Annotated in this window: 49 protein-coding genes; 24 read left to right on the top strand and 25 right to left on the bottom strand. The window is 70.4% G+C overall.

All coding sequences use genetic code 11. The features are described from left to right. Both ABZ297_RS27340 and ABZ297_RS27335 read right to left on the bottom strand, forming a co-directional pair. A partial coding sequence (locus ABZ297_RS27340) for a DEAD/DEAH box helicase (RefSeq protein ID WP_355351437.1) occupies positions 1-597 on the bottom strand: 597 nt, incomplete at its 3' end. After that, positions 584-901, bottom strand: a complete 318-nt coding sequence (locus ABZ297_RS27335) for a metalloregulator ArsR/SmtB family transcription factor (protein WP_355351435.1) — start codon at positions 899-901, stop codon at positions 584-586. The genes ABZ297_RS27335 and ABZ297_RS27340, both read right to left, overlap by 14 nt. 91 nt (positions 902-992) lie before the next feature. On the opposite strand from ABZ297_RS27335, the gene ABZ297_RS27330 reads away from it, so the two are divergent. Then, the gene (locus tag ABZ297_RS27330) at positions 993-2,171 is read left to right on the top strand and encodes an MFS transporter (protein WP_355351433.1); all 1,179 of its coding nucleotides are present in this window, start codon (positions 993-995) and stop codon (positions 2,169-2,171) included. Here ABZ297_RS27330 and ABZ297_RS27325 read toward each other — a convergent pair. Together ABZ297_RS27325 and ABZ297_RS27320 are read right to left on the bottom strand one after the other, a co-directional pair. Then, the gene (locus ABZ297_RS27325; protein WP_355351431.1) at positions 2,140-2,970 is read right to left on the bottom strand and encodes an undecaprenyl-diphosphate phosphatase; all 831 of its coding nucleotides are present in this window, start codon (positions 2,968-2,970) and stop codon (positions 2,140-2,142) included. The genes ABZ297_RS27330 and ABZ297_RS27325 overlap by 32 nt on opposite strands. 109 nt (positions 2,971-3,079) lie before the next feature. Then, positions 3,080-3,892, bottom strand: coding sequence for an NAD(P)H-binding protein (locus ABZ297_RS27320; RefSeq protein WP_355351429.1), 813 nt, complete (start codon positions 3,890-3,892; stop codon positions 3,080-3,082). Positions 3,893-3,966: 74 nt separating this feature from the next. Here ABZ297_RS27320 and ABZ297_RS27315 point away from each other — a divergent pair, with 74 nt between their 5' ends. The 4 genes from ABZ297_RS27315 (at position 3,967) to lipB (ending at position 6,358) form a co-directional block, all read left to right on the top strand. Further along, positions 3,967-4,887: an AraC family transcriptional regulator gene (locus ABZ297_RS27315; RefSeq protein ID WP_355351427.1), complete on the top strand. Its 921-nt coding sequence runs from the start codon at positions 3,967-3,969 to the stop codon at positions 4,885-4,887. Next, positions 4,884-5,399, top strand: coding sequence for an HAD domain-containing protein (locus ABZ297_RS27310; protein ID WP_355351425.1), 516 nt, complete (start codon positions 4,884-4,886; stop codon positions 5,397-5,399). Before ABZ297_RS27315 ends, ABZ297_RS27310 begins: the two co-directional genes overlap by 4 nt. Positions 5,400-5,460: 61 nt before the next feature. Next, positions 5,461-5,643, top strand: coding sequence for a PspC domain-containing protein (locus ABZ297_RS27305; RefSeq protein WP_350804037.1), 183 nt, complete (start codon positions 5,461-5,463; stop codon positions 5,641-5,643). Positions 5,644-5,713: 70 nt separating this feature from the next. Then, a complete protein-coding gene (lipB, locus tag ABZ297_RS27300) occupies positions 5,714-6,358 on the top strand; it encodes a lipoyl(octanoyl) transferase LipB (RefSeq protein WP_355351423.1) in 645 nt (214 codons plus the stop codon). On the opposite strand, the gene ABZ297_RS27295 is transcribed toward lipB, so the two are convergent. The 4 genes from ABZ297_RS27295 to ABZ297_RS27280 form a co-directional block, all read right to left on the bottom strand. After that, entirely contained in the window at positions 6,355-7,890 is a 1,536-nt protein-coding gene (locus ABZ297_RS27295) for an amino acid permease (protein WP_355351421.1), read from the bottom strand. The genes lipB and ABZ297_RS27295 overlap by 4 nt on opposite strands. A 122-nt stretch (positions 7,891-8,012) precedes the next feature. Further along, positions 8,013-8,555: a type 1 glutamine amidotransferase domain-containing protein gene (locus ABZ297_RS27290; RefSeq protein WP_355351419.1), complete on the bottom strand. Its 543-nt coding sequence runs from the start codon at positions 8,553-8,555 to the stop codon at positions 8,013-8,015. Positions 8,556-8,625: 70 nt separating this feature from the next. After that, positions 8,626-9,255 (bottom strand): Pr6Pr family membrane protein, encoded by a 630-nt coding sequence (locus tag ABZ297_RS27285; RefSeq protein WP_355351417.1) that lies wholly within the window; start codon positions 9,253-9,255, stop codon positions 8,626-8,628. 41 nt (positions 9,256-9,296) lie between these two features. Beyond that, positions 9,297-9,758, bottom strand: a complete 462-nt coding sequence (locus ABZ297_RS27280) for a DUF2809 domain-containing protein (protein WP_355351415.1) — start codon at positions 9,756-9,758, stop codon at positions 9,297-9,299. Between ABZ297_RS27280 and ABZ297_RS27275 the strand changes: the two genes are divergently transcribed. The 6 genes from ABZ297_RS27275 (at position 9,757) to ABZ297_RS27250 (ending at position 17,311) form a co-directional block, all read left to right on the top strand. Next, a complete protein-coding gene (locus ABZ297_RS27275) occupies positions 9,757-11,397 on the top strand; it encodes an ABC-F family ATP-binding cassette domain-containing protein (protein ID WP_355351413.1) in 1,641 nt (546 codons plus the stop codon). The two genes, ABZ297_RS27280 and ABZ297_RS27275, sit on opposite strands and share 2 nt — an antisense overlap. Positions 11,398-11,516: 119 nt before the next feature. Then, positions 11,517-13,328: an ABC transporter substrate-binding protein gene (locus ABZ297_RS27270; protein WP_355351411.1), complete on the top strand. Its 1,812-nt coding sequence runs from the start codon at positions 11,517-11,519 to the stop codon at positions 13,326-13,328. Then, complete coding sequence (locus tag ABZ297_RS27265) at positions 13,325-14,380, top strand: ABC transporter permease (protein WP_355351409.1); 1,056 nt, start codon at positions 13,325-13,327, stop codon at positions 14,378-14,380. The genes ABZ297_RS27270 and ABZ297_RS27265 overlap by 4 nt, the downstream gene beginning before the upstream one ends. Beyond that, positions 14,377-15,258: an ABC transporter permease gene (locus ABZ297_RS27260; RefSeq protein ID WP_355351407.1), complete on the top strand. Its 882-nt coding sequence runs from the start codon at positions 14,377-14,379 to the stop codon at positions 15,256-15,258. Before ABZ297_RS27265 ends, ABZ297_RS27260 begins: the two co-directional genes overlap by 4 nt. Before the next feature lie 65 nt (positions 15,259-15,323). Beyond that, positions 15,324-16,298 carry an ABC transporter ATP-binding protein gene (locus ABZ297_RS27255; protein WP_355351405.1) on the top strand — a complete coding sequence of 325 codons (975 nt, stop codon included), beginning with the start codon at positions 15,324-15,326 and terminating at the stop codon, positions 16,296-16,298. A gap of 83 nt (positions 16,299-16,381) precedes the next feature. Then, entirely contained in the window at positions 16,382-17,311 is a 930-nt protein-coding gene (locus ABZ297_RS27250; RefSeq protein WP_355351439.1) for an ABC transporter ATP-binding protein, read from the top strand. A 39-nt stretch (positions 17,312-17,350) separates the two neighbouring features. Here the strand turns inward: ABZ297_RS27250 and ABZ297_RS27245 are convergent, their stop codons facing one another. Further along, complete coding sequence (locus ABZ297_RS27245) at positions 17,351-18,175, bottom strand: NmrA family NAD(P)-binding protein (RefSeq protein ID WP_355351403.1); 825 nt, start codon at positions 18,173-18,175, stop codon at positions 17,351-17,353. Between the two features lie 154 nt (positions 18,176-18,329). On the opposite strand from ABZ297_RS27245, the gene ABZ297_RS27240 reads away from it, so the two are divergent. Together ABZ297_RS27240 and ABZ297_RS27235 are read left to right on the top strand one after the other, a co-directional pair. Next, complete coding sequence (locus ABZ297_RS27240) at positions 18,330-19,193, top strand: hypothetical protein (RefSeq protein ID WP_355351401.1); 864 nt, start codon at positions 18,330-18,332, stop codon at positions 19,191-19,193. Beyond that, positions 19,190-19,780, top strand: a complete 591-nt coding sequence (locus ABZ297_RS27235; protein WP_355351399.1) for a hypothetical protein — start codon at positions 19,190-19,192, stop codon at positions 19,778-19,780. The genes ABZ297_RS27240 and ABZ297_RS27235 overlap by 4 nt, the downstream gene beginning before the upstream one ends. Here ABZ297_RS27235 and ABZ297_RS27230 read toward each other — a convergent pair. Further along, positions 19,758-20,969 carry an FAD-dependent monooxygenase gene (locus ABZ297_RS27230; RefSeq protein WP_355351397.1) on the bottom strand — a complete coding sequence of 404 codons (1,212 nt, stop codon included), beginning with the start codon at positions 20,967-20,969 and terminating at the stop codon, positions 19,758-19,760. The genes ABZ297_RS27235 and ABZ297_RS27230 overlap by 23 nt on opposite strands. Before the next feature lie 60 nt (positions 20,970-21,029). Between ABZ297_RS27230 and ABZ297_RS27225 the strand changes: the two genes are divergently transcribed. After that, positions 21,030-21,596, top strand: coding sequence for a helix-turn-helix domain-containing protein (locus ABZ297_RS27225; protein ID WP_355351395.1), 567 nt, complete (start codon positions 21,030-21,032; stop codon positions 21,594-21,596). Between the two features lie 86 nt (positions 21,597-21,682). Here ABZ297_RS27225 and ABZ297_RS27220 read toward each other — a convergent pair whose 3' ends face one another. The 3 genes from ABZ297_RS27220 to ABZ297_RS27210 are packed head-to-tail and all read right to left on the bottom strand — an operon-like array spanning position 21,683 to position 23,296. Continuing rightward, complete coding sequence (locus ABZ297_RS27220; RefSeq protein WP_355351393.1) at positions 21,683-22,321, bottom strand: maleylpyruvate isomerase N-terminal domain-containing protein; 639 nt, start codon at positions 22,319-22,321, stop codon at positions 21,683-21,685. Positions 22,322-22,340: 19 nt separating this feature from the next. Then, the gene (locus ABZ297_RS27215; protein ID WP_350804013.1) at positions 22,341-22,655 is read right to left on the bottom strand and encodes a multidrug efflux SMR transporter; all 315 of its coding nucleotides are present in this window, start codon (positions 22,653-22,655) and stop codon (positions 22,341-22,343) included. Then, on the bottom strand, positions 22,652-23,296 hold the full coding sequence (locus ABZ297_RS27210; RefSeq protein ID WP_355351391.1) for an NAD(P)H-dependent oxidoreductase: 645 nt from the start codon (positions 23,294-23,296) through the stop codon (positions 22,652-22,654). Before ABZ297_RS27210 ends, ABZ297_RS27215 begins: the two co-directional genes overlap by 4 nt. Before the next feature lie 75 nt (positions 23,297-23,371). Here ABZ297_RS27210 and ABZ297_RS27205 point away from each other — a divergent pair, with 75 nt between their 5' ends. Continuing rightward, the gene (locus ABZ297_RS27205; RefSeq protein ID WP_355351389.1) at positions 23,372-23,917 is read left to right on the top strand and encodes a helix-turn-helix domain-containing protein; all 546 of its coding nucleotides are present in this window, start codon (positions 23,372-23,374) and stop codon (positions 23,915-23,917) included. A 37-nt stretch (positions 23,918-23,954) separates the two neighbouring features. On the opposite strand, the gene ABZ297_RS27200 is transcribed toward ABZ297_RS27205, so the two are convergent. The 4 genes from ABZ297_RS27200 to ABZ297_RS27185 all read right to left on the bottom strand — a co-directional run bounded on the left by ABZ297_RS27200 (position 23,955) and on the right by ABZ297_RS27185 (position 26,888). After that, complete coding sequence (locus ABZ297_RS27200) at positions 23,955-24,683, bottom strand: nucleotidyltransferase domain-containing protein (protein WP_355351387.1); 729 nt, start codon at positions 24,681-24,683, stop codon at positions 23,955-23,957. A gap of 115 nt (positions 24,684-24,798) precedes the next feature. Next, the gene (locus ABZ297_RS27195) at positions 24,799-25,737 is read right to left on the bottom strand and encodes a ribose-phosphate pyrophosphokinase (protein WP_355351385.1); all 939 of its coding nucleotides are present in this window, start codon (positions 25,735-25,737) and stop codon (positions 24,799-24,801) included. 18 nt (positions 25,738-25,755) lie between these two features. Further along, entirely contained in the window at positions 25,756-26,262 is a 507-nt protein-coding gene (locus ABZ297_RS27190; RefSeq protein ID WP_355351383.1) for a GNAT family N-acetyltransferase, read from the bottom strand. Then, on the bottom strand, positions 26,259-26,888 hold the full coding sequence (locus ABZ297_RS27185; RefSeq protein ID WP_355351381.1) for an HAD family phosphatase: 630 nt from the start codon (positions 26,886-26,888) through the stop codon (positions 26,259-26,261). The genes ABZ297_RS27190 and ABZ297_RS27185 overlap by 4 nt, the downstream gene beginning before the upstream one ends. Positions 26,889-27,044: 156 nt before the next feature. On the opposite strand from ABZ297_RS27185, the gene ABZ297_RS27180 reads away from it, so the two are divergent. Next, on the top strand, positions 27,045-28,853 hold the full coding sequence (locus ABZ297_RS27180) for an alkyl sulfatase dimerization domain-containing protein (protein WP_355351379.1): 1,809 nt from the start codon (positions 27,045-27,047) through the stop codon (positions 28,851-28,853). A 14-nt stretch (positions 28,854-28,867) separates the two neighbouring features. Here the strand turns inward: ABZ297_RS27180 and ABZ297_RS27175 are convergent, their stop codons facing one another. Further along, the gene (locus ABZ297_RS27175) at positions 28,868-30,262 is read right to left on the bottom strand and encodes a cytosine permease (RefSeq protein ID WP_355351377.1); all 1,395 of its coding nucleotides are present in this window, start codon (positions 30,260-30,262) and stop codon (positions 28,868-28,870) included. Between the two features lie 65 nt (positions 30,263-30,327). On the opposite strand from ABZ297_RS27175, the gene ABZ297_RS27170 reads away from it, so the two are divergent. After that, positions 30,328-31,710: an MFS transporter gene (locus ABZ297_RS27170; RefSeq protein ID WP_355351375.1), complete on the top strand. Its 1,383-nt coding sequence runs from the start codon at positions 30,328-30,330 to the stop codon at positions 31,708-31,710. A gap of 124 nt (positions 31,711-31,834) precedes the next feature. Beyond that, positions 31,835-33,220, top strand: a complete 1,386-nt coding sequence (locus ABZ297_RS27165; protein WP_355351373.1) for a HAMP domain-containing sensor histidine kinase — start codon at positions 31,835-31,837, stop codon at positions 33,218-33,220. Here ABZ297_RS27165 and ABZ297_RS27160 read toward each other — a convergent pair. Together ABZ297_RS27160 and ABZ297_RS27155 are read right to left on the bottom strand one after the other, a co-directional pair. Next, a complete protein-coding gene (locus ABZ297_RS27160; RefSeq protein WP_355351371.1) occupies positions 33,207-34,139 on the bottom strand; it encodes a DUF5996 family protein in 933 nt (310 codons plus the stop codon). The genes ABZ297_RS27165 and ABZ297_RS27160 overlap by 14 nt on opposite strands. 183 nt (positions 34,140-34,322) lie before the next feature. Next, positions 34,323-34,520, bottom strand: coding sequence for a hypothetical protein (locus ABZ297_RS27155; protein ID WP_355351369.1), 198 nt, complete (start codon positions 34,518-34,520; stop codon positions 34,323-34,325). 10 nt (positions 34,521-34,530) lie between these two features. Here ABZ297_RS27155 and ABZ297_RS27150 point away from each other — a divergent pair, with 10 nt between their 5' ends. Continuing rightward, positions 34,531-35,610 (top strand): MFS transporter, encoded by a 1,080-nt coding sequence (locus ABZ297_RS27150; RefSeq protein WP_355351367.1) that lies wholly within the window; start codon positions 34,531-34,533, stop codon positions 35,608-35,610. A gap of 14 nt (positions 35,611-35,624) precedes the next feature. Here the strand turns inward: ABZ297_RS27150 and ABZ297_RS27145 are convergent, their stop codons facing one another. Together ABZ297_RS27145 and ABZ297_RS27140 are read right to left on the bottom strand one after the other, a co-directional pair. Further along, a complete protein-coding gene (locus ABZ297_RS27145) occupies positions 35,625-36,569 on the bottom strand; it encodes an ATP-dependent DNA ligase (protein ID WP_355351365.1) in 945 nt (314 codons plus the stop codon). A 109-nt stretch (positions 36,570-36,678) separates the two neighbouring features. Next, positions 36,679-39,009, bottom strand: a complete 2,331-nt coding sequence (locus ABZ297_RS27140; protein ID WP_355351363.1) for a LuxR C-terminal-related transcriptional regulator — start codon at positions 39,007-39,009, stop codon at positions 36,679-36,681. A gap of 207 nt (positions 39,010-39,216) precedes the next feature. On the opposite strand from ABZ297_RS27140, the gene ABZ297_RS27135 reads away from it, so the two are divergent. Together ABZ297_RS27135 and ABZ297_RS27130 are read left to right on the top strand one after the other, a co-directional pair. Beyond that, a complete protein-coding gene (locus ABZ297_RS27135) occupies positions 39,217-39,411 on the top strand; it encodes a DUF5999 family protein (protein WP_355351361.1) in 195 nt (64 codons plus the stop codon). Continuing rightward, entirely contained in the window at positions 39,408-39,929 is a 522-nt protein-coding gene (locus tag ABZ297_RS27130; RefSeq protein ID WP_355351359.1) for an ATP-binding protein, read from the top strand. Before ABZ297_RS27135 ends, ABZ297_RS27130 begins: the two co-directional genes overlap by 4 nt. 102 nt (positions 39,930-40,031) lie before the next feature. Here the strand turns inward: ABZ297_RS27130 and ABZ297_RS27125 are convergent, their stop codons facing one another. Then, entirely contained in the window at positions 40,032-42,179 is a 2,148-nt protein-coding gene (locus ABZ297_RS27125; RefSeq protein WP_355351357.1) for a LuxR family transcriptional regulator, read from the bottom strand. A 235-nt stretch (positions 42,180-42,414) separates the two neighbouring features. Between ABZ297_RS27125 and ABZ297_RS27120 the strand changes: the two genes are divergently transcribed. Then, complete coding sequence (locus ABZ297_RS27120) at positions 42,415-42,765, top strand: hypothetical protein (RefSeq protein WP_355351355.1); 351 nt, start codon at positions 42,415-42,417, stop codon at positions 42,763-42,765. 6 nt (positions 42,766-42,771) lie between these two features. Here the strand turns inward: ABZ297_RS27120 and ABZ297_RS27115 are convergent, their stop codons facing one another. Continuing rightward, positions 42,772-43,425: an RDD family protein gene (locus ABZ297_RS27115; protein ID WP_355351353.1), complete on the bottom strand. Its 654-nt coding sequence runs from the start codon at positions 43,423-43,425 to the stop codon at positions 42,772-42,774. Between the two features lie 61 nt (positions 43,426-43,486). Here ABZ297_RS27115 and ABZ297_RS27110 point away from each other — a divergent pair, with 61 nt between their 5' ends. Beyond that, positions 43,487-43,795, top strand: coding sequence for a hypothetical protein (locus tag ABZ297_RS27110; RefSeq protein ID WP_355351351.1), 309 nt, complete (start codon positions 43,487-43,489; stop codon positions 43,793-43,795). 277 nt (positions 43,796-44,072) lie between these two features. On the opposite strand, the gene ABZ297_RS27105 is transcribed toward ABZ297_RS27110, so the two are convergent. Further along, complete coding sequence (locus tag ABZ297_RS27105; RefSeq protein ID WP_355351349.1) at positions 44,073-44,522, bottom strand: carboxymuconolactone decarboxylase family protein; 450 nt, start codon at positions 44,520-44,522, stop codon at positions 44,073-44,075. Positions 44,523-44,605: 83 nt separating this feature from the next. On the opposite strand from ABZ297_RS27105, the gene ABZ297_RS27100 reads away from it, so the two are divergent. After that, positions 44,606-45,490 (top strand): sigma-70 family RNA polymerase sigma factor, encoded by an 885-nt coding sequence (locus ABZ297_RS27100; protein ID WP_355351347.1) that lies wholly within the window; start codon positions 44,606-44,608, stop codon positions 45,488-45,490. Positions 45,491-45,651: the final 161 nt, after the last annotated feature.

Here is a 45,651-nt window from a genome sequence, read left to right as displayed (position 1 = left end):
GTGGGCGAGCAGCGCCGGGTCGACGCGCAGCCCGTGCGGCGGCGCGACAGGGCGCGCGGGCGGCGCCCACACGGTCTCGACGGGGTGCGGGACGCCGGACGCGCGCACGATCGGCGCGTCGCCGAGCAGCCGGGACCAGGGGGCGGCGTCGGCGGTGGCCGAGGTGGCCAGGAGGCGAAGGTCGGGCCGGAGCGTGTCGCGGACGTCCAGGAGGAAGGCGAGGGCGGTGTCGGCGTCCAGGTGCCGTTCGTGGCACTCGTCGAGCATGACCACCTCGACCCCGGACAGCTCCTGGTCGCGTTGCAGGCGCTGGAGGAGGACGCCGGTGGTGACGACCTCCACCATCGGGTTCGCTCCGGTGTGCCGCTCGCCGCGGATGGTGTAGCTCACGCCCATCCGCCGGGCCGCGGCGCGCACCGCGAGCCGTCGCGGCTCTGCCACCAGGACGCGCAGCCCGGCCTCCGCCAGGGCGAGCGGCACGACGGTGGTCTTGCCGCTGCCAGGTGGCGCCGTCAGCACGGCCGTGCCGTGCCGTTCCAGGCTGTCGAGCAGCTCCGGCAGGACGTGACGGACGGGCAGCGGCTCAGGCGTTGACATGCGCCGCGGACAGCACGGAGTCGAGCAGGCCGGGGAAGCGGGCGTCGAGGTCGTCGCGGCGCAGGCTCATGATCTTCAGCCTGCCTTCCTGCCTGGTCAGGACGACGCCGGCCTCGCGCAGCGTCCGGTAGTGGTGCGAGGCGGTGGACTTGTGCACGCCGAGCTCGTCGCCGGCGTCGGAGCAGGTCATCTCCTTGTGGACGGCCAGCCGGGTGACGATCTCCAGGCGCACCGGGTCGGACAGCGCGCGCAGAACCTCGGTGAGCTGGATGTCTTCGGTGGCCGGATGCGGCAGCAGGCGCATCCTTCGAGCGTACCTCCGTTTTATTGTTTGACAACGATCAAATCGTACGTCAGTTTGATGAGCGACAAACCGAAGACCCTCGGAGGGTTCCTTGACTACGCGGCTCTACCCCCTGGCGCTGGGCAACTTCGCCGTCGGCACGGGGATGTTCGTCACCGCCGGGCTGCTGCCACCGATCTCCCGGGATCTCGGCATCTCCCCTTCGGCCGCGGGGCAGCTCATGACCGTCTTCGCGCTGGCCTACGCGGTCCTTTCGCCCGTGCTCGCCGCGGTGACCGCGCGCCTGTCGCGCAAGCGGTTACTGCTGCTCGCGCTGGCCGTCTTCGTCGTTGGTAACACGCTGACCGCGCTCGCGCCCACGTACTCCCTGGTCATGGCCACCCGGGTGGTCGCGGCGGCAGGGGCGGCCATGTTCACGCCGACAGCGTCGGGCGTGGCCACCGCGCTGACCTCGCCCGAGCGCCGAGGGCGAGCGCTGGCGCTGGTCATGGGCGGGCTGACCGTGTCGTCGGCGATCGGCGTGCCGCTCGGCACCTGGCTGGGCGGCGTGTCGGGCTGGCGGACCACGATCTGGCTGGTGGTCGCGCTCGGCGTACTGGGGTTCGCGGCCGTGGCGGCCGTGGTGCCGAACGTCAGGATCGCCGCCACGGGAGGGCTCGCCGAGCGGCTCGCCCCGCTGGCCGACCGGCGGGTGCTGGCGGTGCTGACCACGCAGTTCCTCATGTTCGCCGCCGCGTTCGCCGCCTACACCTACATCGGCTCGCTGTTCGACCTGCCGCTCCCCGCCGTGCTGTGGGCCTGGGGGCTGGGCGGCATCGTCGGCAACCAGCTCGGCGGGCGGCTCACCGACGCGTACGGGCCGCGCCGGATGGTGCTGATCGGGCTGGCCGCGTCGACGGTGTTCATGGGGCTCATCCCCGTCGCGAACCTGGCGCTGCCCGTGGCCCTGGTGTGGGCGTTCCTGTGGGGCGTGCTCGGCTGGCTGATCGCGCCCGCACAGCAGTACAGGACGGTCGCCGCGGTGCCGGGCAACGTGCCGATCGGGCTCGGCCTGCTCTCCTCGGCGCAGTACTTCGGGCTGTTCGTGGCGGGCATCACGGGCGGGCTCGCGCTCGACCGGTACGGCAGGGCCGGCGTGATCGTCCTGGCGACGGCACTCGGCGTGGTGGCGGTGCTGTTCACGGTCGCGACCTACCGGCCGGTCGCGGAGGCGGCGAGGGAGGGGGAGCCGGTCGAGGTCAGCCCTGGGCCGGGATCCAGCCGAGGCTGACCGAGAGGATGACGAACAGCCCCAGGACGATCCGGTAGACGACGAACCAGGTGAAACGGTGGTGGCTGATGTACTTCAGGAACCAGGCCACCGCCGCGTACCCGACCACGAACGAGATGACCGTCGCCACGATCGTCGGGCCCCAGGCGGGGGACTGGCCCTCGCCGATCTTGGCGACCTCCAGCAGGCCCGACGCCAGCACGGCCGGGATGGCCAGCAGGAACGAGTACTTGGCGGCGTCCTCTCTGCGGTAGTCGAGCAGGAGGCCCGCCGTGATGGTGCCGCCCGAGCGGGAGACGCCGGGGATCAGCGCCAGCGACTCGGCGAAGCCGTAGACGATGGCGTGGGTGGCGCTGAGGTGCTTCTCCAGCGTCAGTTTGTTGCGCGCGGTGCGGTCGGCCCACCACAGGATGACGGCGAAGACCACCAGCGTGGTGCCCACCAGGCGAAGGTCGCGGAAGACGGTCTCGATCTGGTCCTTGAGCAGCAGGCCGAGGACGCCGATCGGGAGGGTGCCGATGATGACGTACCAGCCCATCCGGGCGGCCCAGTGCTCGCGCAGGGACGGGGTCCACAGGGAGCGGGTCCAGGTGGAGATGATCTCCCAGATCTCTTTCCTGAAGTAGATGAGGACGGCCGCCTCGGTGCCGAGCTGGATCACGGCGGTGAAGGCCGCGCCGGGGTCGGGCCAGTGCAGGAACGCCGAGACCACCCGGATGTGTGCGCTGGAGGAGATGGGCAGGAACTCCGTAAGCCCCTGGATGAGCCCCAGCACCACCGCTTCGAGCCAGCCGATCACGTGGACACCTTCCGGAAACGCCTGCGGAGTGACGAGGTGAGGCTAGCGGAAACGAGGGCCGGGCAGTTGCTCGCGTGGGGGGTGCAGGGGCGATGGTCGTCCCTTGGGATTACGGGCGGGCCCAGGCGTCGGCGTTCGCTCTGGCGTAGTCGGCGAAGTCGCGGGCGGGCCTCCCAAGCGCCTGCTGGACGCCGTCGGACAGGTGGGCGTTGCGGCCGTCGAGGACCTCGGCGAACAGCCCGTTCAGCGCCTCCACCTCCTCCTCGGGCACGCCGTGCGCGATCGCGCCCTCGGCGTACTGCTCGGCCGTGACCGGCACGTACGTGATCTGCCTGCCGGTCGCCCTGGACAGCTCGGCCGCGACGTCCGTGAAGGTCAGGAGCCTGGGCCCGGTCAGCTCGTAGAGCCGGCCCGCGTGCCCGTCGCGGGTCAGGGCAGCCACCGCGACGTCGGCGATGTCGTCCACGTCGACGAACGGCTCGGCCACGTCCGCGACGGGCAGCGCGATGACGCCGTCCAGCACCGCCTCCAGCAGGTAGCCCTCGCTGAAGTTCTGCATGAACCAGCCGCAGCGGACGATCGTCCAGTCGAGCCCGGACGCCTGCATGATCCGCTCGCTCGCCTCGGCCTGCGGCTCGCCCCTGCCCGACAGCAGGACCAGCCGCTTGACGCCGCTGCGGACGGCGAGCGCGGTGAGCGCCTCGATGTCCTCCACCGCGCCGGGGAAGGCCAGGTCGGGGTAGTAGGCCACGTAGACGGCGTCGACGCCCTCCAGGGCGGGCGCCCAGGTGGCCCGGTCCGTCCAGTCGAAGCCCGGTTCGGCGGAGCGGGACCCGATGCGCACGGGAACGTCGAGAGCGGCGAGCCTGTCAGCCACACGGCGGCCGGTCTTGCCCGTGCCGCCCAGCACCAAAGTTGTCATGCCTCTAGTAAGCCGTCATTCCGTGAGACTATCCATGCTTGAAGAGCGCAATCTCATATGCGATCGTCTAACTCATGGACCAATTGGCTGCCCTCCTCGACGGCCCCCGAGCCCGCGGGGCCTTCCTGCTCCGCTCGCTCCTCGACCCGCCCTGGTCACTGCGCATCCAGGACGAGGCCCCGCTCACGCTGGTGGCGATGGTGCGCGGAGGGGCGTGGATCGTCCCGGAGTCGGGCGAGCCCGTGCCGCTGCTCCCTGGGGAGGTGGCGGTGCTGCGCGGCCCCGAGCCGTACACGGTGGCGGACGAGCCCGGCACGTCCCCGCAGATCGTCATCCATCCCGGCCAGCGCTGCACCACGCTCGACGGCCAGTCGATCTACCAGGCGATGGACCTGGGCGTCCGCACCTGGGGCAACAGCCCGGAGGGCGCCACCATCATGATCACCGGAACGTACCAGCTGGAAGGCGAGGTCAGCAGACGGCTGCTCGAAGCGCTGCCGCCGCTGCTCGTCCAGCCGGGCGGCACGGTCATCTCGCTGCTCGGCGCCGAGGTCGGCAAGGACGAACCGGGCCAGGAAGCGGTCCTCGACCGGCTGCTCGACCTGCTGCTCATCTCCGTGCTGCGCTCCTGGTTCGCCACCCACGACGCCCCCGCCTGGTACCGCGCGCAGGGCGACCCGGTGGTCGGCAAGGCCATGCGGATGCTGCACAACAACCCCGCGCACCCGTGGACCGTCGCCAACCTCGCCGCCGAGGTCGGCGTCTCGCGGGCGTCGCTGGCCAGGCGCTTCACCGACCTGGTGGGCGAGCCGCCGATGTCCTTCCTCACCGACTGGCGCCTCGCCCTCGCCGCCGACCTGCTGCGCGAGCCCGACGCCACGGTCGGCTCGGTCGCCAGGCAGGTCGGCTACGCCAGCCCGTACGCGCTCAGCGCCGCCTTCAAACGGGTGCGCGGGATCAGCCCGCAGGAGCACCGCACGGGAGCGGCACAGTGAAACCGCTCCTGCTCGTCGACGTCGACGGCGTCCTGAACCCGATGGGACGTCCCACGCCCGACTTCAGGCGCTACGAGTGCAACATCGGCGGGCACGCCTACACCGTCCACCTGAACCCCCGGCACGGCACCAGGCTGCTGGAACTGGCCGTGCAGACCGGTTCCGAGCTGGTCTGGGCGACCACCTGGGAGGAGCACGCCAACGAGTGGATCGCGCCCCGCCTCGGCCTGCCCGCCCTCCAGGTCGTGCCCATGGGGCCGTTCGAGCCGAGCGGGCGCGGCGAGATGTTCAAGACGCCGTACGTGGCCGCCTACGCGGCAGCGCTCGGGCGCAGGCCGTTCGTCTGGTTCGACGACCAGGTCTGGCTGGAGGACGAGGAGTATCTCAGGGGCCATCAGGGACTGGACGATTTCCTGCTCGTCCACGTCGACCCGCGACACGGCCTGACCAGCGAACACCTCGCCAGAGCCAGGGAGTGGCTGACCCTGTCAGGGTTTTCTCGGGGTCCCTGACGGGATATCGACCGCCTGCCTGCGCGTTTTCCAGGTAGGTGCGATTCACTGGAGGGAAACCATGTACCGCTCACGAGAGCATCGGATGCTGGCAGGAGTCTGCGGCGGCCTCGCCGACAGGATGGGCCTGCCGCCGACGCTCGTCCGGATCATCTGGCTGATCCTCTCGCTCCTCCCCGGCCCGATGTGGGTCGTCTACGTCGTGATGTGGATCCTCATCCCGGAGGAGCCGAAGCGCTACTGACCCACCGCCCGGTGAGCGCGGCCTCGACCTGCGTGCGCTCATGTCCGGAAGGGGTTCTATCCTCAAAGGCATGAGGGCAAGGCCGCTGACGCTCATCCAGGACGAACTCGTCGACTACGACAAGGCGATGGAGCGCATGACCGACCTGGTCGGTCAGCGCCAGCGCGACGAGCGTCCCGACACCCTCTGGCTGCTGAGCCACCCGTCGGTCTACACGATCGGCCGCCGCACGCCGGTCGACCACCTGCCCGACCCCGCGCGCGGCATCCCCGTCATGGAGACCGGGCGCGGGGGGCAGCTCACCTACCACGGCCCCGGCCAGCTCGTCGGCTACCTCATCGTCAAGCTCGGCGAGGAGGAGGGCATCGTCGACTACGTCCGCGAGGTCGAGCTCCGGCTGGTCGAGGCGCTCGGCAGGCTCGGCCTTCCGGCTGAGCGCCGCGACACCCCGCCCGGCTCGGAGCTGCTGACGGGCGTGTGGACGTCCGAGAGCGGCCGCAAGATCATCTCGATCGGGATGAGGCAGAGCCGTGGCGTCACGAGCCACGGCTTCGCCCTCAACGTCGACGGCGACCTGGAGCCCTGGCACTGGGCGATCGCCTGCGGCATGCCCGACGTCGACATGACCTCGCTCAGGCGCGAGCTCGACGGCCGCGCGGACGTGTCCATGGACGACGTCCGCCCGGTCGTGGCCGCCGCCTTCGAGGCGTCCTAGCCGGTGGGCACCTCGTCGACGTCGACCGTGCGGCGGGGGCCGGTGAACCAGTGCCTGGCCGACAACGCCCACCACAGGGCGATGCCGATCAACACGACGCCGACGAGGATCGGCGCGTAGTTCACGTCCGTCCAGGCGAAGTTCTTGTTGCCGGGGATGGCCGAGGGCTTGAGCGGCAGGATGAAGTAGATGGAGACGACGATGATCTCCACGCAGGCGATCCACCCCATGACCCGATATTTCCTGCCCAGCGTCCACGGGCCGGGTTCGAACCTGTCACCCATCTTCAGCCTGAGCCAGATCGGGATCAGGAACGCCAGATAGAGGCCGACGACCGCGATCGACACCACCGCGTAGAACGCCACCGGGGTGGTCTGCCCGGCGGGCGCGTACAGCGCGGGCAGCGTGATCAGCGCGGCCACCACGCAGCCCGCGATGATCGCGTTGACCGGGGTGCGGTTGCGGTCCACCTTCGACCACAGTCGCCAGCCGGGCACCGCGCCGTCGCGGGAGAACGCGTACGTCATCCGTGACATCGAGGTCACGCAGCTCATGCCGCAGAAGAACTGGCCGATCGTGGAGATCGCGAAGATCGCCGTCGCCAGGGGAGAGGACAGCGCGGTCTCGAAGATGGCGCCGACGAAGCCGCCCTGCTTGTTGATCTCGTCCACGTCGGTGGCGGCGAACAGGAACGCCAGCAGCAGGATCCAGCCGCCGATCGCCGAGTAGAAGATCGACTGCCACAGGCCGCGCGCCGCCGTCCGCGCCGCGCCCTGCGTCTCCTCAGAGACGTGCGCGCACGCGTCGAAGCCGGTGATCGTGTACTGGGTGAGCAGGAAGCCGAGCGGGAGCACGTAGAACCAGAACGGCAGCCCGCTGTCACCGTGGCCGAAGCCGGAGTTGTTGATCGTGTCGGTGAAGACGAAGCCGAGCGTCTGGTGCTTGCTCGGCGCGAAGACCAGGATGGCCACCACGATCGCGGCTCCCGCCACGTGCCACCAGACCGAGACGTTCTGGAGCAGCGAGATGAGCCGGTGGCTGTAGATGTTGATCAGCGCGTGCAGCACCAGGATGATCACGAACAGCAGGAAGGCCTGCGAGAGCGTCGCCTCCCAGGCTCCGCCGGTCAGCCGGTTGATGGTGATGTTGAGGAAGGTGGCGCAGCCGTAGTCGACGGAGGCCGTGACCGCGATGAGGCCGATCAGGTTGAGCCAGCCGGTGAACCAGCCGTGCACCGGCTTGCCCATGGTGGCGGCCCACCAGTAGATGCCGCCGGCGGTCGGGTACGCCGAGACCAGCTCCGACATGCAGAAACCGATGATCAGGATGAACAGGGAGATCAGTGGCCAACCCCATGAGATGGCGATGGGGCCGCCGTTGTTCCAGGCTTGACCGAAGGTGGTGAAGCAGCCGGCGAGGATCGAGATGATGGAGAAGGAGATGGCGAAGTTGGAGAAGCCGCTCCAGGTTCTCGCCAGCTCCTGCTTGTAGCCGAGCTCGGCGAGCCGCCTGGAATCCTCTTCTGTTGTCATGAGATCTCCCTGTGAACGCGGAGTGCTCAGTAATTGGTCCAGGTTTAGACCATTTCCTTCCGCGTGACAAGGTGTGACAAGGTAATTTCGCGCCTGTCAGGACCTCAGAGAGCGTGTGGTCGTCAGTGGCTGAAGGCGTCGATCGCGGCCTGGCTGAACGCCTTGAGGTCGTCTGGCCTGCGGCTGGTGACCAGGGTGTTCGGGCCGCTCGTGCAGATCACCACCTCTCTGTCGACCCAGGTGGCGCCCGCGTTGCGGAGGTCCGTCTGAAGGCTGGGCCAGGAGGTGAGCGTGCGGTCGCGCACCACGTTCGCCTCGATCAGGGTCCACGGCGCGTGGCAGATGGCCGCCACCGGCTTGCCCGCGTCGAAGAAGTCGCGGACGAAGCGCACCGCCTGTGGCTGGGTGCGCAGGAAGTCGGGGTTGGCGACGCCGCCCGGCAGCACGAGCCCGTCGAACTCGGACGCCGAGGCGTGGTCGACCGTGGCGTCCACGGCGAAGCGGACGGCCTTGTCGAGGTGGTTGAAGGCCTGGATCTGGCCGGACTCGGTGGAGATCAGCGTCGGCGTGCCGCCCGCCTGCTTGATCGCCTTCCACGGTTCGGTCAGCTCCACCTGCTCCACCCCTTCCGGGGCGACGAGAAAGGCGATGGTCTCGCCGTTCATCAGGGCCCCCCTTTCCGAGTGATGCCTCTACCCGCCCCTATCCGGCTCGGCCCGATGTATGCGGCAGGAGTCAGGCGGTGACCTGCGCCGGAGGCGTGAGGCGGGCGGTGAGGCGGTGGAGGGCGATCAGGAGGTAGCCCACGATGACGAAGCCCGCCACGAGCCCGAGCGCCGCCAGCGTGAAGCCCGACCAGCCCAGCCGGTCCACGTTCAGGAACGGGTAGACGTACCGCCGGGCCGTCGTCTCGGGCAGCAGAGACGCTCTGATCAGCACGAACGCGCCGTACAGCAGCGGGAACGCCAGCCATCTGGCCGGGTCGGCCCAGCGGGGGCGGCGCGTCCTGTCGAACGCCAGCCAGTCGACCAGCGCCATGACCGGTGTCACGTAGTGCAGCAGGAAGTTGCCCACCTGCCGGACTCCGCCGCCGAGCAGCGGCAGCGGGTTCGCGCCCCTCATCAGGAAGAAGTGCGCGACCAGCCCGGTGATCACGAGGTAGAGCGTGACGGCTCCCTTGAGCGTGGGGGACGTCCTGAGCGTGCCCGGGGTGTCGCGCCCCAGCAGCCGCCAGCCGTAGTAGAGCGCCAGGATGAGGTTGCTCTGGCCGGTGAAGTACACCCACGGGGTGCGCAGCGACACCCCGAGGCAGACGAGCCCGGCGACGGCCGCACAGACCAGTAGTAACCGCCAGATCGTCCGCATGCCGCCACCTTACTGGCGCTCAGCGGCGTGTGGGGCGGGCTTCAGGAGTGCGGTCGGGCGGGTCTGAAACGGGCGTGCAGGGCCCAGGCTGCGGCGGCGCCGACGGCGTACCAGAACAGGTCCGGCGGGTTGAACGTGCTGCCCAGCAGCGGGCGCAGCACCGTGGGGACCTCACCGAGCTGGGCGAACTCGATCGCCCAGCTCAGCCCGGCCGCCAGCAGCGCGGCGACCATCGGCCGGACATGTCGCCAGGCGAGCACGATAAGCGCATAAATCAGGACTGTGTACAGCGCGTCACCGGCGTACTTCGCCACCGGTCCGTCCCACAGCGCGCGGACGCCGAGCCCGGCCACCACGGTGAGGGCGGCGGCGACGAGAACCGGCAGACGCGACACGCCGCCCACCGTAGCGGCACGGGGAAGGCTCACGGGCAGCGGCACGGGGGATGGCCCCGCCACCACCAGGAGATCGCGTTTGACCGCCCGGCTAGCATCGGCGTACATGAGCGCGACCATGGTGGTGAAGGATCTGGGGGCCGGTCACGGCGAGCGGGTCCTGTTCTCGGGCCTCGACCTGGTGATCAGTCCCGGCGATGTCATCGGCCTGGTGGGCGCCAACGGCGCGGGCAAGTCGACGTTGCTGCGCCTGCTCGCCGGGCTGGACCAGGCGGAGCAGGGTGCGGTGCGGCTGAGCCCGGCGACGGCCACGGTGGGCCACCTTCCCCAGGAGCCCGAGCGCAGGCCGGGCGAGACCGTCAGCAGGTTCCTCGCCAGGCGCACCGGCGTCGCGCGGGCCCAGGCGGAGCTCGACGCCGCCACCGAGGCGCTGGTCGAGCAGCGGCAGGGCGCCGACGACGCCTACAGCGCGGCGCTGGAGCGGTGGCTCGCGCTGGGCGGCGCCGACCTGGCCGAGCGGGCCGAGGAGGTGGCGGCCGAGCTGGGGCTGTCCGTCGATCTGGAGCAGCCGATGACCTCGCTGTCGGGCGGCCAGGCGGCCCGCGCGGGCCTGGCGTCGCTGCTGCTCAGCCGCTACGACCTGTTCCTGCTGGACGAGCCCACCAACGACCTGGACCTCGACGGCCTGGAGCGGCTGGAGCGCTTCGTCACCGGCCTGCGCGCGGGCACGGTGCTGGTCAGCCACGACCGCGAGTTCCTGGCCAGGACGGTCACCAGCGTGCTCGAACTGGACCTGGCCCAGCAGCAGATCAGGCTGTACGGCGGCGGCTACCAGCCCTACCTGGAGGAGCGCGAGGTGGCCAGGCGGCACGCCCGCGAGCAGTACGAGCAGTACGCCGACACCCGCTCCCAGCTGGAGGCCCGCGCCCGCACGCAGCGCGCCTGGATGGAGAAGGGTGTGCGGAACGCCCGGCGCAAGGCGTCCGACAACGACAAGATCGGACGCAACATGCGGGTTGAGACGACGGAGAAGCAGGCTGCCAAGGCCCGGCAGACGGAGAAGCTGATCGACCGGCTGGAGGTGGTGGAGGAGCCGCGCAAGGAGTGGGAGCTGCGCATGGAGATCGCGGCGGCGCCGCGTTCCGGCGCGGTGGTGGCCACCCTGCGCGGCGCGGTGGTCAGGCGCGGGTCGTTCACGCTCGGCCCCGTCGACCTGGAGATCGGCTGGGCCGAAAGGGTGGCGATCACCGGGGCGAACGGCTCGGGCAAGACCACGTTGCTGGCCGCGCTGCTCGGCCGGGCTCCGCTGGAGGAGGGGCACGCGGCGCTCGGCCCCGGGGTCGTGGTGGGCGAGGTGGACCAGGCCAGGGGGCTGTTCGAGGGCGACGAGCCGCTGCTCGACGCGTTCTGCGCGCAGGCGCCCGGCCTGCTGCCCGCCGACGTGCGGACGCTGCTGGCCAAGTTCGGGCTGAAGGCCGCGCACGTGCTGCGTCCGGCCGCGACGCTCTCGCCCGGCGAGCGCACTCGCGCGGCGCTGGCGTTGTTGCAGGCCAGGGGGGTGAACCTGCTGGTGCTCGACGAGCCGACGAACCACCTCGACCTGCCCGCGATCGAGCAGCTGGAGTCGGCGCTGGCCGGTTACCCCGGCACGCTACTCCTCGTCACGCACGACCGGCGGATGCTCGACGCGGTGCAAGTCGATCGGCGGCTGCGGGTGGACAACGGGCAGGTCTCGGGCGATGCCTGAAAATTTACACCGCAATAGGAAACGAGAATGAAACAATTTTCCGTCACTCGTTGACACGCGGTCTTCCTATGGTGTGCCTTTCTCTACACAGGAAACCCCCGCCTGAAGGTGAGGCACTTATGAGGAAATGGTTCGCGCGCCTGGCGGTACTGGGCGTCGCGCTATTAGTAGCAGGTCAGGGCCAGGCCGCCCTGGCTCAGGAGCCCTCAGCGGGGAAGAAGATCGTCCGTGTGGGTGCGACGCAGGCCGTCGATTCGATGAACCCGTTCTCGGCGGTTCGTCTGGTCTCGACGTCGATCCATCGCTGGATGTACGGGTACCTGACGGTTCCCGACCCCAAGACGCTGCAGCCCAGCCCGGACCTGGCCGAGTCGTGGACCACGTCCCCCGACGGGCTCACCTGGACGTTCAAGATCCGTAACGCCAAGTGGTCCGACGGCCAGCCGATCACGGCCGAGGACGCGGCCTGGACGTTCAACAAGATCATGACCGACGACGCCGCCAAGACCGCCAACGGCCCGTCCGTCGAGAACTTCTCGAGCGTCACGGCCAACGGCCAGGACTTGGTCATCAAGACCAAGGCCCCGCAGGCGTCCATGCTCGACAACCCCATCCCGATCATGCCCAAGCACGTCTGGGAGAAGGTCACGGACCTGGCCAAGTACGACGCCGACGTCTACCCGGCGGTGTCGAGCGGCCCGTACATCGCGGTCGAGCACAAGAAGGACCAGTACGTCAAGCTCAAGGCCAACCCGGACTACTGGCGGGGCAGGCCCAAGATCGACGAGCTGCAGGTCATCTTCTACGACAACCCCGCGGCCTCGATCGTCGGCCTGAAGAAGGGCGAGATCGACCTCATCGGCCGGCTGTACCCGCCGGACTTCGAGGCGCTCAAGGGCGCCCCCAACGTCGTGCAGTGGAACCAGCAGGGCCGCCGCGCCGCGTACCTGCAGATCAACCACGGCGCCACGACGACCGACAACAAGCCGATCGGTGACGGGCACCCCGCGCTGAAGGACCCGAAGGTGCGGCAGGCGCTGCACTTCGCGATCGACAAGCAGAAGCTCGTGGACGAGGTGCAGGGCGGCCTGGCCAAGCCGGCCGACGGCTCGATCATCCCGCCCATGTACAAGGACTTCTTCTGGGAGGCCACCGGCGAGGAGAAGGTCACCTACGACCCGGCCAAGGCCAACAAGATCCTCGACGACGCGGGCTACAAGAAGGGCGCCGACGGCGTCCGGACGATGCCCGACGGCAAGAAGAAGCTCGAGTTCCGCTTCGCCATCCACACCGACACCCCGGTCGAGGACAAGCTCGCCGAGTACCTGACGGGCTTCTTCAAGGAGATCGGCATCACGCTGACCACCCAGAAGCTCGACTCCAGCAAGTTCACCGAGCAGACGGGCGTCACGGCGCTGTTCGACATCGCGATCAGCGGCTGGTCGGTCAACCCCGACCCCGAGGAGATCCTGGCGACGCACCTGTGCAGCCGCAGGCCCACGCCGTCGGGCGAGGGCGGCGGCACCGAGTCGTTCTACTGCGACCCGACCTTCGAGAAGCTCTACCAGGAGCAGCTCAAGGAGCTCGACAGGCCCAAGCGCGCCGAGATCATCAAGAAGATGGAGGAGCGCCTCTACACCGACGCTCCGGTCATCGCCATCTACTACCCGAACGACCTGGAGGGGTACCGCAAGGACCGGATCACCAGCATCACCTCGATCCCCGAGGAGAACGGCCTGCTGTACGGCGGTAGCGGCTACTGGCCGTTCTACACCCTGGACGCGGTCGCGACCTCGTCCGGCGGGTCCGGCAGCGGCGGCGGCTCCAACACCGGCGTCATCGCCGGCGTGGTCGGCGGCGTGGTGGTCATCGGCCTGGTGGTGTTCTTCCTGAGCAGGCGGCGCAAGGGCGTCGCGGACGAGCGCGAATGACCACACCGCTCGAAGCAGTGGAACCCGCCGTCGCGCAGACGGCGGGTTCCGGCGATGAGCGCCCCATCCACCGGGGCACGCTGCGGTACGCGCTGTCCAAGGCCGGTGGGGCGCTGCTCAGCATCGCCATGGTGATCGTCGGGACGTTCTTCGTGTTCCGTCTGCTGCCGGGAGACCCGGTGCGCACCCTCGCGCAGGGCCGCAACATGACCCCGGAGCAGCTCGACCTGGAGCGGCACCGGCTCGGCCTGGACAAGCCGCTGATCGAGCAGTTCTTCGACTTCGTCGGCAGGACCCTCCGGCTCGACCTCGGCACCTCCTACGAGTTCAAGCGTCCCGTCCTCGACCTGATCGGCGAGCGGCTGCCGGCCACGCTGCTGCTCGCGGGCGTGGGCCTGGTCATCGCGGTCAGCCTCGGCCTCTGGCAGGGCACGCGGGCGGGCTGGCGGCCAGGCAGCCGCTTCGACCGCTTCTCGACCGGCGTCTCGCTGGTGCTCTGGTCCGTGCCGACGTTCTGGCTGGGCCTGCTCCTGCTCATGGTGTTCGCCGCGGGCATCGGCCCGATCCCCGGCATCTTCCCCACCAGGGGCATCGAGAGCGTCGACGCGCCCGACGGCTTCGCCTACATCCTGGACGTGGGCATGCACATGGTGCTGCCCTGCCTGACCCTGGTGGGCGTGGTCTACGCCCAGTACCTGCTGGTCATGCGCTCCTCCCTGCTGGAGGAGGTCAGCCAGGACTACGTGACCGTCGCCCGGGCCAAGGGCCTGCGCGACGACGAGGTGCGGAGCCGCCACGCGATCCCCAACGCGCTGCTGCCCACGGTGACGCTGGTCTTCATGCGCATCGGCTTCGTGGTCGGCGGCGCGGTCACCGTGGAGGCCATCTACAGCTGGCCCGGCCTCGGGCAGCTGTTCTACAGGGCGATCAAGGTGCCTGACTTCGCGCTCATGCAGGGCACGTTCATGCTGATCACCGTCTCGGTGATCCTCATGAACACGCTGGCCGACGTGGTCTACCACGTCCTCGACCCGAGGGTGAGGTCGGCATGAGCAGTGTCGCCTGGACCCGAAGGCGGCTGGCCTTCGGCCGCTTCTGGAAGGACTTCCGCCTGCACCGGGGCGGGGTCGTCGGGCTGGCGGTGCTCGTCCTGGCGGTGGTGCTCGCGCTCGTCGCGCCGCTGTTCATCGACGAGAGCGTGACCAGCGTGGTGAGCGGCACGAGCGCCGAAATGTCGGCCCCCAGCCTGGACAACCCGTTCGGCACCGACGAGTCGGGCCGGTCGATACTGCTGCTGGCCTGGTGGGGCTCGCGCACCTCGCTGCTCATCGGCTTCCTCGCCGCGCTGCTCAGCATCGTGATCGGCACGGTCATCGGCATCGCGGCCGGGCACTTCCGCGGCTGGCTGGGCGCGACCCTCATGCGGATCACCGACTGGTTCCTCGTCCTGCCCTCGCTGGTGACGGCCCTGGTGCTGGCGGCCATCCTGGGCGGCAGCACGCTCACGATCATCATGGCGATCGGCGTGACGACCTGGCCCGCGACGGCCCGGTTGATCAGGGCGCAGGCGCTGGCCGTGGAGGCCAGGCCGTACATCGAGCGGTCGAAGGCGCTCGGGGCGGGGCACTGGCACATCACGACCAGGCACGTCCTGCCCAACGTGGCGCCGCTGCTGCTGGCCAGCACCACGCTGGAGGTGGCCAGCGCGATCGTCACCGAGTCGACGCTCGCGTTCCTCGGCGTCAGCGCGAACAAGACGTCGTGGGGCACCATGCTGCGCGGCTCCTACGACTGGAACGCGGCCACCAACGGCGCGTGGTGGTACATCCTCATCCCCGGTCTGTGCATCCTGGCGGTCGTCATGGCGTTCACGCTGTGCGGCCGGGCGCTGGAGGCCGTGCTCAACCCGCGACTGCGGAGGGCCACGTGAGAGAGCGAAGCGAACGAACCAGCAGACACAGCAGTCTGACTCGTGCGGCCGACGAAGTTGGACGCATGAGTCTTCTAGAACTGGACGACGTCAGCGTCACCTACCGCATCGCCTCGGGCGAGGTGCCCGCCGTGCGCGGGGTCTCGCTGAAGCTGGACGCGGGGTCGGCGCTCGGAGTCGCCGGTGAGTCGGGATCCGGCAAGTCGACGCTGGCCATGGCGCTGCTGCGGCTGCTGCCGCGCGACGCCCGCGTCGGCGGCCGGATCCTGCTCGACGGCGAGGACGTCCTCGCCATGAAGTGGGGACGGCTGCGGGCGGTGCGCTGGGCGGAGGCGTCGATCGTCTTCCAGGGCGCCCAGCACGGCCTGAACCCGGTGCGCAGGATCGGCGACCAGATCGCCGAGCCGCTGCTCGTGCACGGCCTGGCCAAGCAGGAAGGGGCCCGCAAGCGCGTCGCCGAGCTGCTGGAACAGGTCGGCCTGCCCACCTGGCGGGCGCGCAGCTACCCGCACGAGCTGTCGGGCGGGCAGCGGCAGCGCGTGATGATCGCGATGGCGCTCGCCTGCTCGCCGCGGCTGATCATCGCGGACGAGCCGACCACCGCGCTCGACGTGATGGTGCAGGCGCAGGTCCTGACGCTGATCAAGGAACTGGTCGCGGAGCAGGGCATCTCCCTGATCATGATCTCGCACGACCTGTCGGTGCTGGCGGACGTGTGCGACCAGCTCGCCGTCATGTACGCGGGCCGCGTCGTCGAGAACGGCCCGTCCCGCGAGGTGTTCCACGACGCCAAGCACCCCTACAGCAGGGCGCTGGCAGCGGCCTTCCCCACGGTGGGCGACCCGGTCTCGCGGCTCGCGCCCAAGGGGCTCGGCGGCGACCCGCCCGACCCCATGCAGCTGCCGACCGGCTGCTCGTTCCATCCGCGCTGCCCGGTGGCTCTGGAGGAGTGCGCGACACTGGCCGTGGACCTCTGGCCGGCGGGCGACAGCCGTACCGCCGCGTGCGTCCACGTCCGGGCTAAGGAGGAGGCGTCGTGACCGAGACGCAGACGTCCGCGGAGACCGGCGCCGGCAGCTCCACCGGGTCCCGCGCCGCCCTGCTGGAGGCGCGCGACCTGCGGGTGGAGTTCCCCTCGCGCGGGCGGCGCGCCCGCGCGGTCGACGGCGTCAACCTGTCGGTCGGCGAGGGGGAGATCGTCGCGCTGGTCGGCGAGTCCGGCTGCGGCAAGACGACGCTCGCCCGGACCCTGCTCGGGCTCGAACGTCCCACCTCCGGCTCCGTGCTGTACGGCGGGACCCCGCTGAACTACGGCTCCAAGGCGCTGCGGGCCTACCGGAGAGAGGTGCAGCTCGTCCTGCAGGACCCGACGGGCTCGCTCAACCCCCGGCACACCGTCTACGAGGCGGTCGCCGAGGGCCCGCGCATCCACGGCCTGCCCGACGAGGCGGAGATCGTCTCCTCGGCCCTGTCCAGGGCCGGGCTCCGGCCGCCCGAGCGGTTCTTCCTGCGCTACCCGCACGAGCTGTCGGGCGGGCAGCGGCAGCGGGTGGTGATCGCCGGGGCGCTGGCGCTCAACCCCAAGGTGCTGATCGCCGACGAGCCGGTGGCCTCGCTCGACGCCTCCGTCCGCGGCGAGATCCTGGCGCTGATGCTGAAACTGCGCGACGAGCTGGGCCTGGGCGCCCTGGTCGTCACGCACGACCTGGGGCTGGCCTGGAACATCGCCGACCGGGTGGCGGTGATGTACCTGGGCAGGATCGTCGAGTCCGGGCCTGTCGAGCAGGTGCTGACCGCGCCGCAACACCCGTACACGCAGGCCCTGATGTCGGTGCTGCCCGAGTCGCCGGAACGGGTGGTGCTGACGGGCGAGCCGCCCGACCCGACGCGGATTCCCGGCGGCTGCCGCTTCCACGCCCGCTGCCAGGTGCTGGCCTCGGGCCGGGCCGCCGAGGCGGGGATCGACGCCAGGTGCCGGACGGAGGCGCTCGCAGTCCTGCCCGCCGTGGCCGACGCCCAGGCGGCCTGCTACTACGCGCAGCACACGGCCTGACGACCGGTGGAGGCGGCGGTCCAGCCGCCTCCACCGGGTTCAGGCGCGGAAGGCGTCGGCGTGCTCGGCCGCCCACTGGGCGAAGGAGCGCGGCGGGCGGCCGGTGACCTGCTCGACCGTCGGGACGACGGTGTAGCCGATCTCGGGCGTGTTGCCGAGGGCGCCGATGAGGAACTCGATGGTCTGCTCGCCCATGCCGTCGCCGCGCCACTTGGCGCGGGCTTCGTCCGGGGTGAGCTCGACGAACGTGATCTCGCTGCCGATCGCCTCGCCGAGGATGCGGACCTTCTCCGCAGTGGTGATCGCCTCGGGGCCCGTCAGCGTGTACGACCTGCCGGCGTGGCCGTCGGAGGTCAGGACGGCGGCGGCGACGGCCGCGATGTCGCTCTCGTGGACCATGGCGCTGAGCCTCCCGCCGAACGGCTCCCTGATCATGCCCTCCGTTCTGATCGACTGGGCCCACCACTGCAGCGTGTTGGCCATGAACTCGACCGGGTTGAGCAGCGTCCACTCCAGGCCGGTCGCGGCCAGCGCCTGCTCCAGCGGGCCGTCCGCGCGCCCGCCCAGCACGGTGACCTTGCGGACACCCGACCTGACCGCCAGTTCCGCGATCTTGTCGCCGTTCTCGAGGGGCGCGTAGTCGTCGCCGGCGAAGTTGATCAGGTGGGCGGCGGTGACGCCGTGGAAGGCGGCCTCCAGGGTCTCGGGGGCGGCCATGTCGCCCGCGACGACCTCGACGCCTTCCGGCAGGCCGGCCTTGGTCGGGTTCCTGGTCAGTGCGCGGACCTGGTGGCCTGCTTTGACCAGCTCGTCCACCACGAGGCGGCCGACGGTTCCGGTGGCACCGGTGACGAGGACGGTCATCCTTGGCTCCTTCATTGGGAACGGAACGTTCTGCTCTTAGACTAGCAGAACGGAACGCTTCATTCCAACATTTTGATCGTCAACCGTGAGTCATTAGTCCTTTGCGTATGGTTAGGTAATCTTTGACTGATCGCGCCGGGAGTGGGGTAAAGGGTTGTCAAGTTTCGGCTGGCGTCATTCGCTGTTCGCGCCCGCGGTGGCCCTGGTGGTCTCGGCGTTGTTACTGGTCGCAGGGGCGGTGGAGTGGCTGCTCAAGTCCGTGGGAGCGACCACGGCTCCCCGGGCGGCCGAGCTCGTGGTCACACTCATCATCGCGGTCTTCCTGACGGCCGTCCTGCGGATCGCGCGGGCCGTCCCCGACCTCCAGCGCGAGAGTGCCGCGACCAAGCGCGCCAGGACGAACATCAAGGCGGTCAAGCCGTCGCAGGACACACTGGTGGGGCGGCGGCTGGTGCTCTTCCAGGAGGCGGCCGACGCAGGGAACGACTGCGAGGCGGTGCTGAGCGCCCGCTCCGCCCTGGACGAAGGCGAGATGGCCAACAAGCACCACCTCGACCACGCGCTCATCTGGGCCCTGCCGGTGTTCGGATTCATCGGCACCGCGCTGACGATGGCCGCCATGGTCACCTCGTTCTCGGAGGGCCTGGGCGACGACGGCGACCCCTCCAAGCTGATGACCGCGCTGAAGGCGCAGGTGCTGCCCGAGCTGGCGTCCGCGTTCGGCGTCACGCTGATCGCGCTGTTCCTGAGCGTGCTGGCGTTCGGCGCGATGGCGCTGGTCGAGCGGGCGGAGCGGGAGGCTGTCGGCGCCGCGGACGAGGTGTTTCTGATCTACATCGCACGCCTGCCGGCGAAGCAGGCGGCTCCCGCCATGAACGGGCTGGCCCAGGAGCTGGCCATCTCCAGGGGACGCACCGAGGAGCTCGTCAAGGGCCTGGACGCGCTGCGCACCGCCGTGGAGCGGCTGAGCGCGGTGGAGAGCAGGCCGCAGCGCTACACCCTGGTGAGAGAGCAGTGAGGAAGCGTTCCACCAGGGCTTTCGCCCCGCCGCTCGACCTCCGCTTCATCGACCTGTTCATGGCGATCATCCTCGCGCTGTCGTTCGTCGCGATCATGCTGACCGTCGTGGCGCGGATGCTCCCCAGCGCCGACTCGGCGCGTCCCGCGCGCAGGGAGAGCGTGGCCGAGCTGAAGCGGCAGCTCGAAGCGGCCGTCGCGGCCCAGCAGCAGGCCCAGGCCCAGCTGGACGCCGCGCAGGCGCAGGCCGCCGAGCAGTCCTCCTTCGGCCTGCCCTGGTGGCTGATCGGAGGCTGCGCCCTGCTCGGTCTGCTCGCCGTGTTCCTGACCTGGCGGGTCCGCCTGCGCAGGAACGGCGACCTGCCGCGGTTGCGCAGCTGGCTGCTCGTCACCCTGGTCATCGCGGCCGTCACCTGGGCGATCAGGTCGCAGAGCGACGGCCAGGGCTACCTGCTGCTCGCCGAGATCCCCTGGTGGGCCGCCGACGCCCTGTGTCTCGGGCTCATGCTGGTCGCGTACGTGCTGGTGTCCCACATTCAGACCAGCCGCACCACGCTCGCCGAGTTCAGGACGCGCTCGGCCCGCTGACCTGGCTGCGCTCCTGGAGGGGCTGGTAGTCCTTCAGCGTGATGGCGGTGGCGGCCCGGTGGATGGCCCCGGCGATGCGGTCGATCATCTTGTCGCGTCCGGGCAGGTGGGGGAGCAGCTTGATCATCTTGAGCTGGAACCAGATGGCCGCGCGTGAGGGGATGACCATGCCCTTGACGTTCGCGGGGCCGAGCTGCTGGTTGGCGTCCACGAACGCGCGCATCTCGCGCTCGTAGCCGTCGAACCCGTCGCCGGCCGCCAGCTCGCCCGCCAGCACGTACGCGCCGACCAGGGCCAGGCTGGTGCCCTGCCCGGACGCCGGCGACGCGCAGTAGGCCGCGTCGCCCACCAGCACGACCCGCCCGCTCGACCAGCGGTCCATGTGGATCTGGGTGAGCGAGTCGAAGTAGAAGTCCTTGGCGTCGCGCACGGCGTCGAGCAGCGCGGGCACCTCCCACTCCACCCCCGCCATGGCCTCGGCGAGCAGCTCCTTCTGCTGCTCGGTGTCGCGGAAGTCGTAGGAGAGCGGCTTCGACGACCACATGAACAGCGCCTTGGCGTTGCTGTCCTGGCGGGTGCTGTAGACGTTCGCGGTGCGGCCGGGTGCGGCGTGCACGGCCTCCTCGCGGTCGAGCCCGAGGTGGTTGGGGACGGTGCAGATCGAGATGTAGTAGCCGAGGTCGCGGGCGAACCTGGACTCCTCGCCGAAGGCCAGCCGCCGGGTGTTGGAGTGCACGCCGTCGGCCCCGATGACCAGGTCGAACCGGCGCGGCGCGGACCGCTCGAACGTCACGGTGCCGTCGTCGGCGATGCCGGTGATCGAGTCGTCGAAGATGTACTCGACGTGGTCGCGGGTGAGGTCGTAGAGGATCTCGTTCAGGTCGCCGCGCATGATCTCGGCGTCGCCGCTCTGGCGCCCGCCGAACAGGTCGGCGTCCATGGTCGCGACCCGCCTGCCTGAGCCGTCGTAGTGGGTGGCGATCCGCATGTCGGTGCTGCGGGCCCTGATCGCGTCCAGGACGCCCATGCGCTCGGCCACGTCGAGGGCGGCGCCGCGCACGTCCACCTTGTAGCCGCCCTCGCGGATCGCGGGCGCCCGCTCGACCACGGTCGGGTTGAAGCCGTAGTGCTTGAGCCAGTACGCCGTCGCGGTGCCGGCGATGCTCGCGCCGGAGATCAGGATGTCCATGCCGAGAACTGTACAAGTGTCTTAGAAGTTTGTCTAGGACGATTGTGCTACTGTTGGGACATGGGAAATCGAGAGGATCTGCTTGCCGGGGCGAAGCGCTGCCTGATCGAGAAGGGCTACTCGCGGACGACCGCACGCGACATCGCGACCGCGTCAGGGGTGAGCCTGGCGGCCATCGGCTACCACTTCAGGTCGAAGGACGCGCTCATCAACGAGGCGCTGATCGAGGTGATGCGGGAGTGGGGGGAGGACCTGGGCGCCACGCTGGCCGCCGAGACGAAGCCCGACGCCACTCCGCTGGAGCGCTTCGAGGGCGCGTGGGACCGGGTGACGGAGTCGTTCGACCGCCTGCGCCCGCTCTGGACCACGCAGTTCGAGGTGCTCGGGCAGATCGACCACATCCCGGACATCCGCGATCAGCTCTTCGGCCCGTTGGAGGAGGCGAAGGTGGGCCTGGCGGCGCTGTTCGAGGGCGTCGACCCGGAGGCGGAGCCCGAGCGGGCCCGCCTGGTCGGCTCCCTCTACCAGGCCATGTTGACAGGGCTGCTCGCGCAGTGGCTGGTCGATCCGGAGACGGCGCTGACGGGCCGCGAGGTGGCCGCCGCCCTACGCATGATCAGGGCCTAGCGGGCACGTGCGGGGGGCTGCGCGCGGTCAGTCCTAGCGGGGGCGGGCCGTTGACGGGCGGGCGGGGCTGCGGGTGATCGGGGGCCCTAGAAGGCGCTGATGGTGGCGGGGGCCCGCTCGGCCCTGCTCAGCGTGCGGATCACCGCCGTCGCGCCGTGCCGGTGCACGGCCAGCTGGGCCAGCAGCTCGACGACCGGGTTCACGACCTCCGGCGGCAGCTCGGGCGTCGCGATGCCCACGCTGGCCGCGAGGTCGTCGGAGTGCACGACCAGCTCGATCAGCCGGGTCAGCAGGAAGTCGTCGAACCTCAGCGACCAGCCCGACGAGGGGATGTGGACGACCCGGTCCGCCGGCTGGTCGGGCACCTCCGTGCGCTGGCGGCCGAGCAGCTCCGAGGTCCTGGCCGCCAGCGCCGCGGCGCCGTCGGTCGCCGCGGCCTCGCTGACGCGCCTGATGCCCACGTTGCTCTCGTGGTCGAGCCCCGCCTGCACCCACGGCGACCTGGTGTAGTGCTCGATCAGGGAGATCGGCTCCTGCTTCACGTCGCTCTCCGGCAGCACGCCGTCGACACGGACGAGCTGGAAGGCGAGATGCCCTGCCAGGCCCGCGACGCTGAACTCGGTCAGCGCGCTCGGCTTGTTCCAGGCGGCAGCGACCGCGGGATCGTTCAGCAGCTCCACCGCCGAGCCTGCGGCGACCAGATAGAGCTTCCTGATCTCTCCCATTCGCGCCCTTTCCCCGATTTCAGGTGGTAAGCCGCGCCAACACTACTCCTCCTAGAATCAGCGACAACGCGGCCACCCTTCCCACCGAAACGGGGTCGTCGTTGAGGACGATGCCCAGCGTGATCGCGCCGACGGCGCCGATGCCGGTGAACACGGCGTAGGCGGTGCCGACCGGCAGCGTGTTCATCGCCTGCGACAGCAGCCACACCGCCGCCGCCATCAGCACCAGGCAGATCAGCGTCGGCACCGGCCTGGTGAAGTTCTGCGTCGGCTTGATGCTCTGCGACCAGGCCACCTCGACCAGCCCGGCCAGCACGAGGACGAGCCAGCTCACCGGGCCGCCTCCGTCGCCACCCGCTCCAGCGCCGCCGCCAGCGACTCCTCGTGCTTTCCGCGCAGGTGCGCGAGCGCGGGGTCGAGCAGGGAGTTGACCAGCTCGGCGTGGACGAACACGACGTCCTCGACCGCGAAGTGGCCCTGGAAGAAGTCGCGCAGGAAGCTCTCCTGGTGGTCCATCGGCTCGCGGGGCGTGCCGGGGCCGTACGCGCCGCCCCTGGCGCTGGTCACCACGAACGACCGGCCTTTCAGCGACATCTTGGGAAAGGTGATCTGGTCCAGCCACGCCTTGAGCGAGGACGGGATGGAGAAGTTGTACATCGGCGTGCCGATCAGGATCACGTCCGCCGCCACCACCTCGTCGAGCAGCGGCTCCACGATCGACCACGCGCGCTCGCCGGCCGGCGTGCGCACGGCCTCGCGGTAGCGGGAGATGTCGCGGATCTCGTGTTCCAGGATGTGGTCGCACAGCTCCGTCCACGCCTCGTCGATGTGCGGGACGGGGTCGGCGGCCAGGTCGCGGTAGACGTAACCGCCCGAGGGGTTCGCCCCGCGCCACGTCTCCGCGTAGCGGGCCGACAGCCGGCGCGAGAACGAGGCGCGGCGCGCGCTGGCGTCCAGGTGCAGCAGGTTGCTCATGAGGTCTCCAGAGTTAAGCGGACACTGCGTCCAGTTAAGCATATCCGGACGCAATGTCCACATAGACTGCTGAGCGTGGAAAGAGCAGACGCCGCGCGCAACCGCGCCAGGATCCTCGAGGCCGCCGCCGAGCTGTTCGCGGCCCGGCCCGCGCAGGACGTGACGATGGACGACATCGCCAAGGCGGCCGGAGTCGGCCGGGGCACGCTCTACCGCCGCTACCCCGACCGGGCGTCCATCGCCGTCGCCCTGCTCGACGAGCACGAGCGGGCCCTGCAGGAGAAACTGCTGCGCGGCGACCCGCCCCTCGGCCCCGGCGCCCCTCCGGCCGAGCGCCTCACCGCCTTCTACGCCGCCATGGTCGAGCTGCTGGAAGGCCACGTCCACCTGGTGCTGGGCGCCGAGGTCGGGCGCTCGCGGTTCGAGACCGGCGCGTACGGGTTCTGGCGCGCGCACGTCCGCTCGCTGCTCGTCGCCGCCGGCACCCGCGCCCCCGACGCGCTGGTGGACGCCCTGCTCGCCCCGCTCGCGCCCGAGGTGTACGGCTACCAGCGGCACGACCTCGGCCTCACCCCCGCCCAGATCGCCGAAGGGCTTTCGAGACTCACCGGAGCCCTCTGAAACCGGAGCCCTCTGAACCGGAGCCCTCTGAAAGAGGTCAGCGCAGGGCGTGCTTGGCGGCCGTCTTGACGAAGGCGCGGGCCAGTTTCGCCCGCCGGAACCGGCTCAGCGCCGGACGCGGCAGGTCGTACCGCCGGGCCCGGATGTCCGCGACGACCAGCGGTGGCGCGTCCAGCTCCGCGAGCACGTCCAGCGCCTCCCGCTTGGTGATCAACCGTCCGTCCCGGAGCGTGACCGTCGCCCTGGCCACCGTCAGCAGGCCGAGATCCACCCAGATGTCGGTGAGCCAGTGCCGCCGACCGCGCGTGTTCGCCAGCCAGAACTCCTCCAGGTCGGTCCGGACGAACGCGACCAGTTCCTCGTCGGAGACCGGCGGCAGCAGCTCGCCGGGAGGCGGACCGTACAGCTCCAGAGCGCCCGCGTGCAGCTCGCGCCGGGTGACCGGGGTGACGGGCCGCTGGAAGAGATGCTCGTGCGCCCAGGTCACGTGCTCGGCCTTCAGATCGCCCAGCTCGGCCTGCGGCAGGTAGGAGCAGTGCAGATGCTCCGCGAGCGGTAGGTCCAGTGCCCCGTGTAGGTGCTTCAGCCGTTTCCACTCCTCGCGGTTGATCGGACGCTCCACGACGGCGATCAGGTCGAGGTCGCTGCGGCCCGGCTGGTAGTCGCCCGCCGCGAGCGAGCCGTGCGCCCAGAGCGCGACCAGGGGCACCGCGGGGACGATGTCGTCGAGGAAACGTGTCAGCAGAAGATCAGTTGCCCCGTGCATGATTGAACTATGATCCACCGTCGGCTCCAGCGAAAGGTGGCCCTGGCAAACCGGCCCAACGAGCATGGAACCGGCTGCCCCTGAGCGGGCTTTCGCGGGGCGGTCAGAGGGGGCGTCAGAGGGTGCCGAAGAGGGCGCTCACGGACTCGCCGTCGTGGATGCGGCGCATCGCCTCGGCGAGGGCGGGGGCGATCGACAGGACCGTGAGCTTGTCGCTCGGCTTCGGCGACGGCACGGTGTTCGTGCAGACGATCTCCTCGACCTCCGGCAGCGCGCTCAGCCGTTCCACGGCGCCGTCGGCGAACAGGCCGTGCGTGCAGGCGACGCGCACCGAGTTCACGCCGCGCTCGCGGAGCCGGTCGAGCAGTTCGATGACGGTGCTGCCCTTGGCGATCTCGTCGTCCAGGATGATCACGTCCTTGCCCGCGACGTCGCCGATCACCGAGCTGATCACCACGCGGTCGTCGCTGAAGCGCTGCTTGGCACCCATCGCGACCTCCGTGCCGAGCAGCCGCGCGAAGTGCGCGGCCTCCTTGGCGTTGCCCAGGTCGGGGGAGACCACGACCGCGTTCGACAGGTCGTACCGGCGGAAGTGCCCGGCCAGCTCGCGCAGCGCGTGCAGGTGGTCGACCGGGACGCTGAAGAAGCCGTGCACCTGCGGCGAGTGCAGCGTCATGGCGAGCACCCGGCCTGCCCCCGCGGCCACCATCAGGTCGGCCACCAGTCGCGCGCCGATGGAGATGCGCGGGGCGTCCTTCTTGTCGGAGCGGGCGTAGGCGTAGTGCGGGAGAACCACGGTGGTGCGGGCGGCGGAGGCCCCGCGCGCCGCGTCGAGCATGAGCAGCAGCTCGACCAGGTGCTCCTGGACGGGCGGCACCAAGGGCTGGATCAGGAAGACGTCGCGCTCCCGGCAGTTGGCCTGAAGCTGCACTTCGAGCACGTCGTTGGCGAAGCGGTTGACCTGGACCGGATGGAGCGGAGTGCCCAGATGGGCGCAGATCTCCTCAGCCAGGAGGGGGTGGGCGGTGCCGCTGAAAACCGTGATGTCTCGCACGATTCCCAGAGGATAGCCTCACGGGCTGACGTAGTGATGCACCAGGGCGGGCTCGCCCGCGGCGTTGAGCCAGCGGGCGCGGGCGCTGCCGACCCTGCGCCAGCCCTGCCGCTCGTAGAAGGCGATGGCCGCGCCGCCCTCGTCGGAGACCTCCAGGGTGAGCGGTGTGCCGGCGGCGGCAAGGACCGTGTCGAGCAGGGCGGCGGCGAGCCCGCTCCCGCGGGCGACGGGGGTGACGAAGAGCCTGGTGACGGCCGTTCCGGCGAGCCCGACGTGTCCCAGGACGGTGTCGCCGCCGATCCCCACCCACGCGCCGGTGAGGTCGTCGGGGGAGAGCCACCCGTGCGGGTCGTCGGGCCAGTCCACCGGGTAGCGGTCGGCGGCCTGGACCTCGGCCAGCGCCCGCACGCAGGCGTCGAGGTCGGCGCCGGTCCTGGGGCGGATCACGGCTTCGCCGGCGTCGCTTCCGGGACGGGTCACGTTCTCGCCGGCTCCGCGGCCGGCGTCGGTTCCTGAGCGGGTCATGACTCGAGGAGTTCCGCGGTCAGCGCGTCGAGGCCGGGCAGGACGCGCCAGGCCAGCGCCAGGGCGTCCGGGTCCGGCGGGTAGCGGTGGTGCGGGACGGCGATGACCCGCATCCCGGCGGCGTGCGCCGAGCGCAGGCCGTTGCTGGAGTCCTCGACCGCCACGCACTCCTTCGGGTCGACGCCCAGCCGGGACGCCGCCTCCAGGTACCCGTCAGGGGCCGGTTTGCCGCGGGGCACCTCCTCGGTGGAGACGGTGGCCGTGAACGCGTCGCGCAGCCCGGCGGCGTCGAGGACCACGTCGATCAGGGCGCGGGGCGACGAGCTCGCCAGGCCGAGGGTGAAGCGCCCGGACAGCCGCCTGACCGTCTCCTGCGCGCCCGCCAGCAGCGGCAGCTCGTGCCGGTAGCGCTCGGCCATCTGCTCGATCACGCCGCCGGCGATCTCGTCCGGTGGCAGCCGGACGCCGAGTTCGTGCAGGTAGGCGGCCCATTCCTGGGTGCTCATGCCCATCAGCCTGGACTGCGTGTCGGGCTGCCAGGCGCCGCCGTGGTCGGCGACGAAGGCGCGTCGCACCTCCTCCCAGACCGGTTCGGAGTCGACGAGCACTCCGTCGAGGTCGAACACGCACGCTTCCACGTCAGTCCCCCAAGTGATCAGCAGGCATCCAGCCAATCACATCGTGACCACCGCACCCGCCAAATCCTCCTATTGCCGGATAAATGGGGTAAAGCGTGCGGCATCTGACCGTGCCGGGGATGGTTTGCGGGAATGGACCTAGGCATGGCCGACCTTCCACTCCACGACCGCGCTCAGTCCGAGGAGGACGCCGACGCGGACCGCGGATTCGTCGCGAAACTCAGCCCTGCGGTGGTCAAAGACTCCGACGGCAGGGTCATCTGGGACAACGACGCCTACGCCTTCCTGGAACAGCAGTGCCCGGCCAGCGCCCATCCCGGCCTGTGGCGGCAGAGCCGGCTGCACGCCCGGCAGGGCCTGTACGAGGTGGCCGACGGGATCTACCAGGTGCGCGGCCTGGACCTGTCGAACATGACCCTCGTCGAGGGCGACACCGGCGTCATCGTGATCGACCCGCTGATCTCCACCGAATGCGCCGCCGCCGCGCTCAGGCTGTACCGCGACCACCGAGGCGAGCGCCCGGTCACCGGCGTCATCTACACCCACTCCCACGTCGACCACTTCGGCGGCGTCCGCGGCGTCACGGGCGGCGGCGTGCCGATCCTCGCGTCCGCCGGCTTCCTGGAGCACGCGGTGTCGCGGAACGTGTACGCCGGGCCCGCGATGACCCGCCGCTCCGTCTACCTGTACGGCCCCGCCCTGCCGCGCTCGCCCGAGGGCCAGATCGGCACCGGCCTCGGCCTCACCCGCTCGACCGGAACGGTCTCGCTGATCGCGCCCACGCTCGACATCACCCGTACCGGCCAGGAGGAGACGATCGACGGGGTCCGCATCGTCTTCCAGCTGACGCCCGGCGGCGAGGCGCCGTCCGAGCTGAACTTCTTCTTCCCGGAGCGGCGGGCGCTGTGCGTGGCGGAGAACGTCACGCACAACCAGCACAGCCTGCTCAGCCTGCGCGGCGGGCCCGTCGGCGACGCCCGCGGGTGGGCGCGCCATCTGACGGAGGTCATCGCGCTGTTCGCCGGCAGCGCGGACGTCGCCTTCGCCTCGCACCACTGGCCCACATGGGGCGCGGAGAACGTGGTCCGTTTCCTGTCGCGGCAGCGCGACCTGTACGCCTACCTGCACGACCAGACGCTGCGGCTGATGAACAAGGGCCTGACGGGGACGGAGATCGCCGAGGCGGTCCGGCTGCCTCCCGGGCTGGAGGAGTCCTGGCACACGCGCGGCCACCGCGGCTCGGTCGGTCACAACGTCAAGGCCATCTACCAGCGCTACCTGGGCTGGTTCGACGGCAACCCGGCGCACCTGTGGGAGCACCCGCCGAGGGACCGGGCGATCCGGTACGTCAAGTGCCTGGGCGGCGGAGGCGCCGTCGTCGCCCTCGCCAGGCGCTACATCGCGGAGAACGACCTGCGCTTCGCCGTCGAGCTGCTCAACCACGCGGTCTTCGCGGACGAGGGCAACAAGGAGGCCCGCGACCTGCTCGCCGAGGTCTACACCCGCCTCGGGCACGGCTCGGAGAACGGCACGTGGCGCAACCTCTACCTGATGGGAGCGCTGGAACTGACCGACGGCATCGTGCCCGCCGACATCGACACCGGCTCGCCCGACCTGGTCGCCGCGCTCAGCGTGCCGCAGATCTTCGACTCGATCGCCATCAGGATCGACGGCCCCAAGGCGTGGCACGAGCGCCTGTCCATCGACTGGCACCTGACCGACCTGGGAGAGCGCTACCGCACCACGCTGTCGAACGGCGCGCTCATCCAGCAGGCCGACCCGCCCGAGCAGGACGTGGACCTCACGCTCAGGCTCACCAAGGCCCAGTTCCTCGGCCTGCTGACCGGTAAGGGGGTCGAGGGCGTCGACCGGGAGGGCGACACGGGAGTGCTGCGGCGGTTGGTGGCCGTTCTCGACAACCCGGTGCCGGACTTCGCGATCGTGACGCCCTGATCCACCGGAAGGCCCTACCGGCGCCGCAGCGTGAACAGGTAGTAGAGCAGGCCCGCCAGCAGCAGCGCGACCACCACGCCGATGTTGGCGGCGCCGAACGTCCCGGTCTTCAGCTCGTCGCTCATCAGGAATCCGACGACCCTGGCGATGTTCTGGTCCATCGAGGTGATCAGCCCGATCCCCACGATCGACGCCGCCACCAGCGAGACCAGGCCCGCCCAGTTGACGGCCGGGGCGCCGGGACGCAGCAGCCGCTCGTCGTAGCCGTGCCCGTTCGCGCGCAGCCGCCACATGTCCACGAGGAAGATGGCGACCCAGGCCGCCATCACCACGCCGATGATCGCCAGGAACGCCTGGAACGTCCCGAGGAAGCTGGACGACACGAACAGCAGGTAGTAGCCGCCGAGCACCATCAGCGCGCCGTCGACGAGCACGGCGTAGTGCCGCTTGATCGGCACGCCGAGCGCAAGCATCGACAGCCCGGACGAGTAGATGTCCATGATCGCCCCGGCCAGGAAGCCGCCGATGGCGGTCAGCAGGTAGGGCAGCAGGAACCAGGTCGGCAGCGCGCCGGCCAGCGCGCCCACCGGGTCGGCGCCCGCCGCGTTCGCCAGCCCGGGATCGCCGCCCGCGAGCAGCACGCCGAACACGAGCAGCACCATCGGCGGCACCGCCCCGCCCAGCGTCGTCCACAGCGCCACCCTGGACGGCCTGGCTTCCACCGGCAGGTATCGGGAGTAGTCGGCGCCGCAGTTCACCCAGCCGAGGCCCAGCAGCGTCATCGCGAAGATGATCCCGCCGACCCAGCCGCCGGGGCCCGCCGTGGTCTTCAGCGCGGTGCCGAGCTTCGGCGCCATCAGCACCAGGTAGACGACGGTCAGCACCACGAACGCGTACGTGAGGTAGCGCTGCACCACCATGATCAGGGCGTGCCCGTACACGCCGATCGCGATCGTGACCAGCGCGGCGATGACGAAGCACACCGCCGTGGCCGTCGTGTGCGGGATGCCGGGCGCGAACCGTCCCAGGATCGCCGCGCCGCCCTGCGCCGACAGCGTGACGAGGACGATCTCCCAGCCGACGTTGGACACGTACGACAGCACGGCCGGCAGCTTGTTGCCCTGGTAGCCGAACGGCGCCCGCCCGAGCGTCATCGTCGGCACGCCCGACCGCGCGCCCGCGACGGCGACCAGCCCGACCAGCCCGAACGAGAGCAGGTAGCCGATCGCGCCGGTGAGGATCGCCGGGACGACGCCGAGCCCGAGGCCCACCACGTAGATCCCGAAGGCCACCCCGAACAGCGACAGGTTGGAGCCCGCCCACGGCCAGAATAGATCCGCCGGCCTGCCGCGCCGCTCCGCGAGGGGAACCGCGTTGATGCCGTTCTGTTCCACGGCCATCGTGTCCATGATCGGACGTTAACACCTGATTCGCCGGAGAAGATGATGGGAGTCCGAACAGGGATGTGATCGCGGTGTTCGACTCCCGCACCCGGCCCCTGGGCGTCTGCCTGGTGGCGGCGTTCATGACAGGCCTGGACGTGAGCATCGTCAACGTCGCGCTGCCCTCGATCAGGGAGGGGCTGCACGCCTCGGCGGGCGGCCTGCAGTGGACGCTGTCCGGTTACGCGCTCAGCTTCGGGCTGCTGCTCGTCCCCTCGGGACGGCTGGGTGACGCGCGCAGCCGACGGGCGATCTTCATGTCGGGTGTGCTGCTGTTCACGCTGTCGAGCGCGACCTGCGGGCTCGCGCCCAGCATGGCGGTGCTGATCGCGTCCAGGCTGGTGCAGGGCATGGCGTCGGGGATGCTCAACCCGCAGGTCTCCGGGCTCATTCAGCAGCTGTACCCGGCGCACGAGCGGGGGCGGCCGTTCGGCGCGCTCGGCGCCACCATCGGGCTGTCGACCGCGGCGGGGCCGCTGATCGGCGGCGCGATCGTCACGGCGTTCGGGCACGAGCACGGCTGGCGGTGGGTGTTCCTGGTGAACGTGCCGATCGGGCTCGTCCTGCTGCCGCTGGCGTGGCGGCTGCTGCCCGCGCCGTCGCGCCCCCGGAAGCGGCAGGAGAGCATGGACCCGGTCGGCGTGCTGCTGCTCGGCGTGGGCGTGGCCGCGCTGCTGCTGCCGTTCATCCAGCAGCGCCAGTGGCCGGGCGGCGCCAAGTGGCTGCTGATCCCGGCCGCGCTGCTCGTGCTGGCTGGGTTCGTCACCTGGGAGCGGTTCTACCGCAAGGAGCCGCTGGTGGACCTGGCCCTGTTCGGCAGACGCTCCTACAGCCTGGGCTCGGCGATCGCGCTGTTCTACTTCGCGGGCTTCACCGGGATCTTCTTCATCTTCACCCTGTACCTGCAGAGCGGCCTGAACTACACCCCGCTGCTCGCCGGGCTGTCGATCACCCCGTTCGCGCTCGGCTCGGCCGCGTCGTCGGCCGTCGGCGGTAGGCTCGTGTGGCGGGCCGGACGCCGCCTGGTGGCCGCCGGGCTCACCACGGTTCTGGCCGGCCTGTCGGCGACCATGCTGGCCACCGCCCTGGTGCCGGGACGAGGGGTTGGCGCGGCGACCCTGCTGCCCCTGCTCGTCGCCGGCGTCGGCAGCGGTCTGGTGATCGCGCCCAACCAGGCCATCTCGCTGTCGGAGGTGCCCCCGGAAGGCGGCGGCAGCGCGGCCGGAGTGCTGCAGACCGCGCAGCGCCTCGGCTCGGCGATCGGCATCGCCGCCGCGGGTTCGACGTTCTTCGCCTCGCTCGCCCAGGGCTGGGCGACCGCCTTCAGGCACGGGATGCTGGTCGTGCTGCTGTTCGTGGCCGTCGCGCTCGCCGCCGCCGTCTTCGACCTGAGCCGCGAGTACGTCACGCGTTGAGCAGCCTGGCCTCCACGTCCGGGTCGAGGCCCACCGGCGGCCGCCTCGCCCAGAGCGAAACCCGGACAGACTGTGACGTCGCGCTCGCAATGGGTAGGTGCCCGCATAGTGATACGGGGGATGGATGGTGAAACAGTTCCGGATTCTTCCTCGCTCGATCCGGGCGCGTCTGGCCACGATCGCGACCCTCGTCGCGACGCTGGTCTTCACCTCGGTGTCCGTCCTCGTCCTGGTGACCGTGCCCGCCAACCTGCGCGGCACCGTCGGCGACAGGGTGGAGCTGGCCGTGCGACGGGTCGCGAGCAAGGCCGAGGTGGGCGACCTGCCGCGCGCCATCGTGCTTCCGCCACGCGTGCGGCTGCTGCAGGTCGTCTCGGCCGACGGCCAGGTCGTGGCGTCCAGCCCGGCGGTGGAGGGCGCCGGACGGCTCTTCGACTTCACCCCGCGCGAACGCGAGGCCGTCTACACCGCCGAGCGCACGCTGCCCGAACAGCCGGACTCCGAGGCGCCGTACCTGGTCAAGGCCATCCAGGTGCGCTCCCCCCGAGGGCCTGTCACCGTCTACGGCGCGGCCTCGCTCGGGGACGTCAACAGGGCGCTCGAGTGGCTCTACTTCCTGACCTTCCTGGGGACGCCCGCGATGCTGCTCATCGTCGCGGGAATCACCTGGACCGTGGTCGACCACGCGCTGCGGCCCGTGGAGCGGATCCGCGCCAACCTGGCCGAGATCTCCGGCAAGGACCTGTCACGCAGGGTGCCGGTCAGCGACATCGGCGACGAGTTCACCGAGATGGCCCGCACCATCAACGCCACCCTCGACCGGCTGGAGCGCTCCGCCGAGACGCAGCGCAGGTTCGTCGCCGACGCCTCGCACGAGCTGCGCAGCCCCATCTCGGCGCTGCAGACCGAGTTCGAGTTCGCCAGCGCCTACCCCGACGAGACCGACTGGCCCGAGACGGGCGCCAAGGCCCTGGCCGCCATCGGGCGTCTCACCCAGATCATCGACGAGCTGCTCATGCTGGCCCGGCTGGAGGCGGGCGCCGTTCTGCCCCGCACGGTCGTGGACCTCAGCCACCTCGCGAACGAACAGGCGAGGCGGCGGGTGCGGGACCGCGTGCCGGTCGTCGCCGACGCGCTCGACCACGCCCCGGTGTTCGGCTCGCCGCTGCAGCTGGAGAGGTTGATGACCAACCTGATCGACAACGCCACCAGGCACGCCAACAGCCGGGTGGACGTCCAGGTGCGGGTCGACGGCGACGCCGACGAGGTGATCCTCACCGTCACCGACGACGGAGCCGGCATCGCCCCCGAGGACCGGGAACGGGTGTTCCAGCGGTTCGTCCGCCTGGACGAGAGCCGGGCCAGGGACAAGGGCGGCAGCGGGCTCGGCCTGACCCTGTGCAGGGAGATCGTCACGTCCCACGGCGGCACGATCACGATCACCAAGCATCGGCCGGGCGCCCAGTTCGTCGCCCGCCTGCCCCTCTACAAGAGGCCTACGGCTCCATGAGGAACGGGTCGGTGACCCCGTGCGGGCTTGACAGGCCCCGCTCGTCGCACGTGGTCAGCGTCGCGCCCGCATGGTAGGCGCTGTCGAGGAAGCCCAGCACGGTCGCGACCGGCTCCTCGGCGGCCCGGACGTCGTCGTACCGCAGAACCGCCAGGTGGCTGCCCCGCGACGGCAGCCAGGCCGCCCCGTCGGGCCACAGCGGCTCCTTCTCCAGGCCCTGCGGCTCGGGGGCGGTGTAGGAGTAGAACGCCGGCCAGGGACGTTCCTCGTCGCCGAACCAGAACCCCGCGCTGATGACCTCCCAGCTGTAGGCCTCTCTGGTGACCGGGTCGACCTCGCGGGCGGCTCCGACGACGCGGCCGGTGAAGCGGGTGACCGCGATGTCGAAGGTGTGCCAGAAATGGTGGACGGGGCTGGTCTTGCCGCAGAAGTCGGCCGCGTAGCGGTCCAGCACCTGGGACACCTGGGAGAGCACCTGCCAGTAGCGGGTGATCAGGGCCGGGTCGTAGTGGGCGTGGTGGGTGTCGTCGGCGAACGGGGTCGGGTCGGCCAGGTCGAACGGCACCGCCCTGATCTCCAGATTTATCCCGAAATGGTGGAGGATTTCGAAGAGCTGGGTGTAGAACGACGCCACCGACTGCCCGGCCAGGCCGAACTCCGCCGACCTGCCGTCGAGCACGTCCACGACCAGGCGATGGCGGACGAGGTCGAAGTCGATGCAGAACAGCGGCATGCCGTCCAGGCCGCCCATGGGGCGGGTGGTCAGGCCGCGCCCCGTCAGGTGGAAGGGGACGTTCCACCAGTGGTTGCGCCGGGTGCTCGCCGCCAGCCGCACCTTGCCGACTATCTGCGCAAACCGGTGCATGGTCTGCTTCGTCTCGAGCCAGCCCTCGTACGGCATGGGCGGAAACAACTCCACGACAGCCCCCTCCAGCGCCTCATCCTGCGGAAGATCGTAGCAATTCGCTCACATTGCGTGCAGCACGGGTGGGCTATGCCCGCTCACGGGGCCGGCAGTCGCAGGGGGCCCTTCGGATCGTCGCGGGAGGAGGCGGTCACTCTCGCCGCTGGTGCCAGACCGGCCCGATCGCGCCGACCGCCATTATGGTCCGAAAGCTGCCAGACCGCGGCCACCGGCGAATGCTTGGCTGTTCCACAGCAATGGAAATGACCATTCTGAAACGGAAGTCATGCCAACGACCAGCATTTCCGCCGACACCGAAGAATCGCCGCGTCGATCACCACTGATAAATTGGCTCGCCGTCGTCTCGGTGATGACGGGAATATTCTCGATAGTCACCGCCGAGATCATGCCGATCGGCCTGCTGACCACCATCGGATCCGATTTCCGGATCTCCGACGGCACAGCGGGCTGGATGATGACGCTGCCGGGAATCGTGGCCGCGATCGCGGCTCCCCTCGTCACCGTCGCGGCGGGGCGGCTCGACCGCCGCCTCGCCCTGTGCGCCCTGACGGCCCTGCTGGCACTGGCCGACCTCCTCGCCGCCGTCGCCCCGGCCTACTGGGTCATGCTGGTCGCCAGGGTCCTGGTCGGGCTCACCATCGGCGGTTTCTGGTCCATCGGGGCCGGTCTCGCCGTACGACTGGTGGGGGAGAAGTCGGCCGGCAGGGCGACGGCGGTGATCTTCTCCGCCGTCCCGCTGGGCTCCGTGCTCGGAGTGCCCGTGGGCACCCTGATCGGGCATCTGGCCGGCTGGCGGTCGTCGTTCGCCGTCGTCGGCGTCCTGACCGTCGCGGTGCTGGTCGCGCTGGTCGCGCTGCTGCCGCCGCTGCCTCCCGAGGAGCCGCTTCGCCCGCGCGTGTTCGGCGAACTGCTCCGTCGCACCGGCGTCCGGGTGGCGCTCCTCGTCACCTTCCTCATCGTCCTCGCCCACTTCGGGACGTACACCTACGTCACCCCGTTTCTCCAGCACGTCACCCACGTGGACCCCGGCCTGGTCAGCGTCCTGCTGCTCGCATACGGCACCGCCGGCGTCGTCGGCAACTTCGTCGCGGGCTGGACGATCTCCCGCAGCCTCCGCGCCACCTTCACGACCAGCGCAGCCATGATCGCCGCCGCGACGCTGCTGCTCCCGTTCGCCGGGGACTGGGACGCGGGCGCGATCGGGCTGCTCATCGTCTGGGGGATCGGCTACGGCGCCGTCCCGGTGTGCTCGCAGACCTGGTTCTCCCGATCGGCGCCACACGCCCAGGAGGCCGCCACGGCGCTGTTCACCTCGTCCTTCCAGGCGACGATCTCCCTGGGGGCGCTGCTCGGCGGCGTCGTGGTGGACGCCTTCTCCACCTCGGTCGTCATGCTCTGCGGCGGCGCGATCGCCACCGTCATGGCGCTGACGACGTGGGCTTCCGGCAGACCGGCGCGTCGCTGACGATCGACACGCGGCTACTCGTTGCGGCGGGCGCGGGCGCGGCGTTTGCCCTCGTGCATGGCCTGGACGCGGGCGATCGGGATCGTGTGCCCCTCCTCGATCAGGTCCGCGGGCAGCTGCTGCGGTTCGGGCATCAGCTCCGCCCAGGGATCGCCGTCGGCCAGCAGCCGGGGCGCGGTGCGGATGGTGAAGTCGGACGGCGCGACCCGGTCGAGATCCTCCCAGGCCACCGGGAAGGAGACCGGGGCGTCCGGCCGGATGCGGGGGCTGTAGGCGGCGGCCACCGTCGCCCCGCCCGCCCGGGTGGAGTCGAGGAAGACCTTGCCGTCGCGGTCCTCGCGGATGAACGCGGTGGTGGCGATCACCGGGTCGACGCGTTCGGCGCGCGCGGCCAGGGCGCGGGTGGCCGCGGCCAGGTCGTCCATCGCGACTCCGGCCACCACCGGCACGAACACGTGCACGCCCTTCGCCCCGCTGGTCTTCACCGCGCCGGACAGCCCGGCGTCGTCGAGGGCCTGGCGGACCAGGTGGGCGGCCCGGACGACCTGCGGGAACGCGCCCCCCTCCGGAGGGTCGAGGTCGAGGATGAGATGCGTGGGGTGGTCTTCGCGGACCAGCGCCGGGTGGTACTCGACCGCTCGCTGGTTGGCGAACCACAGCAGGGTCCGGCGGTCGTCGCACAGGGCGTACGACACCTGGCGGCGCGAGGCCTCCGCCCAGACGGAGACCGTCCGCACCCAGGAAGGGGCGTATTTGGGGACGTTCTTCTGCATGAACGGCGCCTGGCCCGGCCGGACGCGGATCACCGACAGTGCCCGGCCGCTCAGGGCCGGGATGATGCGGTCACGGACGGCGTCGAGGTAGTCGACCAGATCCCGCTTCGTCGCGTTCGCCCCGTCGAACAGCGGCTGGTCGAGATTGGTCAGCGAGACACCGTCCCGGTTCTCATCGCTGGTCACCCGCCCCACGATGCCGACGTCCCGGCGCGAGGTCAACATCCCGGCCGTTACCCGCCGGGTCGCCGGATCCGCATGCAGGCGGCCCGGTAGCCGGGAGGGTCCGGCGCGTTCACGGGCCCCTCCGCGGGGCTCGATCATCGGCCGGTCCGGCACCGTTCCAGGCCGAGACGATCTGCGAGCGCGAGGTGAAGCTCAGCTTGCGCAGGATGTTCTCCACGTGGCCTTCGGCGGTGCGCTGGGCGATCACCAGGGTCTCCGCGATCTCCCTGTTGCTCATCCCCTGCGCGACCAGCTCGGCGATCTCCCGTTCCCTGTTGGTCAGGAGGGACGCGACGTCCGACTCCGGCTGGAACTCCTCGATGTCGGCCGTCGTCCGCTCCTCCAGCGCGTACGCGACCGCGTGGTCGAGCGGGAGCTCCGAGCCGCGCTGGAAGGCCGCGGCGAACTCCCTTTCGCCGAGGTTCTGCCGCAGCTGGGCCTCGCACCGGTCGTGGAAGCCGGCCAGATGGCCGAGCCCCGACAAGGACGTGCCGATCGACCGCCACACCGTGTGCGCGGACCCCAGCAACTGCGCGGCCCGCTCGTCGTTCTTCTCGTCGGCCAGGACCCAGGCGAGCCCCTCCAGGCACTGCGCGATGCCCAGATGGTCGTGGGAGCGCAGCTTGGTGCGTACGGCGTCGTGGATCATGGCGATCGCCGTCTCCGGATCGCCCCGCCGCCACCGGTCGAGGGCCGCGATCCACAGCGCGTACGAGGCGCACCACTCCGCGTTCTCACGCCGGGACGTGTCCAGGACGTCCTCGCAGAGCGCCGCGGATCGCGGGTCGTCCATGAAGACGGCGGCCATGGCCAGCTGGAAGAGCGCGACCCAGGCCAGGCCCCGGCTGTCGAGCGCGCGGCGCCTGGCCAGCGCCTCCTCCAGGAGGGTGAACGCGCGCTCGAAGTTCCCCGCGATCAGCGCGGCGAAGCCGGTGATGTGGATCGCGCCGGCGAGCTGGGCCGGGTCGTCGAGCCGCTCCGCCAGCTCGCGGCACTCGTCCAGGAGCGGTTTCGCGGCGACGCAGTCGCCTCCCAGCAGGACGAGCCACGCGTCGACCCACAGGGCCTTGGCCCGCCTGGCGCTCGGCTCGGGCGCCATCGCCAGCGCCCGGTCCAGCCAGTGGCGGCCCTCGCTCGGGGACGTCCACGAGAGCCGGTGGCTCCACATCGCGGCGGCGATCTCCAGGGCGGCCCACGCCTCGCCCGGTTCGGCCAGGCTGAACTCCAGGGCGGCCCGCACGTTGGCCTGCTCCTGATGCAGCCGGACGAGCCAGTCCATCTGGTGCGGGCCGAACCACTCGGCCTCGGCCCTGGCGGCCAGGTCGCGGCACCAGTCGCGATGCCGCAGCCGGAGCGCCGTCCGCCGGCCGGATTCGACGAGCTTCTCCTCCCCGTACTGGCGCAGCGTCTCCAGCATCTCGTAGCGTACGTCGACGTTCTGCTCCTTCCGCAGCAGGATCGACTTGTCGACCAGGCCCGAGAGCCCGTCGAAGACGTCCAGCGGGTCGATGCCGTCACCCGAGCACACCTGCTCCGCCGCTTCCAGGGCGCAGCCGCCGGAGAAGACCGACAGCCGCTGCCACAGCGTCCGCTCCTCGGGCGAGCACAGGTCATAGCTCCAGTCGACCAGCGCCCGCAGCGTCCGCTGGCGCGGCATCGCGGCCGTGCTTCCCTTGGTCAACAGCCGGAACCGGTCGTTCAGCCGGTCGAGGATCTGCTCCACCGACAGGGCCCGCATGCGCACCGCCGCGAGCTCGATGGCCAGCGGAATGCCGTCGAGCCGCCGGCACAGCCGCGCCACCGCCAGGCTGTTGCCGGCGTCGACCGTGAAACCGGGCACGACGGCCGCCACCCGGTCCGCGAACAGGCACACCGCCTCGTTGTGCGCTTCGGCGCCCGCGAGCGCGCTCTCGTCCTCCTCCGGCACCGTCAGCGGCGGCACGTCGAGGAGGTGCTCGCCCGGCACGCGCAGGGGCTGCCGGCTGGTCGCCAGGATGCGCAGCTCGGGCGCCGCGCCGAGGAGCTTGCCGGCCAGTACGGCGCACTCGGACAGCAGGTGCTCGCAGTTGTCGAGCACCAGGAGCGCCTGCTCGTCCCGCAGATGATCGCAGAGGGCCGCAAGGTCCGGCCGGTGGCAGCCGATCGTCTCCGCGACCGTCTCCAGGAGCAGCTCTCCGGCCGCCAGCGGGGCCAGGTCGACCAGCCACACGCCGTCGGGGAAGGACCTCGTCAGCTCCGTGGCGACCCGCAGCGCCAGCCGGGTCTTGCCCACGCCGCCGACCCCGGTCAGCGTCACCATCCGGCCAGCGGCAAGCAGGCGCTTGGCCTCGGTCAACTCTTGCCGGCGCCCCACGAAACTCGTCAACTCGACTGGCAGGTTCCCCGCGTGCCGTCGTGTCATGGCCCCCATGGCAATTTCAGGCTAACCCATCCGCTTCCGCCGAGCCTGACGGCCTTCCCGACCAGGCCATACGTAGGTCAACGGACTACCTACGTAGGTAGACATGGGTACCCATACGGGCGTTTATCCCGTCGCCCGGTCGGCACCCCCATACGCATGCTGGAGTACGTCAGCAAGGAAACCGCGAGGACTCGAGGGAGCGAAACGATGTGCCGGCACCAGCCTCAGTGCCCACCCGCGTACGCCTCCGACCGCGACGCCGCCAACCTGGTGGCCTTCCACCCGAAACAGGGGTGGGGGCTGCTCTGCAACGGCGTGGTCGTCTTCGAGGACACCGGCGAGCTCCTGCCTGACGGACGCACCATCGCCGCCCACCGCGATCACTACGGACGAGCAGCATGAACCCTTACTCCGCAACCGCAGTCCTGGACCACAACGTCGCCCACCGGAGCGACCGGCGGGACAAGGCATTCTCCGGCTACGAGTTCTGGGACCGTCTCAAGGCCGGCTTCCAGCGCTTCAACGCGCCCTGGGAGGAGCCCGACGAGCAGGTGTCCTCCTGGGTCTTCGCCGGCAAGGCGTCCTCGGTGCCCAGGGCCCGGCGTATCACCCGCTCCCGGCTGGCCGCCTGGGGGCTCGGCGACCGGATCGAGGCCGCTGAGCTGCTGATCAGTGAGCTGGTCACCAACGCGCTGAGCCACGCGCACGGGCCGTACCGGCTGACCCTGTCCGCCACCGACGGCCTGCTGCGCTGCGAGGTCTCGGACGCCGACCCCACGCCCCCGCATCTCGGCGAGGCCGACCTGGACGACGAGCACGGCCGCGGCCTGGCCGTGCTGGACCTGCTGGCCTGCTGCTGGGGCAGCGAGCCCACGTCCGAGGGAAAGACCGTCTGGTTCGAGCTCCCCGCGCACAGCTGACCCCCCGTACCCGACAGGAATTGTTCGACAATGCGCCGGATACAGATCCGTAAACCTCGCAAAACTACAACCAAGAGCACCGACCAGGACCTGCGGACCCCGTCAGGACGCCGCCTGCCCTACTGAGGCCTGCCCTGTCGAGCCCTGCGCGACCACGCGTTCCGGGCCCAGCTTCGCCCCCTCCCGGAACGCCGCCGCGAACGCCCGATCCCCCAGCGCGCGGCGGGCCTGCGCCACGCAGCGCTCGTGCCACACCGCGTGGTACGACAGCCGGGTCGGCGAGGCGTCCACCGACTGCCACAGCGCGTGCGCCGCGCCCAGCAGCGTGGCCGCCCGCTCATGCTCCCCACGGTCACCGGCCGTCCACGCCAGCACCTCCAGGCACTGGGTGAGGCACCACTTGTCGTTGACCTCGCCGGTGAACGCGGCGGCCTCCCCGGCCAGCTCCTCAGCCCTGCGGCGGTCGCCCAGGTTCCACAGCGCGATGCCGAGCACCAGCTGGGCGTACCCACGCATCACGAACGCGTGACGAGCCTCGGACAGCGCCAGGAACTCCTCGCCGTACGCCGCGGCCCGGTCCGGGTGATCGATCGAACCGTACGCGGCCGCGTAGTACAGGTTGAACATGACGCCGTTGATGTCGCCGGCGGCCCGGTGAAGGGCGAGCGACTCCTCCAGGAGCGCCAGGCCGCGCTCGGAGTCGCCGCTGGAGAACGCTGCCACACCCGACGTCCGGATGGCGAACGGCAGGACGGCCCGGTCGTCCGTCTGCCGGACGATGGCGTGACACTCCTCCAACCGCGGTGTCGCCTCCTCCAGGTCGCCCTGGCGGAGGGCGAGCATCGAGTACACCCACAGCGCCGTCGCGCGCCCGGCGGTCGCCTCCCGCACCTGCTCCAGGCCGCGCTCCAGCCAGTACCGGCCCTCGGTCGGCGAACCGAACAGCAGCCAGAAGGACCACATCGCCGACGCGGTCTCCAGGCCGGCGGGAGCCAGGCGCCTGTCCCCCAGGCACAGCTCCAGCGCGACACGCACGTTGGGCAGCTCGCGCCGCAGGAGCTGGTAGCGCTCCAACTGGTCGGGGACGGTCTCGTCGATCCGGTTCCGGTCCACCAGCCGCCGGTAGTGGTCGATGTAGCGCTGGCGCAGCTTCCGCTCCTCACGGGCGGCCAGCTGCGCGCAACCGTACGCGCGGATGCTCTCCAGCATGCGGTACCTGAGCCCGTCCTCGCGCCGCTCACCGATCAGGACGGACTTGTCCACCAGCCCGGTCACCAGGTCGATCACCTCGATCTGGTCGATCCCCTCGCCGGAGCACACCGCCTCGCAGGTGTCCAGGTCGGCCCCGCCGGGGAACATCGACAGCCGCGCCCACAGCCGCTGCTCCGCCGGTGAACACAGGCGGAAGCTCCACTCCACGGTCTCGCGCAGCGTCTGATGGCGGTGGGTCTGATGGCGGTGGGTCTGACGGCGGGGGGCCTGATGGCGGGGGTTCGCGGCAGGGTGTCCGGCCTCCAGCACCTCGAAGCGCTCGTCCAACTCGCGCATCAGCTGTTCCAGCGGCACCGTGCGCAGCCGCGCCGCGGCCAGCTCGATCGCCAGCGGGAGCCCGTCCAGGCGCTGGGCCAGCCGCGCCACACACGCCGCGTTGCCCCGGTCCAGGCAGAAGCCGGGCCACACGCACGCCGCCCGCTCCACGAACAGGCGCACGGAGTCGTGCCGGGCGATGTCACGGAGGGGGAGGCCGGGCTCGGGCACCGGCAGCGACGGGACCGCCAGCACCTGCTCGCCGTACACCCCCAGCGTCTGCCTGCTGGTTACCAGGATCCGCAGCCGGGGGGAGCCCCGCAGCAGCCGGTCCACGAAGCGGGCGCACTCTTCCAGCAGGTGCTCGCAGTTGTCCAGGACGAGCAGCATCCGCTTGTCCCACAGGTAGTCCACGAGCAGCGCCATCGGGTCGGAGAGCGCGCCGCGCAGGCCCAGCGCCGCGACGACGGTCGGCTCCAGCAGGCCCTCGGCCTCCAGGGCGGCCAGCTCGACGATCTCCACGCCGTCCGTGAACGTGCCGCGGAGGGCCTCGGCGAGCCTGAGCGCCAGCCGGCTCTTGCCGACGCCGCCCGTGCCGGTCAGGGTCAGCAACCGCGACCGGGACAGCACCTTCCTGGCCGCGGCCACCTCGTGCCTGCGCCCGACGAAGCTGGACACGTCCGTCAGCGAGCCGGTCCTCGGCATCTCCGCCGTTCGGGTCACAGAAGGCCCCCGCGCCGTCCGGGACGGTGAGCTACGGGACCGGCCGCCGTCGGCAGCCCGCTCGTGTTCGACGCCACCATAGTCATGAGAGCTCCACCAGCTCAGGCCCGGGCGGCACCACACCACCGAGACAGAGCCGACAAAACCCAGATTAAGCCCGGACCGATTTCACCGCACGGGTGCCACCGCGAACGGACCGCCCCCTAAGCTGCTCCCCGGACGAGGAGGCGAGCGCGTGAAAGGCAGGATGCGAACGCTCCGGATCGGTGACCGGGCGTTCCTCTGGACGGCACAGATCCGCCACACCAAGCACGGCGCCGACTGCCGGCGGTACGTCCGCCTCCGGGTCTGGGGCGGGGGGAAGAACAGCGGCCGGCTACAGGCCGACCTGCTGTCGACCTACGAGGGCGGGCCCTGGGGCTACTGCGCGACCGACACGGCGTTCCCGACCCCGCGGGACGTCCGCGCGATCGTCGACCACGCCCTCGCCGCCGGCTGGAACCCGCTCGCCCGAAACGGCGCCTTCCAACTGCCCGCCGACTCCGTCGAACTGCCCGACTTCCAGGTCACGCACCAGGACGACTGACCACGGCTACCGCGCGACCAGCACGGAGACGAGTACGAGGGCGGTGAACAGCGCGACGAGGGCGCCCAGGCCGACCAGGAACCCCCTGTTGCCGGGGCCGCTGACATCGACCACGACGGTTCCGGCCACCACGTCGTGCAGGCATCGGCGTTTCGAGTCGCCGAAGATCCACAGCATGTCGATCAGGGTGAGCACCACCCCGAGAAACGGCACCACCCCCAGGGTGGGGTGGACGAGCGCACGAACACCCGCAAGGCGTAGGCCCGGCGGCTCTCCAGTCGCGCTGGACACCACCTTCAGGCCGCACAGTCGCTTGCCGAGCGTCTGACCCCACAGCGCGTGCTGTAACCAGAAGTAGACGGAGAAAAGGACGTCCACCGCGATTGTGAGCGGCCACTGCGAATCGCCGGCGTAGGGGTTCAGTAAACCCATCAGGCCTGACAGGTCGGATTCCTCGGAACCACCGACCATCGACACCGGTAAGAGCGCCACATAAAAGATGAGACCGTCGATGAGGTAAGCCGAAAGACGATGACGTCTCGCGGCGAGGGCCGGGGTGGTCGTCAGAGCTTGGGGGGTGATCGTCATGCGGGCCAGTGTGCCGGACGGCACCGACACCCGAAACCAGAGCGCCGGCGGAGCACGCGCGACCTTGGCCAATTGATTTCCGCAGGAGAAATCGGCAGAATTCCCCCGTGACCCGTATTGAAAGATTACTCACTTGAGTTTGCACACAGCCGTCAAGGTGATGGCGTACATCGCTCTCGCCGTGTCCTGCGGCGGCGTGGGGCTCGCCGGGTACATTCTGACGACCCGACGCATGCCTCGATTCCTAGGCAGACGTAACGCGCAGGTCGGGGCGGTGCGGCTCGCATGGGCGCTGATACTCATGGCGATATTCGTGGCCTCGATCACCATGCCGACCGCCCTGGAGTGGTCGCCGTTGCCAGGGCTCGTCGCCCTTGCTGTGGGGCTCTCCGCCTTCGGCGGGTACCTGGCGCTGATACTGGGCTCCAAGGCCTGGCGATGAGCTCGACGAGGTCTTCCGGCTCCTAGGGCCCCCTTTGGCGCAGCCCCCTTTCCTTCTCGCAGGCTTCCTGAAGCGCTTTGATGAGTTCGCCGTCCAGGACCATTCCGGCGGCGTGGTGCGCGCGCCATGGCGATGGCCTACCAGGACCGGAAACCACAGCGCAGCGAATCCCCCACTCTGTACAAGCCCTCGTTCGAGCTTTCGGCATCTCGGTCGGCGGGACGTCATCCCCTGCTTTTGGGAGGCGCGGCTCCCAGCGGATGATGTCCCGCCGGGCTCACCAGGTCTTGCCGGCCTGCTCCCGGATCGTACGGTTGATACGGTTGAAGAAGTTGGTCAGCGCGATCTCCAGGTTGATCGCGGACAGTTGCTTCTCGTCGAAGTGGGCCGCGGCGGCGTCCCAGATCTCATCGGTCACACCTGGCGCGCCATCCTGGATCCGGGTGGCGGCCTCGGTCAGCGCGAGCGCTGCCCGCTCCGCCTCGGTGAAGAAGGGCGTCTCGCGCCAGGCGACCACGTTGTGCAGCCGCTCGTCGGTCTCCCCGTGCTTCTTGGCCGCCGCGACCCCGGCAAAGACGCACGGGCTGCAGCCGTTGATCTGGCTGGCCCGCAGGTGGACCAGTCCGAGCACGAGCGGGTCGACGCCGCTGGCGTGGATCGCCTTGTAGAGGTGCTGGATCGCTGTCATCACGTCGGGATTCGCCGGGCTCTTCAGGCGTGCTTCCATCGGTCGTACTCCTTCATCGGTTACCTGGGCCCCTCTGGGCCCGTCATTACCCATGACGGTGCAGATCCGAGGAAGGTAACAACATGTCCAACACCAGCCCGGCGGACCCGGTGGGCGAGGCGTTCCAGGCCCAGCGCGACCGGCTGCGCGCGGTCGCCTACCGCATGCTCGGATCGCACGCCGACGCCGAGGACGTGGTCCAGGAGGCCTGGCTGCGGCTCTCCCGGCAGGACACGGCGACCATCCACAACCTCGCCGGCTGGCTGACCACGGTGGTCGGCCGGATCAGCCTCGACGTCCTGCGATCGCGCCAGGCCCACCCTGAGGCGTCCTACGACGACCGGCTGCCCGAACTCGTCGTGACGGCCGACGACAGCCCTGCGCCGGAGGACGACGTAGCGCTCGCCGACTCGGTCGGGCTCGCGCTCCTGGTCGTCCTGGAGTCGCTCGGACCGAGCGAGCGGCTGGCGTTCGTGCTGCACGACCTGTTCGCGGTGCCGTTCGACGAGATCGGCCAGATCCTCGGCAAGTCCGCCGACGCCGCCAAGATGCTCGCCAGCCGCGCCCGCAGGAAGGTACAGGCGACCGAGCGGCCGACGGCCACCGGACGGGAACAGCGAGAGGTGGTCCAGGCCTTCCTGGCGGCGGCTCGCCGCGGCGACTTCGAGGAGTTGCTGCGCGTGCTCGACCCTGAGGTGAGGCTGACCGTCGACACCCCCACTGGTGTGGTCGTCATCCTCGGCGCCACCAAGGTCGCCGAAGGCGCATCCGCTCGAGTCGCCGTCGGCGCAGCAGCGAGAGGGCGATCGGTGCTCGTCAACGGCCTTCCCGGGTTCGTCTCCTGGCGCGAGGATGGAACTCCGCTCTCGGTCATGGCGTTCACCGTTGTCGACGGCCGGATCGTCGCCATCGCGACCGTAATTGCCCCGGCCAGGCTCGCGTCGATGAATCTGCCGGATCCGGGGTGAGTCACTGCCGAGCATGAGATTGCGGCAATGCAAGCTACTCGGCCTTCAACTATGCGAAGCCATCTTTTGACGTGCTCCTCCACATGAATGTGGAGGATTCCTGTGCTGCTTACGCAGCAGCTCGCAGCGCGGGCGCGGGCGAGACTGTGGGACAGGATGCT

It is taken from the genome of Nonomuraea sp. NPDC005983, from assembly GCF_040614375.1.
Lineage (GTDB): Bacteria > Actinomycetota > Actinomycetes > Streptosporangiales > Streptosporangiaceae > Nonomuraea.
Note: the sequence above shows the minus strand (reverse complement) of the source record. Positions and strands in the feature narration are given on the sequence as shown.

Bases quoted from the DNA above. Each gene is read 5' to 3' on its own strand.
- ABZ297_RS27335 (WP_355351435.1), bottom strand. From the start codon at position 901: ATGCGCCTGCTGCCGCATCCGGCCACCGAAGACATCCAGCTCACCGAG.
- ABZ297_RS27320 (WP_355351429.1), bottom strand. From the start codon at position 3,892: ATGACAACTTTGGTGCTGGGCGGCACGGGCAAGACCGGCCGCCGTGTG.
- ABZ297_RS27315 (WP_355351427.1), top strand. From the start codon at position 3,967: ATGGACCAATTGGCTGCCCTCCTCGACGGCCCCCGAGCCCGCGGGGCC.
- ABZ297_RS27305 (WP_350804037.1), top strand. From the start codon at position 5,461: ATGTACCGCTCACGAGAGCATCGGATGCTGGCAGGAGTCTGCGGCGGC.
- lipB (WP_355351423.1), top strand. From the start codon at position 5,714: ATGAGGGCAAGGCCGCTGACGCTCATCCAGGACGAACTCGTCGACTAC.
- ABZ297_RS27295 (WP_355351421.1), bottom strand. From the start codon at position 7,890: ATGACAACAGAAGAGGATTCCAGGCGGCTCGCCGAGCTCGGCTACAAG.
- ABZ297_RS27290 (WP_355351419.1), bottom strand. From the start codon at position 8,555: ATGAACGGCGAGACCATCGCCTTTCTCGTCGCCCCGGAAGGGGTGGAG.
- ABZ297_RS27285 (WP_355351417.1), bottom strand. From the start codon at position 9,255: ATGCGGACGATCTGGCGGTTACTACTGGTCTGTGCGGCCGTCGCCGGG.
- ABZ297_RS27275 (WP_355351413.1), top strand. From the start codon at position 9,757: ATGAGCGCGACCATGGTGGTGAAGGATCTGGGGGCCGGTCACGGCGAG.
- ABZ297_RS27280 (WP_355351415.1), bottom strand. From the start codon at position 9,758: ATGTACGCCGATGCTAGCCGGGCGGTCAAACGCGATCTCCTGGTGGTG.
- ABZ297_RS27270 (WP_355351411.1), top strand. From the start codon at position 11,517: ATGAGGAAATGGTTCGCGCGCCTGGCGGTACTGGGCGTCGCGCTATTA.
- ABZ297_RS27265 (WP_355351409.1), top strand. From the start codon at position 13,325: ATGACCACACCGCTCGAAGCAGTGGAACCCGCCGTCGCGCAGACGGCG.
- ABZ297_RS27260 (WP_355351407.1), top strand. From the start codon at position 14,377: ATGAGCAGTGTCGCCTGGACCCGAAGGCGGCTGGCCTTCGGCCGCTTC.
- ABZ297_RS27255 (WP_355351405.1), top strand. From the start codon at position 15,324: ATGAGTCTTCTAGAACTGGACGACGTCAGCGTCACCTACCGCATCGCC.
- ABZ297_RS27245 (WP_355351403.1), bottom strand. From the start codon at position 18,175: ATGACCGTCCTCGTCACCGGTGCCACCGGAACCGTCGGCCGCCTCGTG.
- ABZ297_RS27230 (WP_355351397.1), bottom strand. From the start codon at position 20,969: ATGGACATCCTGATCTCCGGCGCGAGCATCGCCGGCACCGCGACGGCG.
- ABZ297_RS27225 (WP_355351395.1), top strand. From the start codon at position 21,030: ATGGGAAATCGAGAGGATCTGCTTGCCGGGGCGAAGCGCTGCCTGATC.
- ABZ297_RS27220 (WP_355351393.1), bottom strand. From the start codon at position 22,321: ATGGGAGAGATCAGGAAGCTCTATCTGGTCGCCGCAGGCTCGGCGGTG.
- ABZ297_RS27210 (WP_355351391.1), bottom strand. From the start codon at position 23,296: ATGAGCAACCTGCTGCACCTGGACGCCAGCGCGCGCCGCGCCTCGTTC.
- ABZ297_RS27200 (WP_355351387.1), bottom strand. From the start codon at position 24,683: ATGCACGGGGCAACTGATCTTCTGCTGACACGTTTCCTCGACGACATC.
- ABZ297_RS27190 (WP_355351383.1), bottom strand. From the start codon at position 26,262: ATGACCCGCTCAGGAACCGACGCCGGCCGCGGAGCCGGCGAGAACGTG.
- ABZ297_RS27180 (WP_355351379.1), top strand. From the start codon at position 27,045: ATGGCCGACCTTCCACTCCACGACCGCGCTCAGTCCGAGGAGGACGCC.
- ABZ297_RS27175 (WP_355351377.1), bottom strand. From the start codon at position 30,262: ATGGACACGATGGCCGTGGAACAGAACGGCATCAACGCGGTTCCCCTC.
- ABZ297_RS27165 (WP_355351373.1), top strand. From the start codon at position 31,835: ATGGTGAAACAGTTCCGGATTCTTCCTCGCTCGATCCGGGCGCGTCTG.
- ABZ297_RS27150 (WP_355351367.1), top strand. From the start codon at position 34,531: ATGCCGATCGGCCTGCTGACCACCATCGGATCCGATTTCCGGATCTCC.
- ABZ297_RS27140 (WP_355351363.1), bottom strand. From the start codon at position 39,009: ATGACACGACGGCACGCGGGGAACCTGCCAGTCGAGTTGACGAGTTTC.
- ABZ297_RS27135 (WP_355351361.1), top strand. From the start codon at position 39,217: ATGTGCCGGCACCAGCCTCAGTGCCCACCCGCGTACGCCTCCGACCGC.
- ABZ297_RS27130 (WP_355351359.1), top strand. From the start codon at position 39,408: ATGAACCCTTACTCCGCAACCGCAGTCCTGGACCACAACGTCGCCCAC.
- ABZ297_RS27105 (WP_355351349.1), bottom strand. From the start codon at position 44,522: ATGGAAGCACGCCTGAAGAGCCCGGCGAATCCCGACGTGATGACAGCG.
- ABZ297_RS27100 (WP_355351347.1), top strand. From the start codon at position 44,606: ATGTCCAACACCAGCCCGGCGGACCCGGTGGGCGAGGCGTTCCAGGCC.